The sequence below is a fragment of the Streptomyces sp. NPDC002537 genome (assembly GCF_053594975.1).
Genome location: NZ_JBSFWT010000034.1, coordinates 1 through 56,757 on the forward strand (window position 1 = coordinate 1; position 56,757 = coordinate 56,757).

At 72.4% G+C, this 56,757-nt stretch carries 50 protein-coding genes and 1 pseudogene (1 of these 51 only partly in view); 31 read left to right on the forward strand and 20 right to left on the reverse strand.

What is annotated here, in order from left to right:
- Positions 1-189 precede the first annotated feature (189 nt).
- Positions 190-1,374, forward strand: a complete 1,185-nt coding sequence (locus ACWD4A_RS17305; RefSeq protein WP_451194666.1) for an acyl-CoA dehydrogenase family protein — start codon at positions 190-192, stop codon at positions 1,372-1,374.
- A 72-nt stretch (positions 1,375-1,446) separates the two neighbouring features.
- On the opposite strand, the gene ACWD4A_RS17310 is transcribed toward ACWD4A_RS17305, so the two are convergent.
- On the reverse strand, positions 1,447-1,884 hold the full coding sequence (locus ACWD4A_RS17310) for a cell division protein SepF (RefSeq protein ID WP_451194668.1): 438 nt from the start codon (positions 1,882-1,884) through the stop codon (positions 1,447-1,449).
- Positions 1,885-2,158: 274 nt separating this feature from the next.
- Between ACWD4A_RS17310 and ACWD4A_RS17315 the strand changes: the two genes are divergently transcribed.
- The 8 genes and pseudogenes from ACWD4A_RS17315 to ACWD4A_RS17350 all read left to right on the forward strand — a co-directional run bounded on the left by ACWD4A_RS17315 (position 2,159) and on the right by ACWD4A_RS17350 (position 12,729).
- On the forward strand, positions 2,159-3,388 hold the full coding sequence (locus tag ACWD4A_RS17315) for a DUF5685 family protein (RefSeq protein WP_451194670.1): 1,230 nt from the start codon (positions 2,159-2,161) through the stop codon (positions 3,386-3,388).
- A 458-nt stretch (positions 3,389-3,846) separates the two neighbouring features.
- A complete protein-coding gene (locus tag ACWD4A_RS17320; RefSeq protein WP_451194672.1) occupies positions 3,847-5,799 on the forward strand; it encodes an FAD/NAD(P)-binding protein in 1,953 nt (650 codons plus the stop codon).
- Between the two features lie 51 nt (positions 5,800-5,850).
- On the forward strand, positions 5,851-6,885 hold the full coding sequence (locus ACWD4A_RS17325) for an LLM class flavin-dependent oxidoreductase (RefSeq protein WP_451194673.1): 1,035 nt from the start codon (positions 5,851-5,853) through the stop codon (positions 6,883-6,885).
- Positions 6,882-8,192 (forward strand): NtaA/DmoA family FMN-dependent monooxygenase, encoded by a 1,311-nt coding sequence (locus ACWD4A_RS17330; RefSeq protein ID WP_451194675.1) that lies wholly within the window; start codon positions 6,882-6,884, stop codon positions 8,190-8,192. Before ACWD4A_RS17325 ends, ACWD4A_RS17330 begins: the two co-directional genes overlap by 4 nt.
- A 5-nt stretch (positions 8,193-8,197) precedes the next feature.
- Positions 8,198-8,989 carry a DUF1684 domain-containing protein gene (locus tag ACWD4A_RS17335; RefSeq protein WP_451194677.1) on the forward strand — a complete coding sequence of 264 codons (792 nt, stop codon included), beginning with the start codon at positions 8,198-8,200 and terminating at the stop codon, positions 8,987-8,989.
- A gap of 670 nt (positions 8,990-9,659) precedes the next feature.
- Entirely contained in the window at positions 9,660-10,577 is a 918-nt protein-coding gene (locus ACWD4A_RS17340; protein ID WP_451194679.1) for a S1 family peptidase, read from the forward strand.
- 174 nt (positions 10,578-10,751) lie between these two features.
- A pseudogene (locus tag ACWD4A_RS17345) lies at positions 10,752-11,570 on the forward strand (slipin family protein); the annotation flags it as partial.
- Positions 11,571-11,829: 259 nt separating this feature from the next.
- On the forward strand, positions 11,830-12,729 hold the full coding sequence (locus tag ACWD4A_RS17350; protein WP_451194681.1) for a S1 family peptidase: 900 nt from the start codon (positions 11,830-11,832) through the stop codon (positions 12,727-12,729).
- Between the two features lie 84 nt (positions 12,730-12,813).
- Here ACWD4A_RS17350 and ACWD4A_RS17355 read toward each other — a convergent pair whose 3' ends face one another.
- On the reverse strand, positions 12,814-13,278 hold the full coding sequence (locus ACWD4A_RS17355) for a subtilase-type protease inhibitor (RefSeq protein WP_451194683.1): 465 nt from the start codon (positions 13,276-13,278) through the stop codon (positions 12,814-12,816).
- Between the two features lie 424 nt (positions 13,279-13,702).
- On the opposite strand from ACWD4A_RS17355, the gene ACWD4A_RS17360 reads away from it, so the two are divergent.
- From ACWD4A_RS17360 to ACWD4A_RS17375, 4 genes are read left to right on the forward strand one after another with little or no spacing between them, the layout of a single operon-like run.
- Entirely contained in the window at positions 13,703-14,674 is a 972-nt protein-coding gene (locus ACWD4A_RS17360; protein WP_451194684.1) for an ABC transporter permease, read from the forward strand.
- Positions 14,675-14,723: 49 nt separating this feature from the next.
- On the forward strand, positions 14,724-16,511 hold the full coding sequence (locus tag ACWD4A_RS17365; protein ID WP_451194685.1) for an ABC transporter substrate-binding protein: 1,788 nt from the start codon (positions 14,724-14,726) through the stop codon (positions 16,509-16,511).
- A gap of 1 nt (position 16,512) precedes the next feature.
- A complete protein-coding gene (locus tag ACWD4A_RS17370) occupies positions 16,513-17,505 on the forward strand; it encodes an ABC transporter permease (protein ID WP_451194686.1) in 993 nt (330 codons plus the stop codon).
- Positions 17,502-19,211 (forward strand): dipeptide ABC transporter ATP-binding protein, encoded by a 1,710-nt coding sequence (locus tag ACWD4A_RS17375; RefSeq protein ID WP_451194687.1) that lies wholly within the window; start codon positions 17,502-17,504, stop codon positions 19,209-19,211. The genes ACWD4A_RS17370 and ACWD4A_RS17375 overlap by 4 nt, the downstream gene beginning before the upstream one ends.
- On the opposite strand, the gene ACWD4A_RS17380 is transcribed toward ACWD4A_RS17375, so the two are convergent.
- Complete coding sequence (locus ACWD4A_RS17380) at positions 19,191-20,084, reverse strand: terpene synthase family protein (protein WP_451194689.1); 894 nt, start codon at positions 20,082-20,084, stop codon at positions 19,191-19,193. The two genes, ACWD4A_RS17375 and ACWD4A_RS17380, sit on opposite strands and share 21 nt — an antisense overlap.
- A 126-nt stretch (positions 20,085-20,210) precedes the next feature.
- A complete protein-coding gene (locus tag ACWD4A_RS17385) occupies positions 20,211-20,477 on the reverse strand; it encodes a hypothetical protein (RefSeq protein WP_451194768.1) in 267 nt (88 codons plus the stop codon).
- Between the two features lie 494 nt (positions 20,478-20,971).
- On the opposite strand from ACWD4A_RS17385, the gene ACWD4A_RS17390 reads away from it, so the two are divergent.
- The 3 genes from ACWD4A_RS17390 (at position 20,972) to ACWD4A_RS17400 (ending at position 23,314) form a co-directional block, all read left to right on the forward strand.
- Positions 20,972-21,799, forward strand: coding sequence for a helix-turn-helix domain-containing protein (locus tag ACWD4A_RS17390; RefSeq protein WP_451194770.1), 828 nt, complete (start codon positions 20,972-20,974; stop codon positions 21,797-21,799).
- Positions 21,796-22,011 carry a DUF397 domain-containing protein gene (locus ACWD4A_RS17395; RefSeq protein WP_451194691.1) on the forward strand — a complete coding sequence of 72 codons (216 nt, stop codon included), beginning with the start codon at positions 21,796-21,798 and terminating at the stop codon, positions 22,009-22,011. The genes ACWD4A_RS17390 and ACWD4A_RS17395 overlap by 4 nt, the downstream gene beginning before the upstream one ends.
- 193 nt (positions 22,012-22,204) lie before the next feature.
- Positions 22,205-23,314, forward strand: a complete 1,110-nt coding sequence (locus tag ACWD4A_RS17400; RefSeq protein WP_451194771.1) for a serine hydrolase domain-containing protein — start codon at positions 22,205-22,207, stop codon at positions 23,312-23,314.
- 26 nt (positions 23,315-23,340) lie between these two features.
- Here the strand turns inward: ACWD4A_RS17400 and ACWD4A_RS17405 are convergent, their stop codons facing one another.
- The 5 genes from ACWD4A_RS17405 to ACWD4A_RS17425 all read right to left on the reverse strand — a co-directional run bounded on the left by ACWD4A_RS17405 (position 23,341) and on the right by ACWD4A_RS17425 (position 27,817).
- Entirely contained in the window at positions 23,341-24,366 is a 1,026-nt protein-coding gene (locus ACWD4A_RS17405) for a DUF3533 domain-containing protein (RefSeq protein ID WP_451194693.1), read from the reverse strand.
- A gap of 167 nt (positions 24,367-24,533) precedes the next feature.
- Positions 24,534-25,322 carry an ABC transporter permease gene (locus tag ACWD4A_RS17410; protein WP_451194694.1) on the reverse strand — a complete coding sequence of 263 codons (789 nt, stop codon included), beginning with the start codon at positions 25,320-25,322 and terminating at the stop codon, positions 24,534-24,536.
- Entirely contained in the window at positions 25,319-26,293 is a 975-nt protein-coding gene (locus tag ACWD4A_RS17415) for an ATP-binding cassette domain-containing protein (protein ID WP_451194696.1), read from the reverse strand. The genes ACWD4A_RS17410 and ACWD4A_RS17415 overlap by 4 nt, the downstream gene beginning before the upstream one ends.
- A gap of 81 nt (positions 26,294-26,374) precedes the next feature.
- Positions 26,375-27,217, reverse strand: a complete 843-nt coding sequence (locus ACWD4A_RS17420) for a DUF4097 family beta strand repeat-containing protein (RefSeq protein ID WP_451194698.1) — start codon at positions 27,215-27,217, stop codon at positions 26,375-26,377.
- A gap of 84 nt (positions 27,218-27,301) precedes the next feature.
- Positions 27,302-27,817 (reverse strand): hypothetical protein, encoded by a 516-nt coding sequence (locus tag ACWD4A_RS17425; protein WP_451194700.1) that lies wholly within the window; start codon positions 27,815-27,817, stop codon positions 27,302-27,304.
- 474 nt (positions 27,818-28,291) lie between these two features.
- Here ACWD4A_RS17425 and ACWD4A_RS17430 point away from each other — a divergent pair, with 474 nt between their 5' ends.
- Both ACWD4A_RS17430 and ACWD4A_RS17435 read left to right on the forward strand, forming a co-directional pair.
- The gene (locus tag ACWD4A_RS17430) at positions 28,292-29,167 is read left to right on the forward strand and encodes an esterase/lipase family protein (protein ID WP_451194701.1); all 876 of its coding nucleotides are present in this window, start codon (positions 28,292-28,294) and stop codon (positions 29,165-29,167) included.
- Between the two features lie 150 nt (positions 29,168-29,317).
- Positions 29,318-29,803, forward strand: coding sequence for a DUF402 domain-containing protein (locus ACWD4A_RS17435; protein ID WP_451194703.1), 486 nt, complete (start codon positions 29,318-29,320; stop codon positions 29,801-29,803).
- A 451-nt stretch (positions 29,804-30,254) separates the two neighbouring features.
- Here ACWD4A_RS17435 and ACWD4A_RS17440 read toward each other — a convergent pair whose 3' ends face one another.
- Entirely contained in the window at positions 30,255-31,313 is a 1,059-nt protein-coding gene (locus tag ACWD4A_RS17440) for a helix-turn-helix domain-containing protein (protein ID WP_451194705.1), read from the reverse strand.
- Positions 31,314-31,451: 138 nt separating this feature from the next.
- On the opposite strand from ACWD4A_RS17440, the gene ACWD4A_RS17445 reads away from it, so the two are divergent.
- The 6 genes from ACWD4A_RS17445 (at position 31,452) to ACWD4A_RS17470 (ending at position 37,149) form a co-directional block, all read left to right on the forward strand.
- Positions 31,452-31,754 carry an MmcQ/YjbR family DNA-binding protein gene (locus ACWD4A_RS17445; RefSeq protein ID WP_451194773.1) on the forward strand — a complete coding sequence of 101 codons (303 nt, stop codon included), beginning with the start codon at positions 31,452-31,454 and terminating at the stop codon, positions 31,752-31,754.
- Between the two features lie 36 nt (positions 31,755-31,790).
- On the forward strand, positions 31,791-31,913 hold the full coding sequence (locus ACWD4A_RS17450) for a hypothetical protein (protein ID WP_451194706.1): 123 nt from the start codon (positions 31,791-31,793) through the stop codon (positions 31,911-31,913).
- A 56-nt stretch (positions 31,914-31,969) separates the two neighbouring features.
- On the forward strand, positions 31,970-33,964 hold the full coding sequence (locus tag ACWD4A_RS17455; RefSeq protein ID WP_451194708.1) for a carboxyl transferase domain-containing protein: 1,995 nt from the start codon (positions 31,970-31,972) through the stop codon (positions 33,962-33,964).
- A 190-nt stretch (positions 33,965-34,154) separates the two neighbouring features.
- A complete protein-coding gene (locus ACWD4A_RS17460; protein WP_451194710.1) occupies positions 34,155-34,619 on the forward strand; it encodes a hypothetical protein in 465 nt (154 codons plus the stop codon).
- Positions 34,620-34,839: 220 nt separating this feature from the next.
- On the forward strand, positions 34,840-36,693 hold the full coding sequence (asnB, locus tag ACWD4A_RS17465; RefSeq protein WP_451194711.1) for an asparagine synthase (glutamine-hydrolyzing): 1,854 nt from the start codon (positions 34,840-34,842) through the stop codon (positions 36,691-36,693).
- An 81-nt stretch (positions 36,694-36,774) separates the two neighbouring features.
- Complete coding sequence (locus tag ACWD4A_RS17470; protein WP_451194713.1) at positions 36,775-37,149, forward strand: GntR family transcriptional regulator; 375 nt, start codon at positions 36,775-36,777, stop codon at positions 37,147-37,149.
- Positions 37,150-37,208: 59 nt separating this feature from the next.
- Here the strand turns inward: ACWD4A_RS17470 and ACWD4A_RS17475 are convergent, their stop codons facing one another.
- Entirely contained in the window at positions 37,209-38,357 is a 1,149-nt protein-coding gene (locus ACWD4A_RS17475; RefSeq protein ID WP_451194714.1) for a DUF5925 domain-containing protein, read from the reverse strand.
- A gap of 114 nt (positions 38,358-38,471) precedes the next feature.
- Between ACWD4A_RS17475 and ACWD4A_RS17480 the strand changes: the two genes are divergently transcribed.
- The gene (locus ACWD4A_RS17480; protein ID WP_451194716.1) at positions 38,472-39,878 is read left to right on the forward strand and encodes a xylan 1,4-beta-xylosidase; all 1,407 of its coding nucleotides are present in this window, start codon (positions 38,472-38,474) and stop codon (positions 39,876-39,878) included.
- A 37-nt stretch (positions 39,879-39,915) separates the two neighbouring features.
- On the opposite strand, the gene ACWD4A_RS17485 is transcribed toward ACWD4A_RS17480, so the two are convergent.
- From ACWD4A_RS17485 to ACWD4A_RS17510, 6 genes are all read right to left on the reverse strand, one after another.
- On the reverse strand, positions 39,916-44,124 hold the full coding sequence (locus tag ACWD4A_RS17485; RefSeq protein ID WP_451194717.1) for a lipopolysaccharide biosynthesis protein: 4,209 nt from the start codon (positions 44,122-44,124) through the stop codon (positions 39,916-39,918).
- Positions 44,117-44,890 carry a polysaccharide deacetylase family protein gene (locus ACWD4A_RS17490; protein WP_451194775.1) on the reverse strand — a complete coding sequence of 258 codons (774 nt, stop codon included), beginning with the start codon at positions 44,888-44,890 and terminating at the stop codon, positions 44,117-44,119. Before ACWD4A_RS17490 ends, ACWD4A_RS17485 begins: the two co-directional genes overlap by 8 nt.
- A 29-nt stretch (positions 44,891-44,919) precedes the next feature.
- Positions 44,920-46,029 (reverse strand): glycosyltransferase family 2 protein, encoded by a 1,110-nt coding sequence (locus ACWD4A_RS17495; protein WP_451194718.1) that lies wholly within the window; start codon positions 46,027-46,029, stop codon positions 44,920-44,922.
- Positions 46,026-46,838: a glycosyltransferase family 2 protein gene (locus tag ACWD4A_RS17500; protein WP_451194720.1), complete on the reverse strand. Its 813-nt coding sequence runs from the start codon at positions 46,836-46,838 to the stop codon at positions 46,026-46,028. Before ACWD4A_RS17500 ends, ACWD4A_RS17495 begins: the two co-directional genes overlap by 4 nt.
- 407 nt (positions 46,839-47,245) lie before the next feature.
- The gene (locus ACWD4A_RS17505; protein WP_451194722.1) at positions 47,246-48,340 is read right to left on the reverse strand and encodes a GNAT family N-acetyltransferase; all 1,095 of its coding nucleotides are present in this window, start codon (positions 48,338-48,340) and stop codon (positions 47,246-47,248) included.
- Between the two features lies 1 nt (position 48,341).
- Positions 48,342-48,788: a hypothetical protein gene (locus tag ACWD4A_RS17510; RefSeq protein WP_451194724.1), complete on the reverse strand. Its 447-nt coding sequence runs from the start codon at positions 48,786-48,788 to the stop codon at positions 48,342-48,344.
- Between the two features lie 343 nt (positions 48,789-49,131).
- Between ACWD4A_RS17510 and ACWD4A_RS17515 the strand changes: the two genes are divergently transcribed.
- Positions 49,132-49,938 (forward strand): SGNH/GDSL hydrolase family protein, encoded by an 807-nt coding sequence (locus ACWD4A_RS17515; protein ID WP_451194726.1) that lies wholly within the window; start codon positions 49,132-49,134, stop codon positions 49,936-49,938.
- Here the strand turns inward: ACWD4A_RS17515 and ACWD4A_RS17520 are convergent.
- Entirely contained in the window at positions 49,927-51,669 is a 1,743-nt protein-coding gene (locus ACWD4A_RS17520) for a serine/threonine-protein kinase (protein ID WP_451194727.1), read from the reverse strand. The two genes, ACWD4A_RS17515 and ACWD4A_RS17520, sit on opposite strands and share 12 nt — an antisense overlap.
- A gap of 242 nt (positions 51,670-51,911) precedes the next feature.
- Here ACWD4A_RS17520 and ACWD4A_RS17525 point away from each other — a divergent pair, with 242 nt between their 5' ends.
- The gene (locus ACWD4A_RS17525) at positions 51,912-52,175 is read left to right on the forward strand and encodes a hypothetical protein (RefSeq protein WP_451194729.1); all 264 of its coding nucleotides are present in this window, start codon (positions 51,912-51,914) and stop codon (positions 52,173-52,175) included.
- Positions 52,176-52,436: 261 nt separating this feature from the next.
- Here the strand turns inward: ACWD4A_RS17525 and ACWD4A_RS17530 are convergent, their stop codons facing one another.
- Complete coding sequence (locus ACWD4A_RS17530) at positions 52,437-52,613, reverse strand: hypothetical protein (protein ID WP_451194731.1); 177 nt, start codon at positions 52,611-52,613, stop codon at positions 52,437-52,439.
- 599 nt (positions 52,614-53,212) lie between these two features.
- On the opposite strand from ACWD4A_RS17530, the gene ACWD4A_RS17535 reads away from it, so the two are divergent.
- Both ACWD4A_RS17535 and ACWD4A_RS17540 read left to right on the forward strand, forming a co-directional pair.
- Positions 53,213-53,824 (forward strand): hypothetical protein, encoded by a 612-nt coding sequence (locus tag ACWD4A_RS17535; protein ID WP_451194733.1) that lies wholly within the window; start codon positions 53,213-53,215, stop codon positions 53,822-53,824.
- Between the two features lie 90 nt (positions 53,825-53,914).
- A complete protein-coding gene (locus ACWD4A_RS17540) occupies positions 53,915-55,357 on the forward strand; it encodes an amidase (RefSeq protein ID WP_451194735.1) in 1,443 nt (480 codons plus the stop codon).
- A gap of 148 nt (positions 55,358-55,505) precedes the next feature.
- Here ACWD4A_RS17540 and soxR read toward each other — a convergent pair whose 3' ends face one another.
- On the reverse strand, positions 55,506-55,976 hold the full coding sequence (gene soxR, locus ACWD4A_RS17545; protein ID WP_451194737.1) for a redox-sensitive transcriptional activator SoxR: 471 nt from the start codon (positions 55,974-55,976) through the stop codon (positions 55,506-55,508).
- Between the two features lie 71 nt (positions 55,977-56,047).
- Here soxR and ACWD4A_RS17550 point away from each other — a divergent pair, with 71 nt between their 5' ends.
- Together ACWD4A_RS17550 and ACWD4A_RS17555 are read left to right on the forward strand one after the other, a co-directional pair.
- Complete coding sequence (locus tag ACWD4A_RS17550) at positions 56,048-56,518, forward strand: MaoC family dehydratase (protein ID WP_451194739.1); 471 nt, start codon at positions 56,048-56,050, stop codon at positions 56,516-56,518.
- Positions 56,519-56,646: 128 nt separating this feature from the next.
- Positions 56,647-56,757, forward strand: the start of a protein-coding gene (locus ACWD4A_RS17555) for an aldehyde dehydrogenase family protein (RefSeq protein ID WP_451194741.1). The gene runs 1,308 nt beyond the window's last position; the window shows 111 of its 1,419 coding nt (coding positions 1-111); its start codon is at positions 56,647-56,649; its stop codon lies off the right edge, out of view.

The following is a 56,757-nucleotide window of genomic DNA, read 5'->3' on the forward strand; positions in this document are numbered from 1 at the left end:
CACGCTTCGCGCGCTGTCCTCAAACGCCGGACGGGCTGGTTTTCCAGCCCGTCCGGCGTTTGAGGACGCGGCCGCAGGACGCTCCCGCCGCAGGCGGCGACGGTGCCGCACCCGGGGACTCTGGACGCCCAGCGGCCAGCGGTCTAGCGTCGGGCCCGACCCGATGATCTCCCCAAGCCGGAGGCTCGAATGCCCGCCCGTACGACGTCGTTCGACCCGCACGACCCCCTCGGCATCGACGACCTGCTGACCCCCGAGGACCTCGCCGTACGGAACACGGTCCGTCAGTGGGCCGCCGACCGCGTCCTGCCGCACATCTCCGACTGGTACGAGCGCGGCGAGGTGCCCGGCATCCGCGAACTCGCCCGTGAGCTCGGTGCCATAGGCGCCCTCGGGATGCCGCTCACCGGCTACGGCTGCGCCGGGGCGAGCGCCGTCCAGTACGGCCTGGCCTGTCTGGAGCTGGAGGCCGCCGACTCCGGCATCCGCTCCATCGTCTCCGTGCAGGGCTCCCTCGCCATGTACGCGATCCACCGCTTCGGCTCCGAGGAGCAGCGGCAGCGCTGGCTGCCCGGCATGGCCGCAGGGGAGACCATCGGCTGCTTCGCGCTGACCGAGCCCGACCACGGCTCGGACCCCGCGGGCATGCGCACCTACGCCAAGCGCGACGGCACCGACTGGGTGCTGACGGGCCGCAAGATGTGGATCACCAATGGTTCGGTGGCCGGGGTCGCGGTCGTCTGGGCGCGGACCGACGAGGGCATCCGCGGCTTCGTCGTGCCGACGGACAGCCCCGGGTTCTCCGCGCCGGAGATCAAGCACAAGTGGTCGCTGCGCGCGTCGGTCACCAGCGAGCTGGTCCTCGACGAGGTGCGGCTGCCCGCCGACGCGGTCCTGCCGGAGGCCGTCGGGCTGCGCGGTCCGCTCGGCTGTCTGAGCCACGCCCGCTACGGGATCGTCTGGGGCGCGCTGGGCGCGGCCCGCAGCTGCTTCGAGTCGGCGCTGGACTACGCGCGGACGAGGGAGCAGTTCGGCAAGCCCATCGGCGGCTTCCAGCTCACCCAGGCGAAGCTCGCCGACATGGCCGTGGAACTGCACAAGGGGCTGCTGCTCGCCCACCACCTGGGGCTGCGGATGGACGCGGGGACGCTGCGGCCGGAGCAGGTCAGCTTCGGGAAGCTCAACAACGTGCGCGAGGCGATCGACATCTGCCGTACGGCGCGGACGATCCTCGGCGCCAACGGGATCTCCCTCGAATACCCGGTCATGCGCCACGCCACCAACCTGGAGTCCGTGCTGACCTATGAGGGCACGGTGGAGATGCATCAGCTGGTGCTGGGCAAGGCGCTCACCGGCATCGACGCCTTCCGGTGAGCACCGCTTCCCCGCCTCCGCCCGGTTTCACCCGAATTGATGGCGTCCGGAGCGCCGACTCGGGGCGGAACGTCAGCTCTGGTTGAAAAAGCCGCCGTTCGCGCGGCGCCCCGCCTCCCCGCTGAGCACCTGGTAGTCGGCGGGGGTGAGCAGGAAGACGCGGTTGGCCACGCGCTCGATCGAGCCGCGCAGGCCGAAGGTCAGCCCGGCCGCGAAGTCCACGACCCGCTTGGCGTCGTTGGGCTCCATGCCGGTGAGGTTCACGATCACCGGGACGCCCTCGCGGAAGAGCTCGCCGATGCCCCGGGCGTCCCGGAAGCCGTCCGGGGTGACCGTGGCGATGCGGGTGCCCTGTTCCTGCGCGGTCTCGTCCGCCACCCGCACCTTCGGGTTGGTCACCCAGGAGTCGCCGGGCTCGGGCCCCTCGGCGTAGTCGTCGTCGTAGTAGCGCTCGTCATCGCCGTCGTCGACGAGGCCGAGCCAGGCACTCGCCTTGCGCACCGATCCCATGGACGCCTCCTCTCACACGCGGTGTGGTCCGACCGCTTCTCTATCGTCGTCCATGTTGTGGATGGTGTGCCAAGTGGATAGCCGCCAAGCGAGGATTTCGTGACGCATCTGGTGCAAAGCGCTTGGCGGTGCGTCAGATCGCCAGAGAGCTTCGCCACACGCTCTGGACCTGGGCATATGCGGGACGGGGGTGGGCGCCGCGGGCTGCGGGCCGGTGTGGTTGTCCGGTGATTAGGATGCCCGGGTCTCAGCACACCACACACGGGGGCCGGAATTGTTCGGGATCGTCAGACCATGCCGTCATCGGCTGTCGGAGTCGATGCGCGCGGAGTGGATGGCCCATCTCTGCGGGCTGTGTCTGGCGCTGCGTGGCGACCACGGACAATTCGCGCGCGTCGCGACGAACTATGACGGACTGGTCATTTCGGTTCTGGTGGAGGCTCAGTCCCCGGGCGCCGGGGGCGCGGACACGTGGCGGCGCACGGCGGGGCCCTGTCCGCTGCGCGGGATGCGCACCGCGTCCGTGGCCAAGGGCGAGGGCGCGCGGCTCGCCGCGTCCGTCTCGCTCGTCCTCGCGTCGGCGAAGATGCGGGACCATGTCGCCGACGGCGACGGCCTCTTGGCGCGGCGTCCGGTCGCCGCGGCCGCCCGCAGGGTCGCCGCCAGGTGGGACCGGGCCGGTGCCCGTACGGGTTCGGACCTCGGGTTCGACACGGCCGTGCTGGTGGACGCGGTCGACCGGCAGGCCGGTATCGAGGCCCTGGCCGGAGCCGGCACACCGCTGTTGGCGATAACCGAGCCGACCGAGACGGCGACCGCCGCGGCCTTCGGTCACACTGCGGTGCTGGCGGGCAGGCCCGCCAACCGGGCGCCGCTGGAGGAGGCGGGACGGCTCTTCGGGCGGCTCGCCCACCTGCTGGACGCCGTCGAGGACCTGGCGGAGGACGCCCGGACCGGCGCCTGGAACCCGGTCGCCGTGACCGGCGCGGACCTCGCCGAGGTGCGGCGGCTGTGCGACGACGCGGTGCACGGGGTGCGGCTCGCGCTGCGGGAGGTCGACTTCGCGAGCAAGGCGCAGGGCCGGCTCGCGCACCTCCTGCTGGCGCACGAACTGGAGCGCGCCGTCGACCGGGCGTTCGGCACCGACGGGTGCGGCCACCGGCACCCCACCGCGGCCGGGCACGAGGCCCTGGAGCACGGTGCGCAGGGCGCGTTCGGCCCGCCGCCGGTCATGCCGCCCGGCGCCCCGCCCGAGCCGCCGAGGGAAGGACGGCGGCGCGGACTGGTCGCCGGCTGCGCGGTGTGGGCCGGGCTCTTCTGCACGTGCCAGGTGTGCTGCACGGACTACACGGACCCCTGGCACGGTCACAAGCGCGAGGCGTGGTGCGACAAGTGTGATTGCGACTGCAGCGGATGCGATTGCGGCGAGTGCGAATGCTGCTGCAACTGCTGCCAGAACAGCGACTGCTGCGATGGCTGCGACTGCTGTGGATGCGATTGCTGAGCAGGGCGGAACGAGGGGAAACGAGGGGAAGGGTGCGGCCGACCGCCGCGGTGTGAAGGCGTACGGGCTCGCGCGGGGCGCGATCAGCCCTGACGGGGACCGGAGCCGGGCCGGAGGCCGGTACAGGAACCCGGGGAGAGTACAGGGGAGCCCGGACACGAGGCGGACCACACCCGACCGAAGTCGATGTGGTCCCGTGTGACCAGCCGTTGCCCTGAGTGCATGTGCCAAGTGGAACAGCCATCCGGTTCCGCGTCAATGGCGTTGAGACGGCCCGTCCGCATCGTGGACGGTGGAATGGACATGCTTGACAGCAGGCCAGGACCCCGGCTTAGCCTCGGGGTCCGGTCGCGCTGAGGGGCGCGGCCCGGTGTGACGGCCTCAACTCCCGTGTTCGATCCCCGCATCCACGGAGCCTCCGCATGTCCGCGCACCCGGCCGTACCCGCCGTCCCTCCCATGCCTCTCGTCCCTCTCGCTCCCGCCGTCCCCTCGCTCGTCATCGTCGGCGCGGGCCCCCGCGGTACCGGCCTCGTCGAACGGATCGCCGCCAACGCGCCCGAACTCCTCGCGGGCGCCCGCCTCGACCTCCATGTCGTCGACCCGTACCCGCCCGGCGGCGGCCGCGTCTGGCGGCGCGACCAGTCCCCGCTGCTGTGGATGAACTCCATGGCGGAGGACGTCACGATGTACACCGACGAGACCGTGCAGCAGGAGGGACCCGTACGCGAAGGCCCCTCCCTCGCCGAATGGGCCGGCCTCGTCCGCGACGGCGCCGTGCCCGGCCTCGACCCCGAAACACTCACCGAGGCCCGCGAGTTGACACCCCGGAGCTTCCCCAGCAGACGGCTGCAGAGCGCCTACCTGGACTGGACGTACGCCCGCGCCGTGGCCGCCCTGCCGCCCGGCGTCGTCGTCCACGAACACCGCCGCCGCGCCTTACGGCTCTCCGGACCCCGCGCCGGACGCCAGCGCCTGTGGCTGGAAGGGCGGACCGAACCCCTGACCGCCGACCTCGTCGTCCTCGCCCTGGGGCACCTGCCCGCCGTGCCCGACAGCGAACAGGACGCCCTCGCCCGGTTCGCATCCGACCACGGACTCACCTATCTCCCACCGGAGTTCACCGCCGACAGCGACCTCGGCGGACTGCGCCCCGGCGAGGACGTCATCGTCCGCGGCTTCGGACTCGCCTTCGTCGACCTGATGGTGCTGGTCACCGAGGGCCGCGGCGGGACGTACACCGACGACGGCACCGGCACCCTGACCTACCACCCCTCCGGGCGGGAACCCGTCCTGCACGTCGGATCGCGGCGCGGCGTCCCCTACCGCACGAAGATCGACTACCCGTGGCAGGGCGAACGGCCGCCGCTGCCCCGCTTCCTCGGCCCCGCCGAGATCGAGGAACTGCGCCGCCGCCCCGTCCCGCCCGACTTCCACCGCGACATCTGGCCGCTGGTCGAGAAGGAGCTGGGATTCGCCCACTACCACCGGCTGTTCACCGCGCACCCGGAGCGCACCCGCGTCAACTGGCCGGACTTCGAGGCGAAGTACGCCCTGTGCGACCCCGGCAGCGCCGAACTCGACGCGCTCGTCTCCGCCTCGGTGCCCGACCCCGCCGACCGGCTCGACCTGGCCGCCCTCGACCACCCCCTGGCCGGTGTGCGGTACCCCGGCACCGAGGCGCTCCAGGAGGGCGTCCGCGCCCACATCGAAGCCGACCTCGCCCGCCGCCACGACCCCCGCCACAGCCCCGACCTGGCCGTCTTCCTCGCGCTGCTGTCCGTCTACGGACAGCTCATGGGCCTGGGCGACATCGGCACCTGGTGGCACGGCTTCTTCAGCTACGTGGCCTCCGGGCCGCCCGGCCCCCGGATGCGGCAGCTCCTCGCACTGTCCCGCGCCGGACTCGTGCGCTTCCTCGGCGCGGACACCGAGGTCACCGCCGACCGCGGACGCGGGGTCTTCCGCGCCCGCAGCGCGGTCGCGCCCGGCGCGGTGACCGAGGCGAAGACGCTCGTCGAGGCCCGGCTCCCGGCCCCCACGGTCGCCCGCTCGGGCGACCGGCTGCTGCGCGGACTGGCCGCCGAGACCACCGTGACCCCCGCCGGGCTGCTGGCCGTCAGCCCCGAGGACGGCCGGATGCTCGACCGGGACGGCCGCCCGCACCCCCGCCGCTTCGCCCTCGGCCCGCACACCGACGCCCGCGCCACCGGCGCCTTCACCCGCCCGCGCACCAACGGCCCCGCCTTCCGGCAGAACGACGCCACGGTACGGGCCGCGCTCGGCGCCGTCCGGGACCTGTTCCCGGACGACGGCACACGGGAGCGGTTCCCGGCCGGGAGCGCGAGGGCCCGCCCGGCGGATCATCCCCCCGCTCCGGACCCTGCTCCGGCTCTCCCGCCGCTCGGCTGACGCGCGTACCGGTCCACCACCGACACGTCCCTCACACCCCAGGGAACCCCCATGCCCTCACCCGTACCCACCCGGCCGCTCCACCTGGCCGTCGCCATCGACCGGCCCGGCGCCCGGAGCGCCGAGCCCTACGCCCGCGCGGCGCGCCTCGCCGAACACGGCAAGCTGGACTTCGTCACCCTCGGCGACACCCTCGGCCCGCCCCGGCGGGGCGGCGGCCGCCTCGACGCCCTCGCCGTGCTCGCCCGCGTCGCGCCCGTCACCGGCCGGATCGGGCTCGTGCCGACGGTCACCACCACGCACACCGAGCCGTTCCACGTCTCCTCCGCCGTCGCCACCCTCGACTGGGTGAGCCGCGGCCGGGCCGGGTGGACCGTCGACGTCTCCACCGACGAGGCCGCGGCCCGCCACTTCGGCCGCCGCCCCGCCGCCCCCGCCCGCGAACTCTGGCAGGAGGCGGGCGAGGTCGCCGACGTCGCCACCCGGCTCTGGGACAGCTGGGAGGACGACGCCGAGATCCGCGACGTGGCCACCGGCCGCTTCGTCGACCGCGACAAGCTCCACTACGTCGACTACCGGGGCACCGGCTTCGCCGTCCGCGGCCCCTCCATCGTGCCCCGCCCCCCACAGGGCCACCCCGTCGTCGCCGTCGACGCCACCGATCCGCTGCCCCGCGCGGCCGCCGCCCGCCACGCGGACGTCGCCTACGTACGGACCAAGGCCGACGCCGGCCCGGACGCGGTACGGGCGGTCCGCGACGAACTGCGGCGGCGCGCCCGCGCGTTCGGCCGCGACCCCGGCCGGATCGTCGTCCTCGCCTCCCTGCCCGTCGCGCTCCACGCCGCCGCCGACGCGGTGGCCCTCGCCGACCTGGCGGGCGCCTGGTACGCGGACGGCGCGGTCGACGGCTTCCACTTCCGGCCCGGCGACCCCGACCGGGACATCCCGCTGCTCGTCGACGGGACCGTGCCCGTGCTCCAGCACCGCGGGCTGCTGCGCTCCTTCTATCCCGGCGGCACGCTCCGCGAGCACCTGTGCCTGCCCCGCCCGGCCAACCGCTACGCCACGGTGAAGGGGATCGCATGACCACCCGTAAACGGATGCACCTCGCCGCCCACTTCCCCGGCGTCAACAACACCACCGTCTGGGCGGATCCGCGCTCCGGCAGCCAGATCGACTTCGTCTCCTTCGAGTACCTCGCGCGCACCGCCGAGCGCGGCCTGTTCGACTTCTTCTTCCTCGCCGAGGGGCTGCGGCTGCGCGAGCACAAGGGGCGGATCCACGACCTCGACGTCGTCGGCCGCCCCGAGTCGATCACCGTGCTCAGCGCCCTGGCCGCCGTCACCGACCGGCTCGGACTGGCCGCCACCGTCAACGCCACCTTCAACGAGCCCTACGAACTCGCCCGCCGCCTCGCCTCCTTGGACCACCTCAGCGGCGGCCGCGCCGCCTGGAACGTCGTCACCTCCTCCGACGCCTTCACCGGCGAGAACTTCCGCCGCGGCGGCTACCTCGACCACGCCGACCGCTACACCCGCGCCGCCGAGTTCGTGGCCACCGCCCGCGAACTCTGGGACTCCTGGGCGCCGGACGGCGTCCCCCGGCCCTTCGCCCACGAGGGCGAACACTTCGGCATCTCGGGGGTGTTCGACGTGGCCCCCGGCCCGCAGGGGCACCCCGTCGTCATCCAGGCGGGCGACTCCGCCGAGGGACGCGCGTTCGCCGCCGCCACCGCCGACGTCATCTTCACCCGGCACGGCACCCCGGAGGCGGGCCGCGCCTTCTACGCCGACGTCAAGAGCAGGCTCGCCGCGCACGGCAGGACCCCCGACGAGCTGAAGATCATGCCCGGGGTGACCGTCGTCCTCGGCGACACCGCCGCCGAGGCCCAGGAGAAGGCCGCCGAGATCCGCAAGCAGCAGGTCTCGCCCCAGACCGCCCTGCTCACCCTGGAACAGGTGTGGGGCCGGGACCTCTCCGCGTACGACCCCGACGGGCCGCTCCCCGACATCGACCCGGACCCCGACGGCACGGTCGCCCAGGGCCGGGTCGGGATCGGCGACCCGTTCGCCGTCGCCGCCCGCTGGCGGGCCGTCGCCGAGGCGAAGGGGCTCTCCATCCGGCAGACCGTGATCGAGACCGCCGGGCGGCAGTCCTTCATCGGCACCCCGGAGGCGGTCGCCGCGGAACTCGACGAGTTCGTCACCTCGGACGCCGCCGACGGCTTCATCCTCGTCCCGCACCTCACCCCGGGCGGGCTCGACGACTTCGTCGACCGTGTCGTCCCCCTGCTCCAGGAGCGCGGCGCGTTCCGTACGGAGTACACCGGCCCGACGCTCCGGCACCACTTGGGGCTCCCGCTGCCCGCCGCGCACTCCCCTGTGAAAGGTTGACCCGCATGAGCCCCGACACGCGACAGCAGTGGAAGACCTGGCAACAGGAGCGCACCGAAGCGGTCTCCGCGCCCTACGGCCCGCTCGCGCTCACCGGCACGTACTGGCTGGCCGATCACCCCGAGGGCCGCATCCCCGCCGTCCCGGGGCACTGGACCGCGTCCCCGGACGGCGGGAGCGTCCTGCTCACCGCCTCGCCCGCCGACGGGCTGACCGTCGACGGACGGCCCGCCGAGGGCGGGATCCGGCTCACCGCCGACAGCGAGCCCGGGACGGCCCGCATCGCCCACGGGCAGCGGCGGCTGCTGATCATTCGCCGCGAAGGACTGTGGGCGGTCCGCGTCTACGACCCCGACTCGGCGGCCCGCCGCTCCTTCACCGGCATCGACGTCTTCGACCACGACGAACGCTGGGTGCTGGACGGGGAGTTCCGCCCGTACGGGCAAAGCCGCACCGTCAGCGTCGAGAACGCGGACGGGCGGGAGCGGGGCCTCGGGCTCTCCGGCGAACTGGCCTTCCGCGTCGGCGGCGACGAGCACACGCTGCGGGTCGGGGAGGAGGCGGACGGCTCCCTGTGGGCGGTCTTCGCGGACGGGACGAGCGGGGTGTCCAGCTACCGCTTCCGGTTCCTGTACGTGCCGAGGCCGTCGCCTTCCGGCGCGGTGACGGTCGACTTCAACCGGGCGGTGCTGCCGCCGTGCGCCTTCTCCGACGCGTTCATCTGCCCGTTCCCACCGCCGGGTAACGGACTCCGCCTGGAGGTCCCGGCGGGGGAGCGGACGGTGTCGGCCGCCTGACGGGGACCTTCCCCGGCCCTGCGAGTCGACGACGAGGGGGCCGACGCGCGGGATGGTGCACAACGGCTGGTACTACGGCCCGTGTCGGCGCTAAGCTGACGCCTGCGCGGCCGGATCGGCTAGTGCAACAACGGCCGTGCACAGCAAGGAAGCCCCCACCACGGATCGGAATCATCCGCAGCGGGGGCCTGCAGCAGGGCTTTTCGGGCCGGAGGCTAATACTTCTAGCCTCCGGTCAGCCCTTGAACCACCTCCTCACCTTCAGCGTCATACGCTTCCAGATCGACGGACGTGGCCTGCGGTGACGACCCATTCGGGGCGCCCCCCTTTCGTCGCGGCCGTGATTCCGGCGACCGCTACCGGAGGAACCCGATTGCCGGGCCCCCCGTGGACCCGACGCGTGTCGGCTCCTCCTTGAAGGGGGGCGCACCGTGGTGCGCCGGGTCATACGCTACCGCCCTTGAGGGCCAACTCGGGCCGTGCGTAAGGAAATGCGTCTTTCGGGTGATCTGCGCGGCGTTTGAAGCCCGCGGCGTCCGAAAGGTGCTCTTGCGGTACCCGCGGCAGGGGCCGAATACTCGCCGGAGCGCTTGTCAGGGGCACGGCGAAAACGGAACGGCCGGGCCCGATTGGCTGCGCCTCACCCGACCCCCCACGGGAGGAAGACAACGTGAGGATCAAGCGCACCACCCCCCAGCGCACCACCGGGAAACGAGCCCGCGTCGCCGTCGCCACCGGCCTCCTCGCCGCCGCCGCGCTCGTCGCCACCGACGCCCACGCCGCCGACCGCGGCGGCTCCGCCGTCACGGCCGCCCGGCTGTCCGCCGCGAGCGCGGCCGTGCAGGCCGCGGACGTCGCGGGCACGGCATGGGTCACCGACAGCGGCAGCGGCACCGTCGTCGTCACCGCGGACTCCACCGTCTCCGCCGACCGGATAGCCCGTATCAGACAGCAGGCCGGGCCGGACGCCGACGCGATACGCGTCGAGCGCACCCCCGGCACGTTCCGGAAGTTCCTCGCCGGCGGTGACGCCATCTACGCGCCGACCTGGCGCTGCTCCGTGGGCTTCAACGTCCGCAAGGGCACCACCTATTACTTCCTCACCGCGGGCCACTGCACCCAGGGCAAGCCGCCCTACTACGCCGACGCCGGGCACGGCACCAGCATCGGCCCCACCACCGGCACCAGCTTCCCCGGCAACGACTACGGCATCGTGCAGTACACCAACGGCTCCGTCGCCCACCCCAGCGCCGTCGACCTCTACAACGGCAGCACCCAGCGCATCACCTCCGCGGGCAACGCGTCCGTCGGCCAGGCCGTACAGCGCAGCGGCTCCACGACGCACGTGCACGGCGGCAAGGTCACCGGCCTGAACGCGACCGTCAACTACGGCAGCGGCCAGATCGTCCGCGGACTGATCCAGACCAATGTCTGCGCCGAGCCCGGGGACAGCGGCGGCGCCCTCTTCGCCGGGTCCGCGGCCCTCGGGCTGACCTCCGGCGGCAGCGGCAACTGCACCACCGGCGGCACGACCTTCTTCCAGCCGGTCGGCCCGGCGCTCAAGGCGTACGGAGTGAGCGTCTTCTGAGCGGCCCGGCGCGCACGGACCCTGACCGCGAGCGAGCACCGACCCCTTCCCCACGCCTTGCGGCCAGCAGCACGGAGCCCCCGGCCCGGCCCGCCGGGCCGGGGGCTCGACCCCGGTCCGGGACGGGCCTACCGTGGGATGTGACACCTGACATGCAGGGCAAGGGGTCGTGCCATGGTCGAGGAACTGGTATTGGCGGCGGCGGGCGCCGGGTCCGCGTGCGCGGTGTACGCGATGGCGGCGGCCCGCGTGGTGAAGCAGTACGAGCGCGGCGTGGTGCTGCGGCTCGGCAGGCTGCTCCCGGAGGTCAGGACGCCCGGCTTCACCATGGTGATCCCCGGTGTCGACCGGCTCCGCAAGGTCAACATGCAGATCGTGACGATGCCGGTGCCCGCCCAGGAGGGCATCACCCGGGACAACGTCACGGTGCGCGTCGACGCGGTCGTCTACTTCAAGGTCGTCAACCCCGCCGAGGCCGTGATCGCGGTCGAGGACTACCGCTTCGCCGTCTCGCAGATGTCCCAGACGTCCCTGCGCTCGATCATCGGCAAGAGCGACCTGGACGACCTCCTCTCCAACCGGGAGAAGCTCAACCAGGGCCTGGAGCTGATGCTCGACAGCCCGGCCATCGGCTGGGGCGTGCAGATCGACCGCGTCGAGATCAAGGACGTGTCGCTGCCGGAGACGATGAAGCGGTCGATGTCCCGGCAGGCGGAGGCGGAGCGCGAACGGCGGGCCCGGGTGATCAACGCCGACGCGGAGCTCCTGGCCTCGAAGAAGCTGGCGGAGGCCGCGGCCACGATGTCCGAGCAGCCGTCGGCCCTCCAGCTCCGGCTGCTGCAGACGATCGTCGCCGTCGCCGCGGAGAAGAACTCCACGCTGGTGCTGCCCTTCCCGGTGGAGCTGCTGCGCTTCCTGGAGCGGGCCGAGCAGCACCATCAGCCGCCCGCCCCGGCGGCGCCGTCCGCCCCGGCGAAGCCCCCGGACGAGGAGGGCACGGGCCTGGCGTAGGAGATCGCGCGGCACTCAACTGCCCTGTGCTGTACGTGAGTTGGGTCACTCGGGGGAGCGCGCATGAATATGCGCGCAACGGGAAGTAAGCCTTGTGCACTCCCTCGTCCGGTGGAGATACTCGACGACACCTTGGCATGGACGCGAATTTCGTCAAGCCACGCACGGGTTCGTGCCAGCCGTCCTTCCGGGCCCATGGGCGCCCCACCGCCCGGCCTGTCCCCCCACTGGAGGTGCCGAGTTGAAGCCTTTCCGGGTTCGAGTGCGCGCCGTCCTGGCCGCTCTGTCGGTGACCGCCCTCGCGGCGGTGACCCTCGGTCCACAGCAAGCCGAAGCGTCCGACACCACCTACTCCGAGATCCGACTCGAAGCCGCACGCGTGGTGTTGGACTCGATGCCCGCCATTCCCGGTACGGCCTGGGTGACCGACCCGAGAGTCGGCAAGCTCGTCGTCAGCGCCGACCCCACGGTGAAGGGCGCCGAGCTGGCCCGGCTCAACAGGGCCGCCAAGTCCCTCGGCGACGTCGTGCTCGTGAAGAGAACGGCCACGAAGCTCACCCGGTACATCGCGGGCGGCGGCGGGATCTACGGCGGCAAGTACCGCTGCTCGCTCGGGTTCAACGTCCTCGACGCCAACAACAACCCGTACTTCCTCACCGCCGGGCACTGCGGCAACGTCGAACCGCAGTGGGCCGCGAGCCCGGACGAGGCCCGGGCCGGGTCCTGGAGCGGGAAGACCGTCTCCTCGACGTTCCCCGGCGAGGACCATGCCCTTGTCCAGTACGCCCCGGCCGCTGATCATCTCAGCCGGGTGGACCTCTACGGCGGCACCCAGCCCATCACCCGGGCCGCCGACCCCGCCGTCGGCGACGGCGTGACGCGCAGCGGCTCGACCACGCACGTGCACAGCGGCAAGGTCACCGGGCTCAACGCCACGGTGAACTACCCGGAGGGCACGGTCAGCGGACTGATCCAGACCGATGTCTGCGCCGAGGGCGGCGACAGCGGCGGCCCCCTCTTCCACGACAACACGGCGCTGGGCCTCACCTCGGGCGGCAACGGCAACTGCATGATCGGCGGCACGACCTACTACGAGCCGGTCACCCGCGCCCTCGCGGAGTACGGCATGCACATCGGCTGAGGCACCCCCACGAACGGCGGCCCCCGGACACACCTCCACGGTGTCCGGGGGCCGTCTCACGCGTCGACGGTCGGGCTCGGGTCCTCAGAACTCAAAGACCAGGCCCTTGCCCGCCTTCAGCATGCACGGGTTGGCGAAGGTCTTCTCGAAGCTGACCCGCTGGCCCTCCCAGACACCTTCCGCGGTGACGACCTGCGGGTTCCATTCCTTGGTGCAGAACGTGTCGGCCTTGACCGCCGTGACCTTCTCGAAGTCACCGCTCGCGGCCCGCAGAGCCGCGCAGGCGCCCTTGACGTCCGGGTGGGTGCCGGCCGCCTTCGGCATACAGGTCAGTGTGACGGCGCGCTGTATGCCGGAGTCGGCGGCGGACTCTCCCTGGCCAACTGTCAGGACCAGCGCGGAAGGTGCGAACAGGCTCTGCGGGAACAGACTCTCCGTCTGCGCCGCGGCGGGTGCGGGTGCGGCGCTCGCCGCTGTCGTCCCGGCCGCCACCAGGCCGCCCAGTGCCAGCGCGGCCCCCAGCGCGATCCCCCCAGTGATGTACCGCATTCCGAACGCTCCCTTGGTTGGTTTCGGATAACGGACCGGAGTCTTGCCCAAGTTGAGCATGAACGCACCCCCAGCGGACACTTTCGGTCGCTGGTTGAAAACCCTGAGTAGTTGACCGGGGGTGGCCTGAAGTGGTGTGAGGCACGTCTCGCGGAAGCCGCTCCGGGCCGGGAGGGACCCCGTCGGTCGCCCGGTTTGCGGGGGAAAGAGGGGAATTAATGTTACAGGGATGTTGACCAGCGAAGATTCCTTGTAATCAACGATGAATTATCCAAACCGCCTTCAAAAACATGATTTGCCGCGCAGGAAACCATCGGATCTAATGAGCCGCACCCCGGGGCGGGAGACCCCCGCCACCCCGGCCGAAAAGAGGCCCGTCGAGTAACCGAGCGACGGCCGGAGCGATTCAGGAGCGCGGCAGCAAATGGCCGAAGTGCACTCAGGAGGACCCCCCGGAACGCCGTCCCGAGGCCCCCTCGCCACCGCCTGCCGGGCCTTCCGGCGGGACAGGACCGGCATGGCCGCGCTCGCCGTCGTCGTCCTCTGCGCCCTCCTCGCGCTCGCGGCGCCCCTGCTCGCCGCCCTCTACGGCAAGAACCCCAAGGAGCACTACGGGCAGAACGAACCCGGCCTGCTCAGCGCCGAGGGCCTGCCCGTCCTGCCCAACGGGGGTATCTCCGCCGAGCATTGGTTCGGCATCGAACCCGGCCTCGGCCGCGACGTGCTCACCCAGCTCCTCTACGGCATGCGCACCTCGCTGCTGGTGGCCCTGGCCTCGGTCACGGTGATCGCCGTCGTCGGCGTCGTCCTCGGCGTGACCGTCGGCTACCTCAGCGGTGTCGCCGACCGTGCCTTCACATTCGTATGCAATGTGCTGCTCGCTTTTCCGACACTCCTGCTGCTGCTCGCGCTGAGCCCCGTCATCCAGACGCGCTTTGTCGACCCCGGCGAGAACGAGCCCGCCTGGATGCAGTTCACCTCGCTCATCCTGGTGTTCGCCGCCTTCGGCTGGGTGCCGCTCGCGATGGTGCTGCGGACGTCCGTACGGAGCCTGCGCGAGCGGGAGTTCATCGAGGCCGTGCGGGCCGTCGGCGCGAGCCGCCGGCACATCGTCCTCCGCGAGCTGCTGCCCAACGTCTGGGCGCCGGTGCTCGTGCACATCACCCTCGCCGTGCCCGGCATCGTCACCGCCGAGGCCGCGCTGTCCTTCCTCGGCGTCGGCATCAACGAGCCCGTCCCCGACTGGGGACGCATGATCTCCCGCGGCTCCGAGGTCTTCTACGCTGACCCGACCTACATGGTCTTCCCCGGCGTGGCGATCCTCGTCTTCGTCCTCGCCTTCAACCTCCTCGGCGATGCGGTGCGCGACGCGCTCGACCCGCGTACCGTCCGCTGACCCCAAGCCACGTCACCGCACCACACCTTTCCGATCAACGGAGTTCACCATGCCCCGCTTCAGCACGCGCACCGCAGCCCTACCGGCCCTCGCCACCGCCGCCGTCATGCTGATGTGCTCCTGCTCGGCCGGCGCGGGCTCGGACGGGGCGGGCGGCGGGAAGGACGGCGGCGCGAACGCCGTCAAGAGCGGGCAGCGGCTCACCGCCACCCTCGGCACCGCCAAGGACAGCCAGGGCCCGGCCCCCGCCGCCCCCGACGCGCGGTCCGGCGGCACCGTCAGGATCGCCAACCTCAACGACTACAGCCACCTCGACCCGCAGAAGATCTACGCGGGCGAGTCCTACAGCACCTCGCTGCTGTGGGGCCGTCAGTTGACGCAGTATCAGGTCGTGGACGGCAAGCCCAAGCTGGTCGGCGACCTCGCCACCGACACCGGCCAGTCCTCCGACGGCGGCCGCACCTGGACGTACCGGCTCAAGGACGGCATCGCCTGGGAGGACGGCGAGCCGATCACCGCCGAGCACGTCAAGTACGGCATCGAGCGCACCTTCGCCCCCGGCTTCGAACTCGGTCCCACCTACTGGCCCGAGTGGCTCACCGGCTCCGAGGACCGCACCGCCGCCGTCAAGAAGTACGGCGGCCCCAAGGACGGCGATCTCAAGGCGATCGAGACACCGGACGACAAGACCATCGTCTTCCACTTCCCCGAGCCGCAGTCCGACGTGCCCTACATGGCCGCCCAGTCCTCCTCGTCCCCCGTCCGCAAGGACAAGGACACCGGCACCGACTACGACGTCAAACCGTTCGCCACCGGCCCGTACCGGATCGCCGGGCACAAGCAGAACCAGAGCCTCACCCTGGAGCGCAACCCGCACTGGAAGCCGGAGACCGACCCGATCCGCCACCAGTACGCCGAGCGCTTCGAGTTCACCTTCGGCAAGAAGATCCTCAACACCGCGCAGGAGGTCCTCAACGGCCGCGGTGACGGCAGCACCACCGTCTCCACCAAGAACGAGGTGCCGCCGGAGCTCTACGCCGAGGCCCAGCGCGACCCCAAGAAGAAGGACCTCCTCGTCGCGGGCAGCCAGGGCGCGTACACCGAGGACCTCTACATCAAGAACAGCCGTGTCACCGACCCCGAGGTGCGCAAGGCCATCCACTATCTCTTCCCGCGCGAGCAGGCCCGCCAGGTGCTCGGCGGCCCGCGCCTCGGCGACTTCGCCACCACCCTCTCCTCGCCCGCCGTCGTCGGCTGGAAGAAGTACGACCTCTACCCGGTCGAGCCCGGCGGCGACATCGAGAAGGCCAAGGAGCACCTCGCCAAGGCCAAGCAGAGCGTCACCACGCTGACCTACGCCTACGAGAGCGACGCCCCCGAGAAGGACCGCCTCGCCCAGGTTCTCGTCGACGCCTTCGCCAAGGCCGGCATCAAGCTCGTCACCAAGCCGATGGACAAGGCCGCCTTCAACGACCAGGTCTTCCGCGGCGACGCCCCCTACGACCTGTGGATCTCCACCAACTCCGTGGACTGGCCCACCCCCTCCACCCTGCTGCCCGACAGCTACCACAGCAAGCTCGACGCCCTCTCCAACTCCATCCGCTACAGCAACCCTGAGGTCGACAAGGAGCTGGAGCGCATCGCGGGCATCGGCGACGCGCAGCAGAAGGCCGCCGCGCTCATCGACCTGGAACAGGTCGTCATGAAGGACGTGCCGGTCGTGCCCTTCCTCTACACCAGCGTCACCCAGTTCCGCGGCAAGGACGTCGGCGGCGCCGCCGTCCACCCCATCTACGGCTCCATCGCGGCCGTCGACCTCTATGTGAAGAAGCCCTGACGTGACCGCCTATGTGCTGCGGCGCGTCGTCCAGGCCGCGGCGGTGCTCCTCGCGATCACCGCCGTCGCCTTCGGGCTCTTCTACGCCGCCCCCTCCGACCCGGCGCTCATCGCCTGCGGCCCCAAGTGCGACACCGCGCAGGTCGAGGCCGTGCGCCACAGCATGGGACTCGACCAGCCGATCGCCGGGCAGTTCACCGACTACCTCCGCGGACTCGTCGCCGGCCGCACCATCGCCGACGTCGACGGCAGTCCCATCGACTGCTCCGCGCCCTGCCTCGGCTACTCCTACACCCTCCACCAGCCGGTCCTCGACGCCATCGGCGACCGCTTCCCGGTCACCCTGTCCGTCGCGGGCGGCGCCCTCGCCGTGATCGTCGTCCTCGGCATCGGCGCGGGCTTCGTCTCCGCGCTGCGCCACGGCACGGTCACCGACCGGCTGCTGTCCGGCTTCACCCTCGTCGGCGCGAGCGTGCAGATCTACTTCCTCGGCTACGCGCTCCAGTACCTGCTCGTCTACACGACGGACGCGCTCCCGGTGCCCGGCTACACGCCCTTCGCCGACGACCCCGCCGCCTGGGCGGCCGGGCTGGCCCTGCCCTGGCTCGTCCTCGGCTTCGTCAACGCCGCCGTCTTCGCCCGCCTCTCCCGCTCCCAGATGCTGGAGACGATGCACGAGGGGTATGTGCGGACCGCGCGCGGCAAGGGGCTCAGCGCCCTGCGGGCCCACGCGAAGTACACGGCGCGCGGCGCCGCCGCGCCGCTGGTGCAACTGCTCGGGCTGGAGGCGGGCGCCCTGTTCGGCGGGGCGTTCATCACCGAGACCGTCTTCGGGCTCGGCGGCGTCGGCAAGCTCGCCGTCGACTCCGTCGTCCAGAACGACCTGCCGACGGTGGTGGGCACGGTCCTGCTCGCCGCCTTCTTCGTGGTGCTCTTCGTCGCCCTCGCCGACCTGGTGGTGGCATGGCTCGACCCGAGGGTGAGGCTCGCATGACACAGGTGCTCCGCACGGGGACCGGCACGACACCGGCACAGGCTCCGGCGCCGTCGTCGGCACTCCGAGTGCGTGATCTGACCGTCTCCTTCACCGGCAGGGGCTCCGCGGTCACGGCCGTGGACGGCGTCTCCTTCAAGCTCGCCCGCGGCGAAGTCCTCGGGCTGGTGGGGGAGTCGGGCTCCGGCAAGTCCACGGTGGGGCTCGCCGCGATGGGGCTGCACGACCCCGCCCGCACGACGGTGACGGGCAGCGTCACCGTGGGCGGCACCGAGGTCGTCGGGGCGCCCGACTCCGCCCTGCGCGGGCTGCGCGGCGCGCGGATCGCCATGGTCTTCCAGGACGCGCTCGCCGCGCTGTCGCCCTTCCACACGGTGGGGGCGCAACTGGCGGAGGCGTACCGCGTCCACGCCGGGGCGGGCCGCGGCGAGGCGTGGGAGAAGGCCGTCGCGATGCTCGACCGCGTCGGCATCCCGGCCGCCCGTGCCCGCCACCACCCGCACCAGTTCTCCGGCGGCATGCGGCAGCGCGTCATGATCGCCATGGCGCTGATCAACACGCCGGACGTGCTGATCGCGGACGAGCCGACGACGGCGCTGGACGCGCGGGTGCAGCGTCAAGTGCTGTCCCTGCTCGGGGAGTTGGTCGAGGAGAGCGGTACGGCGGTGCTGCTGATCACCCACGACGTGGGGGTGGTCGCCGAGACGTGCTCGCGCATGCTGGTCATGCGCTCGGGACGGGCTGTCGAGGAGGGCCCCACCCGCAAGCTGCTCACGGATGCCGCGCACCCGTACACCCGCGCCCTGATCGGCGCGGCCCCGACGCTTTCGACGGTGCCGGGGTCGCGGCTGCCCACGGTGGACGACCCGGACCCGAACCCGATCCGTACCGTTGCCGCGGTGGATTCCGGCGGTGCCGGACCCGCCGTGCACGGGGCGGTGCTGGCCGAGGTCGTCGACCTCACCGTCGAGTTTCCCGGGCGCCGCACCCTCTGGGGGCGCAAGGCGCAGGCCGTCGCGGCCGTACGCGGCGTCAGTCTGCGGGTGCGGCAGGGGGAGACCCTGGGGCTGGTGGGGGAGTCCGGGTCCGGGAAGTCGACGACGGCGCGGGTGCTCGCGGGGTTGCAACGGCCCACTGCCGGAAGTGTCCGGTTCGACGGGCAGGACATCGGCCTGCCCGCCGTGCGGAAGGCGCTGAGCCGTGACGTACAGCTCGTCTTCCAGGACCCGTACGCCTCGCTCAACCCGCGCCGCACGGTCGAGCAGATCGTGACCACGCCCCTGCGCGTGCACACCGGGCTGGACGCGGCGGCCCGCCGCGAGCGAGCGGCCGAACTCCTGGGCCAGGTGGGGCTGGACGCGGCCCACCTGGACCGCTACCCGCACGAGTTCTCCGGCGGCCAGCGCCAGCGCATCGGTATCGCGCGGGCCCTCGCCCTCCGCCCCCGGCTGATCATCGCCGACGAGCCGGTGTCCGCGCTCGACGTGTCCGTGCAGGCGCAGGTCCTCAACCTGCTCATGGACCTCCGCGACGAGCTGGGGCTCTCCCTGCTCTTCGTGTCGCACGACCTCGCCGTCGTACGCCACTTCTGCGACCGTGTCGCCGTCATGCGGGCCGGGAGCGTGGTGGAGAGCGGCCCGCGCGACGAGGTCTTCGACAGCCCGAAGGCCGACTACACGCGTGAGCTACTCGCGGCCACCATGTAGGGCTCCCGCGCCGCCGCCCGCGGAGGGGACGGGCGGTGGCGCGGGACGCCGGGGACGGAGCAGGTCGACGGGGGAGCCGGTGATGTCCTCGGTGAGGCTGAGCCTGCGGTCCTCCGCCGCTCGTTCCGGCCCCCGGGGCAGGCCGTCCAGCCAGGCGGCGAGGGCGGCGGCGTAGGACGTGGCGCCGCACGGGAGGCCCTCGCGGGCCAGGTCCGTCTCGAGGGCGGCGCGCGCGGTCCGGAGCGCGTCCGCGCGGGAGGCGAGGAACTCGGGGGAGAACGCCCGCTCGCCGGGGAAGGAGAGCACCGCGGCGCGGGTGACTTCCCCGAATGACTCCAACGAGCCGATCTCCGGCGGGACTTCATGCCCGCTCGTGTACTCGACGAGGTCGAGGAGCGGCCGGACCGGGCCCGCCGCCTCCAGGAGCCAGGCGTCGACGAACTCGCCGAAGTGCGTACGGAATCTGTGCCGCCATTCCGGCGACATCGCCGGGGCCACCATCCGCCAGGCGTCGGCCAGGGCCCGTTCCAGAGCCGTGCGCGGCGGTGGGGCGTGGACGAGGCCCACGGGCAGGAAATCGAGCAGGGTGTCGGCGTAGGGCGGGGGCGGCCCGCCCGCCCCGCACTCCTCCGACCGCCCGTCGAGGATGAAGAACCACACCAGCCAGGCCGCCCCCCGCTGTAACCGCCCGCACTCGGCGTCGGGCATCACGCGGGCGGCGAACGCCGCGCACCCCGCCCTCCGGAACCGCCGCTGGGCGGAGAAGGACTGGATGAGCCCCGTCCGCCGGACCCACCGTTCGATGAACGCGGCGGCCTCCGGTCCGTACGGGCTGACGCGGAGACCGGGGACCGGCGGCGGGCTGCTGGGCATGCGTTCCTCACCGGGTAGCGCTTCCGGGGCGGTCAGGTTCTACCCGGCGCTGGACGGGAACCACGGCTCGTCGGAGCACTCGGGGGAGTGCGCTTGTGGGTGCGCGCCGTTTTGGGGGCCGGGCGCTCACTTCCCCCAGCGTTCGGCGGCGTTGACCTGCCGCACCTTGGCACTGAGCAGCTCGGAACGGGTGACCGGCCGCACGGCGTCGGGGCGCGCTTCCCATTCCTTGCCGCCGTGCGGCGGGCGGAGCTGGACGTACGGGCCTTCGCTGCCCATCACTTGACCGACGCGGTCGGTGCGGGTGTCGACGACGAACGTCCCTGTCTCCGGTGAGGGCCGATGCCTGTGGCAGTCGCAGGAGGCGAGCGGAGAGCTGGGCTTGAGGTCGATTCCATGGGCGGTGGCCCAGATGTAGACACCGCAGGTGCTGTTGCTTTGGGCCTGGCCGGAGCGGGGTGGCTTTGCCGGGGCGGGGGGTTGGGGTTCGCTGACGGGGAGGTCCGGAGTTCCGGGTGCGGGTGCGGATGCCTTCCGTACGCGCTCGAAGCAGCGGGAGATAAAGTGACGCATGTCGACGCTCCTCTTTAGCGTTGGCCATGCCCCGGGGCCGTGTCAGCGGTCGCCGGGGTCAGTTGTTCCTGCCTTCGGCATGGGACAGGGCATACGGGTGCTCTCTGTTGGGCCCTGGCGCGGTTGCTGAACGCATCGGTCGGGCCACTCCACGTAGCATGCACACCCACGCTCGCGTCGGCAACGCAATCCGTGGAAGTGCATATGAACGCGTGAATGTTGAGTGCATGCGTCGCTCTTTGCGGGACACTGTGAACTCACGCCGCCGCTCCGGGAGGTTCGAAGTGCCCGCGCTGCCCACCGTTCGCCGCCGCATGCTCGGTGCCGAACTACGCCAGATCCGTGAGGGTTTGGGGATCACGGTCAACGAGACAGCCGAACTCCTCGGATGGCATCAATCCAAGGTGAGCCGGGTGGAGAACGGTCGCTCCGGCATCCGCCCCGACGAGGTCGAGGCAGTGCTGGACGCCTATCGGGTCGCCGCCCCGGAGACGCGGGCGGCCCTGGCCACCCTGGCCGGGGAGGGCAGGCAGCGGATGTGGTGGACGCCCTACTCCGATGTGATCACGCAGCGGTACGCGTCGTACATCGCGCTTGAGGCAGAGGCGACTTCCATGCGGAACTTCCGGGAGATGCTGGTCCCTGGCCTGCTCCAAACGCCGGAGTACACCCGCGCGGTGACCGGAGCGCTTCAGCCGGACTCGCCTCCGGACGCACTGGACGCTTTGGTGAACGTCCGGCTCGCCCGACAGAACGCCACCCTCCGCCGCGCTGATCCGCTCGAGCTGTGGGCGGTCCTGGACGAAGCGGCGCTGCGTCGAGTGATCGGCGGGGCCGGGACCATGGCCAAGCAACTCCACCACCTTCTGCGGGTGTCGGAGGAGCCTCACATCACCTTGCAGGTTCTGCCTTTCGCGGCCGGTGCCCATGCCGGGTTGATGGGGTCGTTCGCGATCCTCCGGTTCCCCGTTCGCAGCGATCTCGACGTGGTGTACACGGAATCCCACACGAGTAACATTCAACTGGAGCGAAAAACCGACCTGATGACCTACAGCCGGATGTTCGATGAGCTCTCGTCGGCGGCGCTCGACGCGGCATCGTCGCGCGACCTCATCTCGTACGTCGTAAAGGATCTCGAATGAGGCACACCGACTGGCGAGCCCTGAATCTCGACAACGCCGTGTGGCGCAAGAGCATCTACAGCGGGCACCAGAGCGACTGCGTACAGGTTGCGGATGGCTTCCCCGTGGTCCCCCTCCGCGACAGCAAGGCACCCGACGGCCCCACCCTGCTTGTCCCCACCAACACCTGGGCCGACTTCATACGCAACGTCAAGGACGAGCGCTTCGGCTGATGCGCAAGGGGGGGGTAGCCCCACCTGGAGCCGTGTGGTCAGCAGGCTCGCCCCGAGCGGCCGTATGCGGAAATGCTGGGACCGGCACATACCACTGATCACCCAGCGATTCCGTAGGAGTTGACTCGTGAGCGAGCAGGCATGGCACAGGTTCCGTTCTTCCGGACGACAGCAGGGCAGTCGGCGCAGAGCCGTGTCGGCCGCGGTCGCGGTGGCCGCGGGCGTCATGACGGTGGGGGTCCTGGCGCCGCCCGCCGCGTTCGCCGCCGCCAGGCCGGACACCGTGCAGCAGGGGCTGAGCGAGCTGGTCCACTCCGATGGCGTGCCCGCCGCGCTGGCGAGCGTCAAGGACCGTACGGGGCACACCCGTTCCTACATCGCGGGAGTGGGTGACCTGGCCACCGGCTCGAAGGTACCGGTCGACGGGCAGGTGCGGATCGGCAGCAACACCAAGGCGTTCACCGCGGTGGTCGTGCTGCAACTGGTCGGCGAAGGGAAGGTCGGCCTCGATGCCCCGGTCGACACCTATCTGCCGGGCCTCGTCCGTGGAGAGGGAATCGACGGACGCCACATCACCGTCCGCCAGCTCCTCCAGCACACCAGCGGACTTCCCGACTACCTCGAATACATCAAAAACGCCGACATCCAGCACCGGTACTTCGAACCCCGCGAGCTCCTCGACGTCGCTCTTCAGCACAAGGCGGACTTCGCCCCCGGGGCGAAGTGGGAGTACAGCAACACGAACTACGTGCTGGCCGGCCTGATCGTCCAGAAGGTCACCGGCCGCCCCTTCGCCGAGGAGGTGGACCGGCGCATCGTCAAACGCATCGGGCTGCGCCACACCTACTTTCCCGCCCCCGGTGACATGACCATCCGGGAACCCCATCCCAAGGGCTACTTCAGGGATTCAGCGGGTGCGCCTCTGCGCGACGTCACGGAACTGGACGCCTCCTGGGGCTGGGCGGCAGGCCAGATGATCTCCACCGACTCCGACCTCAACCGGTTCTTCACCGCGCTCCTGGCCGGCCGCCTCCTCCCGGCGGCCCAGCTCGCCCAGATGCGCACCACCGTCCCCGCCGAACACCTGGGCCCCGGCGTCCGCTACGGGCTGGGGCTCGTGAGCACGCCGCTGTCGTGCGGCGGTGTCTACTGGGGCCACGGTGGTGACATTCCGGGATACGAGACCCGGGGCGGGGTCACCGAGGACGGCCGCGCCGCCAATGTCGCGGTGACCAGCATCCCGGCCGACGCGACAGTCGCGAAGCACGTCCAGAGCGTCGTGGACACGGCCTTGTGCCGCTGAACCGCGCCTTATGAGGGGCGCATGACTCACTGCTCCTCCGGGCTCCGCCGGAATGCCGCGCAGACCATCGTCACCACCGCCCCGGCCACCGCCCACGCGGACAGCACCAGCAGGGGTCCCGTCAGCGCGCTGCCCCGGAAGTACGCGATGGAGCGCGCCGACCAGGTGCCCGCGCCCGGCGGCAGCGCGGGGCCGATGGTCCGCCAGAAGGGCGGCAGCAGCGGGTACGGGTAGGCGCCGCCCGCGCTGGGGTTGCCCAGGACCACGACGATCGCGATGGCCAGCCCGATGCCGACGACCCCCGCCAGCCCCTGGAGGGCCAGCGTCGTGGCGCCCACCGCGAAGACCACCAGCGCCCCCAGCCCCCACAGCCCCAGGACGCTGCCGGGCAGCGCCCCCAGGACGGGGCCCGCGATCACCGTGCCGAGCAGGCCCGCGACGAGGGAGTAGAGCGCGAGCGCGGCGAGCCGGAAGCCCGCCCGCCGTGGGTTGGCGGGCCGGGCCCCGGCGCTGATCGCGAGGATCGCGGCGCACAGATAGCCGCCCACGCACCAGCCCACCACCAGGTAGAAGGAGCTCAGCCCGCGCGCGTCGCCCGCGGCGGCCGGGGCGATGTCGACCACTTTCAGCGAGCGCCGCTGGGCGGCCTCGGCGCGGGTGACGACCGCCTCGGCGGCCTGCGCGAGCGAGGCGCCCGCGCCCCCGGCGACGAGCAGGGTGTCGGTGGTGCCGCGCGGATCGACGACCAGGGCGGCCGCCAGGTCGCGGTCGTGGATCCGCCGCCGGGCCGTCGCCTCGTCGGCGACCGCGCTCGAATCCAGGGGCTCGCCGGGCAGCGCGGCCAACTGCTCCACCAACTGCTCGCTGAGCTGCACCGGGGCGACCACACCGAGCGCGATGTCCTTGGGCTTCGGCGAGTGGAAGGCGCCGACGTACGAGGTGATGAACGCGAGCTGGAGCACCAGCGTGCCGATCACCAGCAGCGCGGCCCGGCCCGTCACCGCCTCCCGTACTTCCTCGGCGAAGGTGAGGCCGTGGCTGTCGCTGTCCATGCCCCGAGCCTGCGCGCTCCGGCGCGCGGCCGCAGGCGGTACGGGCCGTTCGGGCGATCATGCCGCCGCCCCGACGGCACACAGGGCGGCGTACCCCGACACGATGTCGGGGTACGCCGCCCTCGGGCGGGACGAGCTGAGGGAGGTGGCCCGCGCGGTCGTCCCGGCTACTTCGGGTCGCGGTTGAAAACCGCCTTCGACCAGGAGTAGCCGAGTGCGGTGAGGGCCAGGCACCAGGCGACCGCGAGCCATCCGTTGTTGCCGATCCCGGTGCCGAGGAGCAGGCCGCGCAGGGTCTCGATGGCCGGCGTGAACGGCTGGTACCGGGCGATGGGCTGGAACCAGCCGGGCATGGAGTGGACGGGGACGAAGGCGCTGGAGATGAGGGGCAGCACGACCAGCGGCAGCGCGTTGTTGCTGGCGGCTTCGACGTTCGGGCTGACCATGCCCATCCCGACGGCGATCCAGGTGAGCGCCAGGGCGACCAGGACCATCAGCCCGAACGCGGCCAGCCAGTCCAGGGCCGTGGCGTCCTTGGACCGGAAGCCGATGGCCACGGCGACGGCACCCACGAGGACCACGCTGGCGACCGACTGCAGCACGCTGCTGATGACGTGTCCGATGAGTACGGAGCCGCGATGGACGGGCATGGTGCGGAAGCGGGCCATGATGCCCTCGGTCATGTCGTTGGAGACGGACACCGCGGTTCCGACGACGGTGCCGCCGATGGTCATCATCAGGATGCCGGGAACGATGTAGGCGATATAGGCGGAGCGGCCGGTGCCGCCGCCCATGCCCGCGCTCATCACGTCGCCGAAGATGTAGACGAAGAGCAGCAGCAGGATGACCGGCGTCAGCAGCAGGTTCAGGGTGAGGGACGGGTAGCGGCGCGCGTGCAGGAGGTTGCGGCGCAGCATCGTGGACGAGTCGCGCACGGCGAGGGGGAGGGAGCTCATCGGACAGCCTCCTTCGGCTGGTCGGAGCCGGTCAGGGCGAAGAACACGTCGTCGAGGTCGGGGGTGTGCACGGTCAGTTCGTCCGCCTCGACGCCGGTGGAGTCCAGCCAGTCGAGGAGGGAACGCAGCTCGCGCTGGGTGCCGTCGCTGGGGATCTGCAGCGTGAGGGATTCGTCGTCCGAGGTGACCTCGCGCAGCGCGAGGACGGCGCTCCGGTAGGCGGACGGGTCGGAGAAGCGGAGCCGGACATGCCCGCCGGGGATCAGCCGCTTCAGCTCTTCCGCGGTGCCCTGGGCGGCGATCCTGCCGTCGTTGAGCACGGCGATGCGGTCGGCGAGCTGGTCGGCTTCTTCCAGGTACTGGGTGGTGAGGAAGACGGTGACGCCGTCGGAGACCAGTTCGCGGATGATCTGCCACATGTTGTGACGGCTGCGCGGGTCGAGGCCGGTGGTCGGTTCGTCGAGGAAGATGATCCGCGGGCCGCCGACCAGTGTCATGGCGATGTCCAGGCGGCGCTTCATGCCGCCGGAGTAGGTGGAGGCGGGCTTCTTCGCCGCCTCCGTCAGGTCGAAGCGTTCCAGCAGTTCGGCGGCGATGCGCCGTCCCTCGCGCCTGGGCAGGTGGTGCAGGTCCGCCATGAGGAGCATGTTCTCCTCACCGGTGATCAGACCGTCCACGGCGGAGAACTGCCCGGTGACACCGATCGCGGCACGCACCGCCCGCGGTGACGTGGCGACGTCGTGGCCCGCGACCTGGGCCTGCCCGCCGTCGGCGGTGACGAGCGTGGACAGGATCTTCACGACGGTGGTCTTGCCGGCGCCGTTGGGTCCGAGCAGCGCGAACACCGATCCGGCCGGGATGCGTAGGTCGATGCCGTCGAGGACGGTCTTGTCGCCGTAGGACTTGCGCAGACCGATGGTGGAGACGGCGGCCGGCGACGTGTGACCGTCGCCCTGCCCCGGCATAGGCATGGGCATGACAGAAGAGCGCATGGGGCCCTCCGTTCGAAGGCTGAAGTGGATGGAAGGCGGGGTCTGTTGAGGATGTGGCGCTCAGGCCTTGGCGCGGCGGACGTCGATGTTGCCGTGCCGGGTGCGGGCGCGGACCTCGACGGTGTCCTCGGCCTCCCCCGGGGCCCCGGACGCGGTGAGCGTGTTGCGCACCTGGCCGGAGCCCGCGCTGACGTCGAGCCAGGCGGCCGTGCCCTCGCGGACACCGACGTCGATGGCGCCGTAGGAGGTCTCCAACTGGACGGTGCCGCGGGCCACTTCGCCCACGCGCAGGGTTCCGTGGGCGGTGGTGGCGGTGACCGAGCCCTCGGCGCGCCCGATCTCGATGTCCCCGTGGGCGCCGCTCACCCGCAGCTCGCCGGTCGCGGCGCCGACGATCGTGGTGCCGTGCGTGTTCTTCAGGACGGCGGGGCCGTCGACGAGGCCGACGCGCAGGCTGCCGGAGCTGGTGGTGATCTCGGCCGAGCCCTCGACACGGTCCACGGTGATCGAACCGTGCGACGCGGTCAGCTGCAGTGGGCCGGTCGTGCCGAAACGGGCGTCGCCGGACGAGGTCTTCACACGGACCTCGCCGAGCCGGCCCTCGCCGAGCACCTGGGTCCAGGCGCCGGTCATGTCGACGCGCGAACCGGTGGGCAGTTCGACCGTCACGTCCACGACGCCGGTGCGGCTGAACGGGCCGGCCTTGGGCGTCCTGACGGTCAGCACTCCGCCCGCGTACGTGACCTCGGTCTGGTCGGCCGTCCGCACGTCCCGGTCCTTCTTCGGGTCGCGGGGCCGCACCTCGACGACGGTGTCGGGGCGGTCGCCCGCGGTGAACTGGAGGGAACCGGCTGCCACGTGCGCCGTGACCGAGATCGCTTCGGGAGTGTCGAAAGAAGGCATGGCTGTCCCGTCCTCTTGGGTCTTTAGGGCGTCCCCGCTGGTGGGACGTGGTGTGGGTGAGAGTGGTGCGGGAGGGAGGTGCGGCTAGCGCACCCAGCCCGTGAAGCTCTGTCCGACGGACCGGGTCTTCTCCGTCGTGCGCGGCCCGGTGCCGCCGTCGACCGCGGCCGACACGGCGCGCACCAGCCACGCGTTGACCGACAGGCCCTCGCGGCTCGCGGCTTCCTCGGCACGGGACTTGAGGTGGGCCGGCAGACGCAGATTGACGCGGGCGGTGCCGCCCTCGTCAGTGTCCGCGGGGGCCGGGGGCTTGAGCGGTTCGACGGGCGCGGCCGACTCCATGGGGCCGCCGTCGGCGGGCGGCAGCGTCACCACGAAGTCGGGGTCGAGCCCGCGCAGCCGTACGTCGACCGAGCCGGGGGCGAGCTCGCGGGTGATCTCGCCCATCGCGGCGGAGAGCACATTGAGCATGGTCAGACGGGTCGCCGACTCCAGAGGAGCGGTGAGCCGCTCGGCCAGCTCGCGAGCATCCTTCCCACCGGCTTCGGCGGCCACCGCGAGTTCGCGGCGGAGGGTCTCGACATACGGGGTGAGGTCCATGACGCAATAGTGGCACCACTATGGCGCCATGCGCAAGCCTGGATGGCGCCTTGCGTGGGGCGAGTTCAGGGGTTGCCGCTCTGACCTGCGGAAACGTGGAGGGGGTGGCCTGGCTCAGTGTGGTGCCACGCGGTGCCCGCGCGTCTTCAGGGGTGCGGAATGGCGTCGAGTGGCGCTGGGTGGCGCCAGGTGGTGCCACTCGATGTCATGTGGCGCCATGCGGTGCCGCACCCTCACCCGTCACCGCCGCCCGCGCGGCCCGGCGATCACCGTCCGCCATGGGTCCGGTGCGCACCGTCCGCCATGACCCGGCGTGGCCGGAAACAGGGCGACCAATTCAACCAACTTGCTTGACGAAAACAAGAATCGCCCCGCACCCTACTCGCAAGTAAGTTTACGTTCTTTTAATGCGCCGGTAACCGTCGTTGTCGGTGCCGAATCGGTGTAACTACCCCCCACCTGCGAGGAGTTCAGATGAAGCTGCGCCGGAGATCCGTTCGCGCCCTGCTGCCCGCACTGGCGCTGACTCTGGCGGCCGCCGTCGCCCCGACGCTCGCGACGGCCGCCCCGGCCCACGCCGCGACGGTCTCAAGTGGCTGGAACAATGCCGAGTGCAAGCCGACGGCCGCGCACCCGCGCCCCGTCGTCCTCGTGCACGGCACGCTGGAGAACAAGAGCGACAACTGGTTCTCCCTCGCCCCCCTCCTGGTCTCGAAGGGCTACTGCGTCTACTCCTTCGACTACGGCCAGATCCCGGGCATCCCCGCCTTCTACGGCCTCGGCCCGATCGAGAAGGGCGCCGAGCAGCTCAGCGCGTACGTCGACGAGGTGCTCGCCAGGACCGGTGCGGACAAGGTCGACATCGTGGGGCACTCCCAGGGCGGCATGATGCCCCGCTACTACCTGAAGTTCCTCGGCGGCGCTCCCAAGGTGAACACCCTCGTGGGCATCGCCCCCAACAACCACGGCACCACCATGTCCGGTCTGACCAAGCTGCTCGACGTGGTCCCCGGCGCCCGCGGTGTGCTCACGGCCTTCACGCCCGGTCTCACCCAGCAGGTCGTCGGCTCGGACTTCATGCGCCGCCTCAACGAGGGCGGCGACGCCGTCCCCGGCGTCAACTACACCGTGATCTCGACCAAGTACGACGAGGTCGTCACCCCGTACACCTCCCAGTTCCTGTCCGGCCCGAACGTGCGGAACATCGTCGTCCAGGACCTCTGCCCGGTCGACGTCTCCATGCACCTGACCCTCGGCACGATCGACCGCCTGGCCTTCAACGAGACGGCCAACGCGCTCGACCCGGCGAACGCGACGCCCACGACGTGCAGGACCATGCTGACCGGCTGAACCGCCGCGGCGCACACGGCGGGGGCACCCGGTCATCGGCCCGGGTGCCCCCGCCGCGTGGAAAACCTGTGGACCCGCGGCGCCGTACCGGGAGAAGCTGCGCCCGGATCGAACGGCTACGTGTACGGAGTTGAAGGCACCATGGGCACATTGACGACAGGCAGCGGCGTGACGGTCACGCTGACCAAGAGGGCGCGGACCAAGTTGCGGTACCCCGCCACCGTCGTCCGCGACGACGGCGCGCGCCTCGTCGTCCGCGCGCCCTGGGCGGCGGTGGAGGCGAGGGACTTCGGGTTCGTGCGGTTCGAGTCCGGCGATGTCTTCACCGAGCACTACTGGCGCGACCGCTGGTACGCGGTCAAGGAGGTGCGGTCCGCCGACGGCACCCTCAAGGGCTGGTACTGCGACATCACGCGCCCGGCCGCCGTCGACGGCGACACCCTGGTCGTCGAGGACCTCGACCTCGACCTCTGGCTCTCGGCGGACGGCGGCACGGTGCTCCGCCTGGACGAGGACGAGTTCGAGGAGAGCGGCCTCGCGTCCCGCGACCCCGACGCCGCGTCCCGGGCCCGCGCGGCCCTGGACGAACTGGAGGCCCTGGCCCGTGCCGGTGGCCTCCCGGCCCTCGTTTCCTGACGGAAGCCAATCTTGTGGTGCTCGGGCGTACGTTCTAGCGTGAGACGGACGAAACCGCCGCTCCTGTCGGCCGGTTCAGGTCAAGGAGACGCACGTGAGTCGTTCCGCTCAGAAGGCCGACCGGGTGTCGGAGTGGTGCCGGTCGCAGACCAGCAGATGGATGGTCGTGGGCGGCGGGGTGCTGGCGGTCGCGCTGGTCGTGGCCGGGGTCCTCAACCAGGTGTACGCGGCGACGTTCCTGCCGCTGCTGCTCGCGCCCGTCGCCATCGTCGCCACGGGCGCCGTCAAGGTGACCGTCTCCCGTGACGGCGTGACGGTGGCCTCGACCGTCTTCCCCTTCTTCCGTAAGCGCATCCCGCTCTCCGCCGTCCAGGAGGCGAACGCCCGCTGGACCAAACCGACCGAACTGGGCGGCTGGGGCTACCGCTGGAGGCCGGGCGTCCGCGCCGTCTCACTCCGCGAGGGCGACGCCCTCTGGCTCACCCTCACCCGCGGCAGCAGCTTCGTCATCACCGTCGACGACGCCGGGACGGCCGCCGAGCTGATCAACGGCCATCTGGCCGCCGGCCGCGGGCGCCGCTGAGGCCCCGCCGGGCGCCGTGGCCGCCACCGAGCGGCCGAGCGCCCGGAGCAGCCACTCCAGCGCGGCTCCCGTCGTGATTCCCCGGTCCGGGGACATCTCGTGGGCCAGGGACCAGTAGCGCCGCACGCGCGGCTCCGCCGTCCACCTGGTGTCCCGCAGCAGGGCCGCGCGGAAACCGGCCGTGTCGCGCGCCCCGCGGCCCAGCCCGTACGCGCCGACGTAGGCGTCCAGTTCCGGTCCCGGCGCGGGTTCGCGGCCGGCGCCCACGGCGGAGGCGGCGAGGGCGTACGCCTGGAGGAGACCGTCGTAGAGCGCCGCGGCGTCGCAGTGGTCCGTCGGCCTTCCGTACTGCTTGTGACGCACTTCGGCGGCGAGGCCCGCGTCGGAGGTGAACGCGTGCAGCCGGGCGTACGCGACGGCCTGGCGCGGTGAGGGATCGCGCGGGGGCTCGGGCACGAGGGTGTCGATGAACGCGTCGCGCAGTCCTGCCGGCAGACCGACCGGGCAGGTCCGCTTCCAGAAGGCCACGATCCCGTCCGTGGTCGGCGGCTGCGGCAGGGAGCCGAACAGGCGCAGCAGCGCGGGCTGTTCCCCGGGCGGGGCCGTCGTGAGGGCGTGCAGGGCGGATTCCTGCCAGCGCAGCGCGATGAGCCGGTCGCGGACGTCGGCGAGCCGGGTGGCGAGGGCGGCCGACAGGGCCTCGTCCCCCTCCAGCGCGCGGGAGACGTCGTCCAGCGGCAGGTCCAGCGCGCGCAGCTCGCGGATGCGGCGCAGCCGCTCGGGCGCGTCGGGGGTGTAGCGGCGGTGGCCGCCGGGGCTGCGGCCGTCGGCGGGCAGCAGCCCTTGATCGCTGTAGAAGCGCGCGGTCTTCACGGACACGCCCCCGAGGCGCGCGAGATCGCCGATACCCAGCGTTCCGTCGTCCACCCGGCCCCGCCCTCCCGTCCACCGGTCTCCCACGGTACGCGGCCCCGACGGGAGGGACGGAGGGGCCTCGGCGCGGCGCCTGATGTGGGGATCTAATGTGGGGACGTGATCAATTCCGACGATGTCCGGCGTATCGCGATGTCCCTCCCGGAGACGGTGGAGAAGGAGGCGTGGAGCATGCCCACGTTCCGCGTCGCCGGGAAGATGTACCTCACGGTCCCCGACGACGAGACGTCCATCGCCGTCCGCTGCCCCAAGCACGAGCGCGCGGAACTGATCGCGGCGGAACCGGAGAAGTTCTGGGTGCCGCCGCACGAGGCGGGCTCCCACTGGGTGCGGGTGCGGCTGGCCGCGCTGGAGGACCTGGACGAACTGCGCGACATCGTCGTGGACTCGTGGCGCCAGGCGGCACCGGAGCGGCTGGCGGACGCGGGCGCCTGAACCCCGGTTGTCAGTGCCCCGTGGCAACCTGACGGCATGGACGAGGACCTCATCGGCGCCGTCCAGTTCCTCGCCGAGCTGCTCGACGGCACGCTCGAACCGTGGGCCCTGCCGGGCGGTATACGCCGGGAAGTGTCCGTGTCCGTGTCCGGGGAGTGAGCCATGTGGCGCCCGACTCCCTCGAAACGGCGCCGCCCCCGTGGCAGGGTGATCGCATGACTGCGAACAGCCCCCGTACGTCCGCCCTCGACCTCATCCGCACCGTGGTCGACCCCGGCAGCTGGCGGTGCTGGGACGAGCCCGTGGAGGTGACCACCACCGACCCGGCGTACCGCGCCGACCTGCTGGCCGCTCGCGGGCGCACCGGGCTGGACGAGTCCGTCGTCACCGGCGAGGGCCGCATCGCCGGGCGCCGAGTGGCCCTGATGGCCTGCGAGTTCCGGTTCCTGGCCGGGTCGATCGGGGTGGCGGCGGGGGAGCGGCTGGTACGGGCCGTGGAGCGGGCCACCGCCGAGCGGCTGCCGCTGCTGGCCGCGCCCGCCTCGGGCGGTACGCGGATGCAGGAGGGCACGGTCGCCTTCCTGCAGATGGTCAAGGTCGCCGCCGCGATCACCGACCACAAGGCCGCCGGGCTGCCCTACCTCGTCTATCTCCGCCACCCCACGACCGGCGGCGTCCTCGCCTCGTGGGGTTCGCTCGGCCACCTCACCGCCGCCGAACCGGGCGCCCTCATCGGCTTCCTCGGCCCACGCGTCCACCAGGCCCTCTACGGCGAGGAGTTCCCGCAGGGCGTCCAGGTGGCGGAGAACCTGGAGGCCAACGGATTGGTGGACGCGGTGTTGCCTGCGGCACGCCTCTCGGAAGTGGCGGCGCGGGCGCTGACGGTGCTGGCGGGCGTGGCCGCCCCCGCCACCACGGATGCCGGCCGGGCCGGGCCGGTCGCGGCCTCCGCTCCCGCGGCGGGGGGCGACTCCGTCACGGGGGGTGGCTCTGCCACCGGGGAGCCCGGGGCTGCCGCCCCGGAGCCGCCCTCCTCCACTGCGTCCGCTGAAGCGGGGGGAGACTTCGTCGCTCCGGGGGGAGGAGCGGTCGCCGGGGACGCGGGCTCCGGCGTCGCGGAGTCGGGCTTCGCCGATGAGGGAGGGCCTGTTGTCCCGGGGCCGGCGCTTGCCGTTGGAAGGGCGGGGGCTGGGGGCAGCGGCCCTGCCGTTGGGGATGCGGGCTTCGCTGATGGCGGAGGGCCCGTTGTCCCCGGGCCGGTGCCTGCCGGTGGAGGGGCGGGGGCCGGGGATGTCGGCCCCGTGGCCGGGGAGGCCGGGCCGCCTGCCGTTGCTGCGGAGTCGGGCTCTGTCGGTGGGGGAGGGGCCACTGCCCCTGAGTCGGCATTCGCCGCCGGGGAGGCCGGGTGGCTCGCCCTGGGCGGAGTCGGGGTTGCCGGGACCGCCGAGTCGATCCGGCGCTCCCGGCTGCCCGGCCGTCCCGGTGTGCGGGAGTTGCTCGCGGCCGCCGCCACCGAGGTGACGCCGCTCAGCGGCACGGCCGCGGGTGAGCGTGACCCCGGGCTGCTGCTCGCGCTCGCCAGAGTCGGCGGTACGCCCTGCGTCGTGCTCGGGCACGACCGCCGCGGGCACGCCGTGCCCGGCACCGGGCAGGCGCTCGGACCGGCCGGGCTGCGCGCCGCCCGGCGCGGCATGCGGATCGCCGCCGAGCTGGACCTCCCGCTGCTCACCGTGATCGACACCGCCGGGGCCGCGCTGTCGCGGGACGCCGAGGAGGGCGGGCTGGCGGGGGAGATCGCCCGGTGCCTCGCGGATCTGGTGACGCTTCCCGCGCCCACCCTCTGCCTGCTGCTGGGCCAGGGCGCGGGCGGCGCGGCGCTCGCCCTGCTGCCCGCCGACCGCGTCGTGGCCGCCCGGCACGCGTGGCTGTCGCCGCTCCCGCCGGAAGGGGCCTCGGCGATCCTGTACCGGACCACGGAGCGGGCGTACGAGGTCGCCGACCGGCAAGGGGTGCGGTCCGCCGACCTGTTGGCCAACGGGATCGTGGACGTCGTCGTGGAGGAGGACCAGGAAGAAGGCCCGGACGACGACTTCCTGCCGCGGCTCGGCACGGTCCTCGGGGCCGAACTCGCCGGGCTCGCGGCACGCGACCAGAAGGAACGGCTGTCCGGCCGTCGGGCACGCTATCGGAGGATCGGGCTGCCGGGGTGACGATGCCGCAGGGGCAAGCAGCGTGTAGCGGGCGGGAGTTCGGCGCCGATCGGCAAGGTGAGGTGCGCCTGACCCAGGGTCTGTCGGGCGGACCGCGGACCGCGGCAGCCGGCCCGCCCGGGGTGCCGGGGACGCCCGCCCCCAATACCCCCGAAAGGCGCCCCGCCGCAGGCGTGAAGACTCGCACCGAGTGCAAGGTCGTCACTTCCTCGCCCGCAGCCCCACCGGCTCCGTCGTCGAAGGCTTCCTGCCCGCCGCCGCCCGGCCGGGCCTGGCCGTCACGCTGCTTGCCCTCGCCGTCCGGCACGGCATCGGCCTGACCGGGGTCAACCTCGGCGGCGGCATGGCCGTCGGCTGCGCGCGCCCGCACACCCGCTTCGACTGGCCCACTCACAGCGCGGGGCTGCGCGAACTCACCGCCTCGCACCCGGACTTAACCCTGCGCGTCGAGCCCGGCCGGGCGCTGGACGCCTACTGCGGGCTGGTACGTCACCGAGGTCCTCGACCTCAAGCGCGGCCACGGGGAGGCCTTCACCGTGCCGCCGGTCGAGGAGTGGCCGGGGAGCCGGCCGCGCCCCGGCCGCGTCCGACGAGCCCGTGCCCCCCTGCGGGCAGCCCGATGCATCCGGAACCAACGTTCCACTTCCTGAATTGACGGACCGTCATATTGGCGCATGGCGACCTGCGGTGCGTCACCGCAGGTCGTTGGCTTGTTCCACGGTGGCGTGATTCTGTTCATGGTGGTTGCATCTATTCGGGCGTAGTGTGATCTTCATGGCTCGCACGCGAAACACGCCAGGAGCCATCACATATGGGGAGTGCCGTTCCGGCAGCCACACGCGGCCGACGGCCCAGTGAAGGGGGACACCGCAGGCATGTGCGGCATCACCGGATGGATCGCCTACGACCAGGACCTCACGACCGCGCGCGGCACGCTCGACGCGATGAACCAGACCCAGGTCTGCCGTGGTCCGGACGCGGGCGGCGTATGGCTGGACACCCACGCCGCACTGGGCCACCGCCGGCTGTCCATCATCGACCTCGAGGGCGGCAGGCAGCCGATGCTCGTCGAGCACGACGGCCGCACCCTCGTCGCCACCACCTACAGCGGCGAGGTCTACAACTTCCGTGAGCTGAGCACCGAGCTGGAGGGCCGCGGCCACACCTTCCGCACCACCAGCGACACCGAGGTCGTGCTCCACGCCTACCTCGAATGGGGCGAGTCCTTCGTCGAGCGCCTCAACGGCATCTACGCCTTCGCCATCTGGGACCCGCGCACCGAGGAGTGCCTCCTCGTCCGCGACCGGATGGGCGTCAAGCCGCTCTTCTACTACCCCACCCCCGACGGCGTGCTCTTCGGCTCCGAGCCCAAGGCCGTCCTCGCCCACCCCTCCGTCCGCCCCGTCGTCGACGCCGAGGGCCTCGCCGAGATGCTGGCGTTCACCAAGACGCCCGGCCACGGCATCTACAGGGGCATGCGCGAGGTGCGGCCCGGCCACACCGTACGGGTCCGCCGCGGCGGCCTGACCGAACGCCGCTACTGGGCGCTCCAGTCCCACGAGCACACCGACGACCTCGACACCACCGTCAAGACCGTCCGCGAGCTGCTGGAGGACATCGTCTCCCGCCAGCTCGTCGCCGACGTCCCGCTGTGCACGCTGCTCTCCGGCGGACTCGACTCCTCCATCATCACCGCCCTCGCCGCCCAGGGCCTCGCCGACGGCGGCCACGGACCCGTGCGCTCCTTCGCCGTCGACTTCGTCGGCCAGGCCGAGAACTTCAAGGCCAGCGACCTGCGGGGCACCCCCGACGGCCCGTTCGCCCACGCACTCGCCGAGCACGTGCACGCCACCCACGCCGACATCGTCCTCGACACCGCGGACCTCATGGACCGCGGCCACCGCGACGCCGTCCTGCGCTCCCGCGACCTGCCGGTCGGCTTCGGACAGGTCGACACCTCGCTCTACCTGCTCTTCAAGGCGATCCGCGAGCACTCCACGGTCGCCCTGTCCGGCGAGTCCGCCGACGAGGTCTTCGGCGGCTACCGCTGGTTCCACGACCCCGAGGCCGTGGCCGCCGACACCTTCCCCTGGCTCACCGCCCGCATCTTCGACACCGTCTCCGGCGACGGCAGCGGCGACCGCACCGACTTCCTCGACCAGGGCCTCCTCCGCAAGATCGACCTGCCCGGCTACCGGGACGCCCGCTACCGCGAGGCCCTCGCCGAGGTCCCCCGCCTGGACGGCGAGACCGGCCTGGAACGCCGCATGCGCGAGATCAGCTACCTGCACCTGACCCGCTTCGTGCAGCTGCTCCTCGACCGCAAGGACCGCGTCAGCATGGCCACCGGCCTCGAAGTACGCGTGCCCTTCTGCGACCACCGCCTCGTCCAGTACGTCTTCAACACCCCCTGGGCGATGAAGAGCTTCGACGGCCGCGAGAAGTCGCTGCTGCGCGCCGCCACCCGCGACCTGCTCCCCGCCTCCGTCGCGGACCGCGTCAAGAGCCCCTACCCCAGCACCCAGGACCCGCGCTACCCCGGCGTCCTCCGCGAGGAGCTGCGCCGCGTGCTCGCCGACACCGACGCGCCCGTGCACGACCTCCTGGACACCGCGGCCGTCAAGGACTCCCTGGACCGGGGCACCGGCGAGTCCTTCCAGTCCACCACGGAGCTCGTCCTCAGCCTCGACACCTGGCTGACCGCCCACGGCGCGTCCGTCGAGCTGTAGCACCCCACGCGCGCGGCGGGACTCCCTGACGCACAATAGGCGACACACCGTGACATCATTCGCCCACCCGGGAGTCCCACCGTGGCCTTGCAGCTGACCGTCGACCCTGACGCGGCCGAACCGCCCTACGAGCAGATCCGCGCGGGCATCGCCGAACGGGCCCGCTCCGGCGTCCTGCCCGTGGGCTACAAACTGCCCACGGTCCGCGGCTTCGCGGAGGAGCTGGGCCTGGCCGCGAACACGGTGGCCAAGGCGTACCGCGCGCTGGAGGCGGACGGCGTCATCGAGACGCGGGGGCGGAACGGCACGTTCGTGGCGGCGCCCGGGGACGCGGCGGCACGTGAAACGGCAGCCGCCGCCGAGGCGTTCGCACAGCGGGCGCACCGGCTGGGGCTCGACCGGGACGCCGCCACGGCCGCCGCCGTGGCCGCGCTCCGGTCCGTGTACGGGGACTGACCGGGGCCCCGCCCGGACCCACGACACGCGGCCGGTATCCGGCCCCCGGCGGCCGAGGGCTACAGATACAAGCCCGCGTCCACCCCGCCCTGTTGCGGCGGCACCGACGCCGGCACCGTGCCGCGCCGCAGGGCGAACAGCTCCGCCAGGGTCGCGCCCTCCCGGCCCACGCCCTTGTCGGTGCCCAGCCAGGTCACCGCCTCCGGCCGGGTCAGGGGGCCGACCTCGATACGGGCCAGACAGCGGCCCGGCCGGACCACGGCGGGATGCAGGCGCTCCAGGTCCTCGTTGGTGGTCACCCCGACCAGCACATTGCGGCCCTGCCCGAGCAGGCCGTCCGTCAGGTTCAGCAGCCGGGACAGCGCCTGCCCCGCCGTGTGCTTGGCCTCGCCGCGGATCAACTCGTCGCAGTCCTCCAGCAACAGCAGCCGCCAGCGGCCCTTCGCCGTGCCCTCGTCCTCGCCGATCGCGATGTCCATCAGATAGCCGACGTCGTTGAACAGCCGCTCCGGATCGAGCACGCAGTCCACCTGGCACCAGTCCCGCCAGGCCCGCGCCAGCGTCCGCAGCGCCGACGTCTTGCCGGTGCCCGGCGGGCCGTGCAGGAGCAGCAGCCGGCCCGCGATGTCGTCCGGCGTCACCTTCATCAGCCGGTCCATCGCATCGGCGACCGGCGCCGTGTAGTTGGGCCGCACCTCCTGCCAGGTGCCCGCCGAGATCTGCCGCGTCGTACGGTGCGGACCCCGCCGCGGCGACACGTACCAGAACCCCATCGTCACATGCTCGGGCTGCGGTTCGGGCTCGTCCTCCGCGTCGTCCACGGCCTGGCCCAGCACCCGCTTGGCCAACTCGTCGCTGGTCGCGGTCACGGACACGTCCGCCCCCCGGTTCCAGCGGGAGATCAACAGCGTCCAGCCGTCGCCCTCGGCGAGGGTCGCGCTGCGGTCGTCGTCCCGCGCGGAGCGCACCACCTTCGCGGCGGGCGGCAGCAGCGACGCACCGGACTTCACACGGTCCACGGAATGGCTGTGCGCGTACGGCTGCTCGCCGGTGGCGAACCGCCCGAGGAACAGCGCGTCGATGACGTCGGACGGCGAGTCGCTGTCGTCCACCGTCAACCGGAGCGGCAAGGACTGCTCCGCGGGCGTGGGGACCGGGTCGGTGGGCAGGGTCTGCCTCCTGGCTTCGGATCGGGGGTCGGCACACATGCCGCCCATGATCCGGCACCGGCCCCTCTTGCGCACACAGGTTTTCGCCGGTTCCGCGAACGTTCGTGCCGAAGCCGACACACATCGTTTCCCCCGTGGATACTCTGGCCCGTGATGGCACGTCATGGGGTACGTCGGGCGTTTTTTTCTCGGACAGGGCGGTGGCGGGTCGTCGCGCTGTTCGTGGTCGGCGCGGCCGCACTCGGGCTGCTGGTGGCCCTCTTCAGCAGCGGCGGGCAGGGCGGACCCGGACTGCCGGGCGGCTCCGGCGGGCCGGGCGGCTCGGACGGCGACCGCGGCGCCGGCCGTGTCACCGCGCTCGGCTTCGGTTTCACCCACACCCAGTACAGCGCCGACCACGGCGACGACGGGGCCCGCGCGGCCGCCGCCAAGCTCCTCTCCGGCGCCGCCATGCCGCAGAACCAGCACATCATGGGCTGGGGCGTCGACAACCCCGAGCCGAAACCCGGCACCTACAACTTCGGGGACCTCGACCGGCGCGTCGCCCTGATGCGCAGGACCGGCGCCACGCCCGTGCTCACCCTCTGCTGCGCCCCCGACTGGATGAAGGGCGGCGGCAACCGCACCGACTGGTCCCAGAAGTCCCTGGAGAAAGCGCCCCTGCCCGCGCACTACAAGGACTTCGCCCAGCTCGCCGGGGTGGTCGCCAAGCGCTATCCCGACGTCCGCCACTTCATCGTCTGGAACGAGTTCAAGGGCTTCTTCGACGAGTCCAGGAACCGCTGGGACTACGAGGGCTACACCCAGCTCTACAACCTCGTCTACGCGGAACTGAAGAAACAGAACCCCGGCAACCTCGTCGGCGGCCCCTACATCAGCATGGACAGCCATCCGCCCGACAACGCCACCAACGCGTCCTCCCTGCGCGGCCCCTGGGGGTCGATCGACCAGCGGACCCTGGACGCCATCTCCTACTGGAATACGCACAAGAAGGGCGCCGACTTCGTCGCCGTCGACGGCACCACCTACACCCGCGAGAACGACCGCCTGCTGCCCGACGAGTTCGGCGCCACCCAGAAGTTCGCCGACGTCACCGCCTGGCTGCGCACGTCCGTCGGGCTCCCGGTGTGGTGGTCCGAGTGGTACGTCGAACCGCCCGACGCCAACGACAACCGCCGGGGCTGGACCGAGGAGCACCGCACGGCCGTCCAGGCGACGGCCATGCAGCAGCTCGCCACCTCCGGCGCGGCGACGGCCCTTTACTGGAACCCGGAGGGGACGAGCGCCGACTGCCCCGGATGCCTGTGGCGCAGCACCGAGTTGACGGACGGCGGGGCACCGCTGCCGATGCTCGACCTCCTGTCACGGTTCCGGAAGGCGTTCCCGCCGGGCGCGCGGTTCCGCACCGCGGACGTGACGGGCGTCGACCCGGGGACGCTGCGCGTCCTCGCCTCGGGCCCGGCCGTCCTGGTCGTCAACACCCAGAACCGGCCGCTCACCGCCACGGTCGACGGCCACACCCTGAACCTCGGGCCGTACGACGTCCAGTGGCTGGGGTGAGCGCACCCCGGCCGCACCCCCGGCCGGGGGACCACGGCTACGTCGAGATCGTCGCCAGACGGTCCACCAAGGACGCCAGCAGGACGAGCAGCAACGGCAGCGCGAACCAGTAGGAGCTCTGGAGCCAGCGGAGTTGACGGACACCGGGCCGGGCCACCACCCGCAGCACCTCGCGACCGGCCAGCAGCAGCAACAGCGCCACGGCCGCCAGCGCCCCGATCACCGACACCGGCGTCCACGTCACCCGCGGCCCCGCCGGGCCCGGCCGCGGCTCGGGAGCCGTGCCCGACGGCGGGTCCTTCAGCTCGTACAGCACCGCGTCCTCGTTGGACAGCACCCGCCGTAGCTCCGGCCTGCCGTCCAGGGCGCGCCGCACCCGGTCGTCCCAGTCGGGGGCGTAGCCCGAGTCGAGCTGGAGATAGACCGACTGGCCACGGTTGACCATGAGGTACGCCCGGGGCCCGGCCTTGTGGAGCGCGGCCACCAGGTCGCCCACCCGGGCCGGGTCGCGGGGCGCGAGCGTCGGCTCGTACAGCACCCGTTCCATGTCGCGGCCGCCCCAGGGCATCGCGGGGGTGACGTTCTTGACGGTGTCACCGCTCATCCACAGCAACTGCACGGTCGGCTTGTCGTGCGCGTACACGAAGTCCATGGCGGTGACCTCGCCGGGGCGCACCCGCTCGAAGGACTCGTTGCCCCAGCGGGCCACCAGGAAGCCGAAGACGAGGACCAGCCCGGCCAGCAGCGCGACGGCCGGCCCGAGCACCGCACGCCGCGCCGCCGCGCGCGGCCGCGGGAACAGCGCGAGCGCGGCCAGCACACAGGCCCCCGGCAGCGCGAACAGGAAGACGCGCAGGGCCACTTCACCGCCGTACGACTGCATGCCGAAGGCGAGGAACGGCACCGCGGTGAGCAGCAGCAGCGCCACATCGCCGATCCCCGCCCGGCGCCGCCGCCACCAGCCCAGCGCCGCGAACGCCAGTACCCCGCCCGCCAGCGCCACCCGGACGTACAGCACCAGCTTGTGCGTGGCACTGCCGCCCTCGATGCGGCCCGAGACCGACGAGGACACATTGCCGCCCAGCGACCCCAGCCCGCCGAAGAGCTCGTTGAAGTGCCCCGACCAGTAGGGCTCCGCGAGGAACCCCACCCACACCGCCAGCATCACCCCGCACAGCAGCGGCAGCCCGCGCAGGGTGCAGCGCCGGGTGAGGACCAGCGCGGTCAGTACCCCCAGCATCACGAACGGGGTGAGCTGATGGCTCGCGACCGAGGCCGCGAACAGGGCCGTCACCACCAGGAGCAGGACGCCCTGCGCACCGCGGCCGGCCGGGGCGACCTCCGCCTCGCCCGGCAGCAGCCGCCCGCGCAACTGCCGCGGCCAGCGGAACCACACCAGCAGCACGGCCACGAACAGCAGGTAGAAAAGGTAGTTGAGCGCCTGCGGAGAGAAGTAGTCCTGCCCCACCCAGCCGCACAGGACGAACAGCCAGGCCGCCGTCCACTTGGCCCGCCAGCCCGCCCGTACCGCCCGCAGCAGCAGCGCCAGCGGCGCGAGGCTCAGCAACTGCACGGCCAGCGGCCACCAGCGCAGCACCTCGGTGAGGTCGCCCGCCCCGCAGGCGCGGGCGAAGAAGGCGGCCAGGGCGAAGAAGCCCGGCCAGCTCCAGCGGGCGTCGAGGTCCGGGGCCGCCACCCCCGTCCGGTCGATGAGGTCCAGGAAGCCCAGGTGCTGCCACGCCGTCGCGAAGCGCGGCTGCGCCTCCAGTACGGCGGGCGCGGCGTGCAGGGAGACGACGGTCAGCAGCAGCACCGCCGCCAGCAGCCACCGGCGCTGCCGGTCCAGCCACAGCGCGCCCGCGAACGCCACCACCAGCAGGGCGGCCCCGAGCAGGGTCGCCACCGGCAGCACGGACACCAGCCCGAGCCCGCCCATCCTGTCCAGATCGGCCTCGCCGAGGGAGGCCAACGGCGCCCAGTACAGCGCGAGCCCGCCGAGGAGCAGCAGCCAGACCCCCGCCTCCGGCCGCCACCGGGACGCCTTCGCGGCGGGCGGCGTCGATGAGGGCACCGCGGCGGGTCGCGCCGGCACGGACGCGGTGGTCGCGGGCTCCGCCGCGGACGGCGCCGACGGGTGCGCCCCTGTCGCCACCCCCGCCCCGGGCGGGCTCGCCGCGGACAGCTTCGCCGTCGGCTTCACCAGCGAGGTCTTCGCCGGGGGCGCGTCCACCGGCGGGGGCGTCTGTGCCGAGGACGTCTGGGAGGAAGGCGGCTGCGAGGAGGGCGGCTGCCACGGCGGTGCCTGTGCCGGTGGGGTCTGTGGCGAGGACGCCTGCGACGGCGGCGTCTGCGGCGAGGGTGCCTGCCACGGCGGCGTCTGCGATGGCGGTGTTTGCGACGAGGACGACGGCGACGAGGACGACGGCGAGGAAGGCGTCTGTGACGAAGGCAGCCGCGCCAAGGACGTCTGCGACGGGGACGTCTGCGGCAAGGACGTCTGCGGCGCGGACGACGGCGACGCGGGCGTCTGCGGCGAAGGCAGTTGCGACGAAGGCAGCTGTGACGGGGGTGTCCGTCCCGGATCCGGCTGCGGCGCGGGCCGCCTCGGTGCGGAGGACGCGGAGGACATCGCGATCGCCTCCGGCGTGTGCCGGAGGTCGGGACGCCGCTCCAGATGGTCGAAGTCCAGCCGGACGCCCAGCGGCATGGTGTCCGCGTCCAGGGCTGCCCGCAGCGCCCAGCGGGTGCCGTACTGCCCGCCCTCCGCGGCCGTCCGCTGCCCTAACGCACGCCCGAAGCCCCGCCGGACCGGGCGCCGCCCGTCCCCCTGGGCGTCCCGCCGGTCACCGCGCACCGCGAGGTCCGCGAGGTCGCCGTCGGGCGCCACCTCCGGCGCGTAGGCCACCGGGGCCCCGCGGGACGGCGCGGGGTCGGCCTTGAGGATCCTGCGCAGCCGCACCGCCGAGACGGACACGATGACCGCGAGGCTGGAGATCTCCGCGACCCCCGCGCCCGTGAGCCCCATCCGGGGCAGGAGCAGCAGCGTCAGCCCCAGCACGAGCACGCACAACAGGCCCTGGAGATAGGCGAGTCCGGCCGTGCGGCTCTGTGCCCGCAGCACCGCGAAGTAGGTCTCCATCACCACCCGCAGCGCCGCCCCCACCGCGAACCACCGCAGCAGCGGCGTCGCCGCCTCCGCGTACCCCGGTCCGAAGACCCGCAGGATGTACGGGGCAAGGGCGAAGAGCAGCACACAGACCGGCACCATGATCTTCGCCATCCGGCGCAACGCCGCCCGGCAGTTCTCCGCGAGCCGCGCGGGGTCGTGCGAGCCCTCGACCGTCAGGGACGCGCCCATGTTGATGGCGAGCAGGTTGGTGGTGCCGCCGATCGTGGTGGTGATGTAGAAGTACGCGTAGTCGGAGGAGCTGACCTGCGAGGCGATGATCACCGGCACCAGATAGACCACGGCCAGCGAGAACAGCGACCCGGTGTAGTCACCGGCGAGGAAGCGCCCTATCTCGCGGTACGACACCGGCCGCGCCGTCGTCTCCGTCGCCGTCACATGGCGGGGCACCAGCCGCCGGAAGACCAGCCAGCCCAGCGGCAGCACCGAGACGGCGATCGACACCACCCAGGACACGAACACCCCGGACGTCGGCAGCGCCGCCGCGACCGCCACCAGCAGCGTCAGCTTGACCGCCGAGAAGACCGTGTTGCCCACCGGCACCCAGAGCGCGCTCCGCAGCCCGGTCAGCACCCCGTCCTGCAGGGTGAGCACCGACCAGGCCATCACGGCGACGACGAAGCCGAAGCCGTGCAGGGGCCCGCGCAGGAAGCGGTACGACGGGCCCCACAGGTCGAGCGTGGCCAGGAAGACCAGCGCCGCCAGCGCGACGATCAGCGAACTCCCCGCGTACGTGCGGAAGACGAACCGTCCCGTCCGCCGCCCCGCGATGGGGATGAAACGGGCCAGTGCCCCCGTCAGCGTCACCGCGGTGAGACCCGCGAGGAGCTTCATGGAGGCGATGGCCGCCGAGCCCTGGCCGACCGCTTCATCGGAGTAGTACCGGGCGGCGATCAGCCAGTACCCCACCCCGAGGACGGCGCTGATACCCGTGTTGAGCATCAGCGCGAAGGCGTTGCGGAACAGCGGGCTGCCGCCGCCCCTCCCCGGAAGCCGCAACCTGCGGCCGGCCGGCGCCTCCGTCTCCCGTTCCTCGGCGCGGGTGGACGTGTCAGACACGGGCTTCGCTTGCCTTCCTGATCACTTGTCGGGTTCTGCGGTATAAGGCATACCCCTTGGTCAGGGTGCGATCCCTGACGAACAGTCGACCGAGTCCCCGGCCCTCCACCAGCCGCTCGAACTCGCCGAGCCCGGTCGACCGGCGCACCGTCACCCGCTCCAGGGCGTACGGACCCTGCGGCCGCGCGGCGAAGTCGTTCCCCACGGCCAGCGACACGCTGAAGCCGGCCGCCCGGACCGTACGCCGCACCCGGCGGTCGGAATAACCGTAGGGATAGGCGAAGGACACCGGCGCGCTCCCCAACTCACCCGCAAGGATCTCCCGGCACCGCTGAACCTCGAACCACAGCTGCCTGTCGGTGAGTTGATCGAGCTGCGGATGGGTGTGACTGTGCCCGCCGATCTCCACGCCCGCCCCGGCCAGCTCCCGCACCTGTCCCCAGTCCAGCATCAGGTCCAGCGCGCCGCCCGTCTCGTGCCGCCCGCGCAGCCACCCGGTGGACACGAACAGCGTTGCGGGGAAGCCGTGTTCGGCGAGCGTCGGAAGGGCATGCCGGTGCACGCCCTCGTAGCCGTCGTCGAACGTGATCAGCACCGGCTTCGGCGGCAGCGCGGAGCTCGTGCGCCACGCCGCCGCGAGCCGCTCGGCGGTCATCGGCGTGAACCCGCGCTCGGCCAGCAGCCGCATCTGTCCCGCGAAGGAGGCGGGGGAGACGGACAGCCCGTACGTCGCGCGCGCGGGTGACTCGGCGACGGCGTGGTACATCAGTATGGGCACCCGGTCCCGGTCCGTGTTCACGACCTCGCCTCCTCGGCGGGAGGGCCCGCCGCCGGGCCGTTCGGACCGTGACCACCGGGCGGTTCGCCCGGCCCCCGGCCGCCGGGGGAGACCGGCACCTCCGCCACCGCGAACCGGACCCCGCCGCGCCGCGCCCGGACGCTGCCGAGGGCGTAGCCCCCCACCGTCGCCGCGAGCCCCGCCACGATCGCCCCGGCCCGCCCCGCGCCGCCCGGCCTGCCCAGCAGGGCGTCCCGCAGACCGCGCGCGACCCCCGCGGGCAGCACGCGCGTCGTGTAGCGGCGCTCCGAGGCCAGCCCCGACCGCGCCCCCACGCTCCGCGTCACCAGGGCCTTGGACAGCCCCTCGGCATACGCCCGCGTGCGGAAGTAGCGGAACCGCTCGCGGGCGGCGGGCACCCGGTGGTGGATCACCGACCGGTCGTCGATCAGCAGTACCGCCTCCGGCATCGCCCGGGTCAGCCGGATGCACAGCTCCGTCTCCTCGCCGCCCAGCGGCAGCCGGTTGCCGTCCCGCCCGATGCCGCTGGCGAAACCGCCGGCCAGCGCGAACGCCGACCGGCGGAAGGAGGCGTTGCCCCCGAGGATGTTGCGGACCCGGACCCGGCCGGGCGGCAGCCCCCGGTACGTACAGCCGACGACCCAGTCGAACTCCTCGGGGAACCACGCGGGCCTGCGCCGGGACGCCCACACGGGCTGCGTACGGCCGCCGACCGCCATCACCCGGGGATCCGTGTAGGCCAGGGCGAAGTGGCGCAGCCACTCCCGCTCGGCGACCGCGTCGTCGTCCAGGAACGCGATCACCTCGCCGGAGGAGGCGGCGATGCCGGTGTTGCGGCCCGCCGACAGGCCGCGGGGGCCCGCGTTGGGCAGCACCCGCACCCCGGCCGACGCGCCCGCGCCGTCGTCGCCGTACCGCTTGGCGAGACGGCGCAGCAGCACGGGATTGTGGTCCACCACGACCAGGGTCTCCAGGGCGGGCCACGACTGGTCGCACACCGAGGCCACCGCGGCGAGGATGTCGTCCCAGCGCTCCTCGGTGTAGACGCAGATGACCACCGAGACCCCGGGCACCGGGCCCGGGGCGGTGGAGGGCGAAGTGCTCAAGAGACTTCCTTGCGGTTGGCGGCCGGGGCGATGGCGAGGCGGTGCGGGCGACGGCGGCGGGCGCCGCGCTCCCGGAGGATGACCTTCAGGACCCGCAGCCCGTCCCGCACGGCCCGCAGATTGCTGGTGCCGTGGATCCGCACGAACTCATGGCTGGGGATCTCCTGGACCCGCAGCCCGGCCTTGACGACTCTGATGTTCATCAGGGTCTCGACCTCGAACCCGGCGCAGTCCAGGGCGATTTCGTCCAGGCAGTGCTTCCAGAAGGCGTTGTAGCCGTAGCACAGATCGGTGTAGCGGGCGCCGAACTTGTGGTTGACGAGCGAGCACAGGACCCGGTTGCCCAGCTTGCGGATCGGCGTCATGTCGTCCGTGCCGCCGCCGTTGGCGAACCGGGAACCCTTGGCGAAGTCCGCGCCGCCGACGAGCGCGGACACATAGCTGACGATCTCGTTGCCGTCCGCGGAGCCGTCCGCGTCGACCATCACGATGATCTCGCCCGTGCAGGCGGCGAACCCCGTGATCAGCGCGTCGCCCTTGCCCTTGCCGCGCTGTTCGACGACCTTGACGTCGGGCCACAGCGTCCGGGCGACCCCGATCGTGTCGTCGGTCGAATTGCCGTCCACGAGGACGACTTCATGGATCCACTCCGGCAGCGTCTTGAACACGTACGGAAGGTTCTCCGCCTCGTTCATGGCCGGGATGACGACGCTCACCGGCGGAGCTATGGCGAAGTGCGAGGTGACCGGGCGGTAATGACTCGCCGGCGCCGGTTCCTGATCTGTCGCAGGGCGAAGGAAAGAACTCATCAGTCGGATTTCCCTCTCGTCCGGTGGGCCGCCCCCCGGCGGCCCGCTGACTTGTCCGGTGCGAAAAGGGGGTACTCGCCCCGCCCGATGCGACGTCAAATGCCTTACGGGAAAGGTGAGTTGACAATGAATACCGGTCGCGCGGCCCGTGGCCGACCGACCGTGACTGCCGAAACGCGGCACCCCCCACCGCGCCCCGCACGGAACCACCGCGGCGCTTGAGCCCTCCCCTTGAACCGCTGTAACCGATGGGCCGATGCGGGTGGATGTACGACGGTATTGATGCTTGAGACTGTATGGCAAGAGCTGGGGCGGTGACTCCTCCTTTGGGTGTTTTTTGCGCCCGGTTCACACGTCCGGTTGACGCTGTGCGCCGTCGACGGCGCACTCGTGGGCGCGTACCCGGATCAGCCGCCCGCCCGAAACCGCCCCATCCGCTTGAGCAGTCGGTCCGCACGCTCGAAGAGCTCCGGCCGGGCCAGCACCGTCTTGCGCAGCGCCCGTACCGGCGCCCGCCGCGCCCGGTGGCCCAGAGCCACGGGGTGATGACGCGTCACCCACCCTTCGGAGACGCCGAGTTCGCGCGTCTTCAGGGAGTTCTTGTACGCCTTGTCACCGCGCCCCAGATCCAGATAGGCCATGCCCGCGGCGGCCGCCCCCTCCGCCATCCGCAGATGCAGCACCAGGCCCGGCGAGTACTTCGCGAACGCCGGGTCGTACGCCGGGAACCAGCACGAGAGCACCGGTCCGGAGCACAGTCCGAAGTGCGCCGCGAGCGGGCGGCCGCCGGCGTAGAGCACCGAAAGCAGCCCGGCGAAGGACTCGCCGCGGGTGTGGAAGAGCTGGTCCACGAGATGGGCGATCCAGGGCCGCGCGAAGCGGTCGCTGCGCCCCGTTCTTCGGTACTGCGCGGACTTCCAGGAGACCAGCGTGCGCAGCACGGCCGGATCGCGCTCGTCGTGCACGTAGCGCACCTCGCCGACGTCCCTGCCCAGGCGGCGTTCCTTGGCGAGGGTGGTGCGGGTGAACTTCGGCGACTGCTTGCGCAGTGCCGCCAGATAGGAGTCGAAGCCCTGCTCCACGTCGACCACGGGCGAGCCGTACGAGCCGGAGGCGCCCACCTCGAAGGGTTTCTGACCCTCCACCAGGTGGTCGAACTCCCACACCGAGAGCCCGCAGGCGAGCAGCAACTCCCGTGCGTCCCACTGGAATCCGGGCCGGTGGATCAGCCCCTGGGCGTCCGAGACGCCGAGGCCGATGGCCCGGCCCACCCCCAGCGGCGACCGCTGGTACGGGAAGAAGGCCACGGGCTCGCCCTCCTCCCGGATCACCGCGATCCGGACCCCGTGCCGGCAGCGGCCGACGGCGAGGGCGAACTCCGGTGAGAGGAACGGATTCGCGAGCTGCGGCGAGCCGTCCTCGAAGGCCCGCACCTGGAGGGCGGACCAGGCCGCCCGGTCGGCTGCGGTGAGCTCGCCGGGCCGGTACACGCTGATGTCCACGTCAGGAAGCCCGACTTTTCGCCGCGCGGCCCCGGCGGCGCCGCGCGTGTGCCAGCAGGAACAGGAGGAGGCTGACGGCCGCGACGGCGGCGACGCCACCCCGCACTGTCCAGGTGTGCAGCGCGAGCATGGTCTGCGCGACCAGCAGGTCGATCGCGACGGCACCGCCCGCCGCCACCACGGACCGGCTGAGCGGGTCGAGGTCGCGCAGCGCGGCCCCGACGGCACATGCGGGCGCGACTATCAGGAAGAACAGCGTGAAGGGCGCGCGCAGCGGCGAGCCGATGTCGGCGAGCGCGAGCGCGGCGCCCACCCCCGCGATGGCCGTGGCGGCCCCCGCGATCATGGGGAGGGAGTCCCCGGCCGCCCCGGAGGGATCGGCCTGCCGGGCGGGCCCGGCGGGCTCAGGAGGTTCGGAAAGCTCAGACAGATCGGTCAGCTCGCTCACGCCCGTTGGACCAGTTGGATCAGTGAGACCGGTGGGATCAGTGAAGCTCTGCATTGGCGACTTAGCCCCCCGAAGCGCCGGATGCCAAGTTTCAATGTCGCGCAATCGGCGGAGGCACGTCAAGATGTGAAGGCCGTGCAAACAGACTCCGGTTACGCCATAGGGGAGCGAACCGGAGCCTTTCCGTCAGGCGGCATCTCAACGGAATCTGTCGATCCGTCAGAAGATCTCCACCGAGCACTCGTCAAACGTTCACCCATCCACTGTTTTTGGCATGGACACTTCCAACACGCACGGGTGACTGCTACCACGAGGTAGAAGCGCCCCTGGTAAAGGAGGGTCCATGAAGCTTTCCAGAGTGGTGGGTTCCGTTTCCGCGGCGGTGCTCACCGCCACGCTCGCGCTGCTCGGCGCCGGCCCCGCCCAGGCCGCCGGGAAGACCGCGCCGACCGGCTATGTGGCCCTCGGCGACTCCTATTCGGCGGGAGTCGGGGCGGGGAGCTACGACTCCGGCAGCGGCGACTGCAAGCGCAGCACCAGGGCGTATCCCGCCCTGTGGGCCGCCGCGCACACCCCCGGGAGCTTCGCCTTCACCGCCTGCTCGGGCGCTCGTACGGGTGATGTCCTCAGCAGCCAGCTCGCGCCGCTGAACTCCGCCACCGGGCTCGTGAGCATCACCATCGGCGGCAACGACGCCGGGTTCTCGGACACCATGAGCACCTGCGTCTTCAGCGACGACAGCGGCTGCCTGGACCGGATCGCCCAGGCCCGCTCCTACATCCACGACACGCTGCCCGGCCAACTGGACCAGGTCTACTCGGCGATCAGCGCCAAGGCCCCCGCCGCGCGGGTCGTCGTGCTCGGCTACCCACGCTTCTACCAACTCGGCGGCAGCTGTATCACCGGGCTCAGCGAGACCAAGAGATCCGCCATCAACGACGCGGCCGACGACATCGACTCGGTCATCGCCAAGCGCGCCGCCGACCACGGCTTCGCCTACGCCGACGTCAACACCACCTTCGGCGGCCACGAGATCTGCTCCGGCGACCCGTGGCTGCACAGCGTCACCTTCCCCGTCGACGAGTCGTACCACCCGACCGCCGCGGGCCAGTCCGGCGGCTATCTGCCGGTCTTCTCGTCAGCCACCTGATCCACCGGATCCACTTGATCCACCTGGTCCTCGGCCGTACGCACCGCCGTACGCGCCACCGTAGGTGCCGCCGCCGTGGGTCGCTCCCTCCGAGGGCGACCGGCCCGGCGTCGCCGACGGGCCCGAGGAGGCGGGCGGCGAGGACGTGCCGCCCGTCGGGTACCCGCCACAGCGCACCGTGAACGAGACATGGGAGGAGGTCAGCCGCTGCGGGCTCTTCACCTCGACCGCGATCCAGTCGTCGCCCGCGTCGGACGGGGCGCGGTCCGACTCCACATGACCGACCGTCTGCGTCCGCGCCGAGGTGAAGTGCAGGGTCCGCCAGCCGCCGTCCGTGACCTTGCCGCTGCCCGTCACCCAGCGGTAGACGACGTCCACCGGGGTGCGCCCCACGGCGACGGCCGCCCGGAACGACGGCGCGGCCGCCGCCGGGGGCGGGCAGGTGCCGGTGTACTGGTCGCGCTGGGCGACGACCGCCACCCGGATCCCGTAGTCGGCGGAGGTGCCGGGCGAGGCGCCGGGGCTCCCGGCGGCGGCGGCGGTCGGCGGCGCGCCGGCGTCCTTGCCGCCCGGCGAGGAGGCGCCGCCGCCCGCCGCCGTCCCGCCGGAGTCCCCGCCACCGCGGGTGAGCGCCCACACCAGGCCGCCCACCAGCAGCGCGGCGACCAGTACAGCGGCCACGAGCACGACGGCGGTCCGCCGGCCGTTCCCCCCGGGCCCGGGCTCCGGCCCGGGTGCCGGGCCGCCGGGCGGGAGACCGCCGGATCCGGGACCGCCGGGCGCGGGGCCGAAGCCCGGCGGGGGCGTGCCGGGGGCGGCCGCCGCCCGCGGGTCCGCGGCGGCGGGGTGCACGGGAACCGTCGGCGCGCGGTCGGCGGACGGCGTCCCGCCCGCCGCGACCGCGCGCAGCATCCGCTCCGCCTCCGCCGCGCCGAGCCGCCGCGCCGGGTCCTTCCGCAGCAGTCCTTCCAGTACGGGGGCGAGCGCGCCCGCGGCGCGCGGCGGCGGGAGCTCCTGGTCCACCACGGCCCGGATCGTGCCGAGCGGGGTGTCCTGGCGGAACGGGGAGAAGCCCTCCACCGCCGCGTAGAGCATGACCCCGAGCGACCACAGGTCCGACTCGGGTCCGGGCGGCCGTCCGACCGCCCGCTCCGGGGCCAGGTATTCGGGCGAGCCCACCAGCTCGCCGGTCCGCGTCAGCGCCGAACTGCCCGCGACCGTGGCTATCCCGAAGTCGGTGAGCACCACCCGGCCGTCATCGGCCAGCAGGACGTTGCCCGGTTTGACATCGCGGTGCAGCACCCCCACCCGGTGCGCGGCCCGGAGTGCGGCGGTCGTCTCCGCGCCGATGTGTGCGGCGCGCGCGGGCGCGACCGCGCCCTGTGCTTCCAATACTTCGGCGAAGGAGAGGCCCCGGATCAGCTCCATGACGATCCACGGGTGGCCGTCCTCCGTGGCCACGTCGTGGACGCCGATGACATTGGGGTGCGACACGCGGGCCGCGGCCCGGCCCTCGTGCTCCAGCCGGGCGTAGAGCTGCCGCACCTCGTGGTCGAGCAGCCCGGCGGGCGCCCGCACCTCCTTCACCGCCACCTCGCGGTCCAGCACCTCGTCCCTGGCCCGCCACACCACGCCCATACCGCCCTGGCCCAGCCGGTCCAGCAGCCGGTACCGGCCCGCCACCACCCGCTCGCCCCGGCCGTCCTGCCCGGTCCCGGAATTCCCGCTCATCGACGGGCCCCCTCCCGCAAGAGAGCAATTCGGGGTGAATGTACCGCAACGGAGCGTGATTGCCCCCCGTTCCGCCCTGTTCGGCGTCCGCCAACTCGCAGCCGGTGACGGCAGGTTCACGCCAGGTTCGTCAACGCCCTTGACTCGGTGGTGAATACGGCCTGCCGATGCGCGGGTGACGGAAAGGGGCGGTAGGGTTACTCTGCCTGGGCCGGGTGCCTCGTACGGGTGGGGAGTCTTCGATGGATCAGATAGCAATGCGCGGCAGGGCACGAGTGCCTGCCATCAGCTGTAACAGTGGCGCGACCAGTGCGCGCCTCGACCGCCATCTCGCGGTGCTGGGCGGACCCGCCCTGCCCCAGGGGGAGGTCGAGGGCGCGACCCTGCTGATGCGTGAGCTGACGGCGCGTGACCGCGTGACCGTCAAGCAGAGCAGGACGGCCAAGGTCTCGCTGCTGGCCCCGCTCAAGCGGCTGCGCCGCTCCCTCTTCGGCAACCACGACTGACGCGGACCCCGGCCCGGATCGCGTCGCCCGTACCCTGAGCGGGGTTTCTTTCCCCAGCCCCGCCCCTTCCCGCAGTGCATCACGTACGCCGCGTGGGGGCTCGCCCCCACGCGGCGGAGTCGTGTCACCGGCGTGTTCGGGCGGGGCTGAGGCGTCTTACGCGGCGCGCCCGTAGCGCCGCACCGGCAGCGGCACGAAGACCGCCGGCAGTACCGCCGACCATCCCGGCGCCGCCGGACGCGGTGCCCTTGGCCGTCGGGCTCACAGCAGTGCGAACCGACCCTCCGGCCGCTCCTCCTGATGGTCCAGCACGGAGGCCGGGCGCCGAGCGTCCAGCTCCGCCGGCAGGGGCGGCACCGTGACCGGTTCCAGCGGCTCGGACGTCCACCGCGGCGGTCGGCCGACGGGCCGCAGGGCCTCCAGTGGTTCCGTGCGCACCGCGAACCAGCTCGCCGGCAGCCGCTCGTCGGCGCCGGTGCGATCCGGTCGTCCTCCCCAGTAGCAGCGCCTCCTCGGCCGGGCCGTACGCCGGGCTCCCGGGCGGACCGTATGTATGGCCGGGGGCGTTCGCCCGGTGTGAGGGCGCACCGCGCGCCCCGGGTGTGCGGCCGCAGCGCGCGGCGGCCGAGCGCGACCCCTTTCTCCCACACGTCCTGACGGAAGAGCATGGTGCGGTCCTCCGCCGTGGCCCCGGCGAGCGCGGCCCGACGTGCCCGCGGCGACGTGGTGCCGGGCGCCGTCACCCAGGCCCGGCCCGTCCGCAGCGGGGGCACGGACCAGGGCAGGAGGCCGGCCGGCAGGGGTGCGTCGGTGGTCACGGGACCGTCCTCCCCGATCCGTCGGTCGCTCCGCTCCCGCCCGCTCGCCCGGCCGGGACTGGCGCAAATTCCCACCTGTCCCACATCCGTCCGTGACTTCGGGGTAGCAGAAGCGGAATCGTGACGTCGAGCGCCCGGGGGATCCGGAGGGATCCGAATCGCCGCGCGATACGTCCCTTCCATGTCGATCCGAGTCCGCGCTGTCGGAGGTGGGATGCAGTGGCAGGTTTCAGAGCACTCGCACGAGAGGTGCGCAATCCACGGAATACCATCGCCTTGCGACGGACATCCCTGCGCAAATGCCTCGAACGCTTTGCCCCGTACGGGCACCGGGCGACCTGGCACCACCTGTGCGGGCTGGCCGGGCTCGCCCCGGACGACCGTGCGCCCGACCCGGCCCGGCTGATCGCCGCACTGACCGAACTGGAGGAGGCCCGCGCGGTCTGGCTGGCCTACGAGGCGTCGTTCGCCGACCGCCGCAAGCGCGAGAAGCACGACGGAATCCGCCAGCCGAGCACGGTCGACGACTGGCACCGCAACACCTGGGGCGGCTGTGACGTCGTGCCCTGTGTGAGCCCCACGGCGTACCCGGCACCGCGCCTCGCCGATGTCCTGCGCCGGGTGATCGCCGCGATGGAGGCGGGCCCCGGGGACGCCTGCCCGGTCTGCTGCCAGGAGCGGCTCGAATGGCGTTCCGACCTGGCGCGCTACCCCTCCGAGGGGCCCGTCTGCACGGACTGCGGCATCGTCGTGCCGGTGCCCGTGCTCACTGCCGCGGCGCTGGCCGCCGCGCGCCGCCGCGCGTTCGAGGAACGGTACGCGGCCGTCTGACCGTTGGAGCAGGGGGTGGTGACCGACGGCCGTCCGCGGTGCGAGGATGCGGCGCACACGGCTCTTCCGGACGACGAGAAGGCGGACGGCATGGCACAGCTGCACGATCTGACCGCACTGGAGCAGGGCGAGGCCGTACGGGCGGGGCGGGTGTCGCCCGTCGAGCTGACCGAGCATTATCTGGAGCGCATCGACCGGCTGGACGCCTCGGTGGGCGCGTTCATCACCGTCACCCCCGAGGTCGCCCGCAAACAGGCGGCCGACGCCGAGAGCGAAGCGGCGGCCGCGCGCCGGGAGGGCCGCGTGCTGCCCCCGCTGCACGGCGTGCCGGTGCCGGTGAAGGACCTCAACTTCGTGGCGGGCGTGCGCTGCACGATGGGGTCGGCCGCGCTGACGGACCATATACCGGCCGTGGACGACCACGTGGTCACCCGGCTGTGCAGGGCGGGCACGATCCTGCTGGGCAAGACCAACACCCCCGAGTTCGGGCTGCCTCCGCACACGGAGAACGACATCGCGCCGCCCGCCCGCACCCCGTGGGACCTCGCGCGGTCGGCGGGCGGTTCGAGCGGCGGGGCGGCCGCCGCGGTGGCCGCCGGGCTCGCGCCGCTCGCGCACGCCAGCGACGGCGGCGGCTCCATCCGCATCCCGGCCTCGGTGTGCGGGCTCTTCGGGATCAAGCCCAGCCGGGGCAGAGTGAGCTCCGGTCCCGTCCTGCACGACGTCACCGGGCTCATCACCGCGGGGCCGCTGGCCCGTACGGTCGCCGACGCGGCGGCCCTTCTCGACCTGTTCGCGGGCCCGGAGTCCGGCGACCCGTACACCGCGCCCCCGCTGCCGCCGGGCGAGACCTTCGCGGACCACGCGCGCCGCGCGCCGCGGCCGCTCCGGGTGGTCCGGCTCACGGGCACCCCGGTGCCGGGGGTGGAGGTGCACCCCGAGTGCGAGGCGGCGGCCGACGCGGCGGCGGCGCTGCTGCGGGAGCTCGGTCACGAGGTGGAGGAGCTGGCGCTGCCCGCCGACCCCGCCCTCGGCGAGGCGTTCGTCGCCCTGTGGAAGGTGGTCGCGACGCTCGCCCCGGTGCCGGAGGGCCGCGAGGAGCTGCTGCGGCCGCTCACCCGCCATCTGCGCGGGCAGGGCGAGCGGGTGGGCGGGCCGGAGTTCGCCCGCGCGCTGTACGGCCTGCGGAAGGTGACGCAGCTGGTCGCCGACGGGCTCCAGCCGCCCGGCACCGGCTACGACGTGCTCCTCACCCCGACCCTCGCCCAGCCGCCGCTGCCGGTGGGGGCGCTGCGCAACGACGCCGACCCGGCGGCGGAGTTCGCGGGCGTGGTCCCCTTCACGCCGTTCACCCCGCTGTACAACGCGACGGGGCAGCCCGCGGTGAGCGTGCCGCTGCACTGGACCGCGGCGGGGCTGCCGATCGGCGTCCAGCTCGCCGGGCGGTACGGGGACGAGGCGACGCTGATCTCCCTGTCGGCGCAGCTGGAATCGGCCAGGCCGTGGGCCGGCCGCCGGCCGTCGGTGTGGTGAGGGCGGGCTGAGCGGGCTTGGCGAAGTCCGGTGCGATTCGGCAGCGCCCCGAAGGGGCGCGGGGAAGCGTCGATCTGCGGCTCTGCCGCGTAGGCGCGACCAGCCACGACGCACCCGCAGACGACGTACCGGACTTCCGGCGAAGCGCTCAGCCGTCCGACGCGCGGCGCTCGCCCAGGAGACGGGAGCCGGTGATGACCTTTCCTATGGCGTCGTCCGGGTTGGACAGGACGCAGCTCTTCAGGGAGAGGCACCCGCACCCGATGCAGTCGTCCAAGTGGTCCCGCAGCCGCGCGAGCTGCTCGATCCGCTGGTCGAGCTCCGCTCGCCACAGCTCCGAAAGCCGCGCCCAGTCCTCCCGGTTGGGCGTCCGCCCGTCGGGCAGCTCGGCGAGCGCCTCCCGGACGGTGGCCAGCGGGATGCCGACGCGCTGCGCGGCCCGGATGAAGGCGACGCGGCGCAGCGCGTCACGGTCGTAGCGGCGCTGGTTGCCCGAGGTGCGGCGGCTGCCGATCAGGCCCTTGGACTCGTAGAAGTGCAGGGCGGAGACGGCGGCACCGCTGCGCGCGGACAGCTGTCCGACGGTGAGCTCTTGGACGTTCTGGCAAATCTGCGGCACGGGCCCGACCTTACGGCACCGCCGGGCGTACCATCCTGAGCAAGCGCTTAGAAGCCTTGGGAGGCAGCGGTATGAGCGGTACGGCGGAGCCCCGGATCTTCTCCTCGCTCGACGAACTGCGGTCGGCGGTCGGCGAGGAGCTCGGACCGAGCGACTGGCTGGAAGTGGACCAGAAGCGGATCGACCTCTTCGCGGAGGCCACCGGGGACCACCAGTGGATCCACGTGGACCCGGAGCGCGCGGCGGCGGGCCCGTTCGGGACGACCATCGCGCACGGCTACCTCACCCTGTCGCTGCTGCCGTCCCTGGTGCCGATGCTGATGCGGGTGGACGGTGTGACGATGGGCATCAACTACGGCCTGAACAAGGTCCGTTTCCCCGCCCCCGTCCCGGTCGGCTCCCGGCTGCGGGCGCGGGCGACCGTCACCGGGGTGGCGGAGGTCGAGGGCGGCGTCCAGCTCACCACCGTGGTGACGGTCGAGCGCGAGGGCGGCGCGAAGCCGGTGTGCGTGGCGGAGTCGGTGAGCCGCTTCAGCTGGTGACAGGTCGGCCGGGGGGCCTCTGGTGACCCGCGACCCCCGGCGTTAGGTTGGGGCGGCAGGTAGGGGCGGTGGCGGATCCGGAGGGTCCGTATCCGCGCCGAGGCACCGACACCGCAGGGAGATGGCCCGTGATCGCGCACGACGGCATGTACATCGACGGCAGCTGGCGGCCCGCTGCCGGGACGGGCACGATCGAGGTCCTCAACCCGGCCGACGAGCAGGTCATCGGCAGCGTGCCC

Excerpts from the sequence above, each read along its gene's own strand:
- ACWD4A_RS17305 (WP_451194666.1), top strand. The coding sequence starts at position 190 with ATGCCCGCCCGTACGACGTCGTTCGACCCGCACGACCCCCTCGGCATC.
- ACWD4A_RS17310 (WP_451194668.1), bottom strand. The coding sequence starts at position 1,884 with ATGGGATCGGTGCGCAAGGCGAGTGCCTGGCTCGGCCTCGTCGACGAC.
- ACWD4A_RS17320 (WP_451194672.1), top strand. The coding sequence starts at position 3,847 with ATGCCTCTCGTCCCTCTCGCTCCCGCCGTCCCCTCGCTCGTCATCGTC.
- ACWD4A_RS17325 (WP_451194673.1), top strand. The coding sequence starts at position 5,851 with ATGCCCTCACCCGTACCCACCCGGCCGCTCCACCTGGCCGTCGCCATC.
- ACWD4A_RS17330 (WP_451194675.1), top strand. The coding sequence starts at position 6,882 with ATGACCACCCGTAAACGGATGCACCTCGCCGCCCACTTCCCCGGCGTC.
- ACWD4A_RS17335 (WP_451194677.1), top strand. The coding sequence starts at position 8,198 with ATGAGCCCCGACACGCGACAGCAGTGGAAGACCTGGCAACAGGAGCGC.
- ACWD4A_RS17355 (WP_451194683.1), bottom strand. The coding sequence starts at position 13,278 with ATGCGGTACATCACTGGGGGGATCGCGCTGGGGGCCGCGCTGGCACTG.
- ACWD4A_RS17360 (WP_451194684.1), top strand. The coding sequence starts at position 13,703 with ATGGCCGAAGTGCACTCAGGAGGACCCCCCGGAACGCCGTCCCGAGGC.
- ACWD4A_RS17365 (WP_451194685.1), top strand. The coding sequence starts at position 14,724 with ATGCCCCGCTTCAGCACGCGCACCGCAGCCCTACCGGCCCTCGCCACC.
- ACWD4A_RS17375 (WP_451194687.1), top strand. The coding sequence starts at position 17,502 with ATGACACAGGTGCTCCGCACGGGGACCGGCACGACACCGGCACAGGCT.
- ACWD4A_RS17380 (WP_451194689.1), bottom strand. The coding sequence starts at position 20,084 with ATGCCCAGCAGCCCGCCGCCGGTCCCCGGTCTCCGCGTCAGCCCGTAC.
- ACWD4A_RS17390 (WP_451194770.1), top strand. The coding sequence starts at position 20,972 with ATGCTCGGTGCCGAACTACGCCAGATCCGTGAGGGTTTGGGGATCACG.
- ACWD4A_RS17395 (WP_451194691.1), top strand. The coding sequence starts at position 21,796 with ATGAGGCACACCGACTGGCGAGCCCTGAATCTCGACAACGCCGTGTGG.
- ACWD4A_RS17405 (WP_451194693.1), bottom strand. The coding sequence starts at position 24,366 with ATGGACAGCGACAGCCACGGCCTCACCTTCGCCGAGGAAGTACGGGAG.
- ACWD4A_RS17410 (WP_451194694.1), bottom strand. The coding sequence starts at position 25,322 with ATGAGCTCCCTCCCCCTCGCCGTGCGCGACTCGTCCACGATGCTGCGC.
- ACWD4A_RS17415 (WP_451194696.1), bottom strand. The coding sequence starts at position 26,293 with ATGCCTATGCCGGGGCAGGGCGACGGTCACACGTCGCCGGCCGCCGTC.
- ACWD4A_RS17420 (WP_451194698.1), bottom strand. The coding sequence starts at position 27,217 with ATGCCTTCTTTCGACACTCCCGAAGCGATCTCGGTCACGGCGCACGTG.
- ACWD4A_RS17425 (WP_451194700.1), bottom strand. The coding sequence starts at position 27,817 with ATGGACCTCACCCCGTATGTCGAGACCCTCCGCCGCGAACTCGCGGTG.
- ACWD4A_RS17430 (WP_451194701.1), top strand. The coding sequence starts at position 28,292 with ATGAAGCTGCGCCGGAGATCCGTTCGCGCCCTGCTGCCCGCACTGGCG.
- ACWD4A_RS17445 (WP_451194773.1), top strand. The coding sequence starts at position 31,452 with ATGTCCCTCCCGGAGACGGTGGAGAAGGAGGCGTGGAGCATGCCCACG.
- ACWD4A_RS17450 (WP_451194706.1), top strand. The coding sequence starts at position 31,791 with ATGGACGAGGACCTCATCGGCGCCGTCCAGTTCCTCGCCGAGCTGCTC.
- ACWD4A_RS17455 (WP_451194708.1), top strand. The coding sequence starts at position 31,970 with ATGACTGCGAACAGCCCCCGTACGTCCGCCCTCGACCTCATCCGCACC.
- asnB (WP_451194711.1), top strand. The coding sequence starts at position 34,840 with ATGTGCGGCATCACCGGATGGATCGCCTACGACCAGGACCTCACGACC.
- ACWD4A_RS17475 (WP_451194714.1), bottom strand. The coding sequence starts at position 38,357 with ATGTGTGCCGACCCCCGATCCGAAGCCAGGAGGCAGACCCTGCCCACC.
- ACWD4A_RS17480 (WP_451194716.1), top strand. The coding sequence starts at position 38,472 with ATGGCACGTCATGGGGTACGTCGGGCGTTTTTTTCTCGGACAGGGCGG.
- ACWD4A_RS17490 (WP_451194775.1), bottom strand. The coding sequence starts at position 44,890 with ATGTACCACGCCGTCGCCGAGTCACCCGCGCGCGCGACGTACGGGCTG.
- ACWD4A_RS17500 (WP_451194720.1), bottom strand. The coding sequence starts at position 46,838 with ATGAGTTCTTTCCTTCGCCCTGCGACAGATCAGGAACCGGCGCCGGCG.
- ACWD4A_RS17515 (WP_451194726.1), top strand. The coding sequence starts at position 49,132 with ATGAAGCTTTCCAGAGTGGTGGGTTCCGTTTCCGCGGCGGTGCTCACC.
- ACWD4A_RS17520 (WP_451194727.1), bottom strand. The coding sequence starts at position 51,669 with ATGAGCGGGAATTCCGGGACCGGGCAGGACGGCCGGGGCGAGCGGGTG.
- ACWD4A_RS17525 (WP_451194729.1), top strand. The coding sequence starts at position 51,912 with ATGGATCAGATAGCAATGCGCGGCAGGGCACGAGTGCCTGCCATCAGC.
- ACWD4A_RS17540 (WP_451194735.1), top strand. The coding sequence starts at position 53,915 with ATGGCACAGCTGCACGATCTGACCGCACTGGAGCAGGGCGAGGCCGTA.
- ACWD4A_RS17550 (WP_451194739.1), top strand. The coding sequence starts at position 56,048 with ATGAGCGGTACGGCGGAGCCCCGGATCTTCTCCTCGCTCGACGAACTG.